The sequence below is a fragment of the Gluconacetobacter dulcium genome (assembly GCF_014174165.1).
GTDB classification, from domain to species: domain Bacteria; phylum Pseudomonadota; class Alphaproteobacteria; order Acetobacterales; family Acetobacteraceae; genus Gluconacetobacter; species Gluconacetobacter dulcium.
In genome coordinates this window covers 1-52,526 of sequence record NZ_JABEQN010000031.1, presented here as the reverse complement: position 1 = coordinate 52,526, position 52,526 = coordinate 1, and the positions used below count along the sequence as shown (strand labels likewise).

The following is a 52,526-nucleotide window of genomic DNA, read 5'->3' as shown; positions in this document are numbered from 1 at the left end:
CTCTCCAAAAGCCAATTGGCCTGCGCTACACTCTGTCTGCATCGGGTCTCTGGCCTCGCTCGCGGATTTTCCTTTTCCAACAAGAACTTTCGCCGTTTTCAGAGCCCGATGCACCTACTCGTGTGAGATATCCGGGCTATGGCTGGTTGGCGCGCAATCTTTCTTGTCAATCTGCCGATCGGTATGCTTGGTCTATGGCTGACCGCGCGTTATGCGCCGACCTCTCCGAAACATCCCAATCATGGGCTTGATCTCGCCGGTCAGATCACGGCTGCTTCTGCACTCGCGTGCCTGACAATGGCTTTGACGGAAGCGAGTGTCCGTGGCTGGACCGACCCGGTTATTGTTGCGGGTCTTGTTGCGGCAATGTTGCTCGGAGTGCTGTTTCTCTGGCTGGAAATTGGTCATCCATCCGCGATGCTGCCTTTGGTCCTGTTCCGAGACGGGACGCTCCGGAGCGCCACGGCGATCGGTTTGATCGCCAATCTCGCATTTTATGGCGGCGTCTTCATTCTGAGCCTTTATTTTCAGGCAGTCCGGCACTATTCGCCGCAGAGGACCGGATTGGCCTTTTTGCCGATGATGGCCACGCTGGTGATCATGAATGTCATTGCCGGTCGGGTCGTCGGTCGTATTGGCCCGCGTCGTCTGACGGCGATTGGCATGAGCATATCGGCGCTCGGCTATGGCCTCCTGCTGCCGGTGTCGGCGACGGGTTCCTATTGGTTGCTCGCTGTTCCCATGCTGCTGGCAGGTGGCGGCATCGCGCTGACCATTCCCACGATCACCAATGCGACGTTGACGTCCGTTCCCCATGTCCAGGCCGGGATCGCGTCCGGACTTTTGAATTCCGCGCGGCAGGTGGGCGGTATGATTGGCGTGGCTATCTTCGGATATTTCGTTCGTTCACAAGAGACAGTTCTGTTCATGAGGGGGATGCATACGGCGATTATTTTCACGGTCGCTCTACTGATTCTTGGAACAGTCATTGGTCTCGCCGGTATTCGGTCAGTTTCTGGCCAAAGCTCGGAAAGGAAAAACCTCCATAGAATGCAGAGAAATGCAGACGCCGCCGAGGGCTGATCCGCGTGATCGCCGACAGGCGATGTGGATGTATCTGCTAATATCTGAATCTTTTTTGTGTTGCGTCGATGTCACGTAATTGTCGTGATTACGGCTTCAACATCTGCGATCTTCGGTGTTTGATCGCAGCCTGCGTCGGGCGGCCCAGGCCCTGGAGGTGGATCCGCACGCCCGCGTTCCAGCCGGTTCAGCGTGCTCTTGCTTGCCAGTGTCGCCAGGACCGGATCATGCCGAAGTTGATCGTGATCGATCAGATCTTCATAGTCCAGCGCAATCCCCGCCACGCGCTGGAGCACCAGGGAACGAACGTCATGCGCGACACTCCGTTTGCATCGGGTATCCGGTCTCGCTCGCGGATTTTCCTTTTCCAGAAAGAGTTTTCGCCGCTTTCAGAACCCGATGCACCTGCTCGTGTGAGATATGCGGGATTGTTGGTCGCGTCCCGACTGGCGGTTCTCGGATGACGGGCAGGTCATCCCGCCGGTGACGGGGTCAATGCTGGTGGTTTTGGCCCCCCGGTCGCCCAATCGAGGAGTTCGACGGTATGGACGACCGGCAGGCCCGTTCCGCTGGCGATCTGCGTTATGCAGCCAATATTGCCAGCGGCGATGAAATCCGGCGCGGTGCTCTCGATATTGGCGACCTTGCGATCGCGCAGGCGGGTCGCGATGTCTGGCTGCAACAGATTATATGTTCCCGCCGAACCGCAGCAGAGATGGGGTTCGGGGGGCTCGACGACATCGAAGCCGGCCTCCTGCAACAGCTGTTTCGGCTGCTGCATGATCCGCTGGCCGTGTTGCAGCGAACAGGCGCTGTGGTAGGCGACCCGGTGCTTCATGGGCTGGACGGGGGGCAGTAGGCCGATTTCGCTCATGATCTCGGTCATGTCGCGGGCCAGCGCCGAAATGCGTCGTGCGGGCTCGGCGAGTTCCGCATCTTCCCGAAACATGAAGCCGTAATCCTTGACGGTCGTGCCGCAACCCGAAGCGTTGATGACGATCGCATCGAGGCCGTCCGCCTCGATCTCCCTGGTCCAGGCCAGGATGTTGGCGCGCGCGAAGTCGCGACCGTCCTGGCCGAGATGGTGGGTGAGGGCGCCGCAGCAGCCAGCCCCCCTGGCCACCACGACCTCGCAGCCATGGCGCGTCAGCAGGCGGATCGTCGCCTCGTTGATCTGTGGGGCGACCACCTGCTGGGCGCAGCCGTTGAGAAGGGCTACCCGCCGGACCCGAGGCGCTTCCGTCGGGAATGACTGCGGCCGGTCGACGGGCGATGGCGGAGGCACCCGCGAGGGCGCCAGGCGCAGGCTGGCCGCCAGCCGGGTTGGCAGGACAGGCGCGAACGGCCTGGCGAGCTTCGTCGCGCGCAGCGCGAGGCGGAAAAGACCGGGCCGGGGCAGGAGCGCGCCGAGCAGCCGGCGCAAAGTGCGGTCCATCCACGGTCGGCGATATGTCTTCTCGATATGGTCCCGCGCATGATCGACGAGGTGCATGTAGTTGACCCCCGAGGGGCAGGTCGTCATGCAGGCCAGGCAGGAGAGGCAGCGGTCAACATGCTTGACCACCTCCGTGGTGGCCGGCCGGTCATTTTCGAGCATGTCCTTGATCAGGTAGATGCGACCGCGTGGACTGTCCAACTCGTCGCCCAGCAATGTGTAGGTGGGACAGGTCGCCGTGCAGAAGCCGCAATGGACGCATGAGCGCAGGATCTTCTCGGATTCCCGGGTATCCGGATCTGCGAGCTGAGCCGGGGAAAAATTCGTCTGCATGGTGTTTATCGACCCTCCCACATGCGACCCGGATTGAGGATGCCGCCGGGGTCGAAGCCCTGTTTGATGCGGCACTGAAGCGCATCTATCGTCGCGCTGGCTGGCTCGAAGACGGGGGTCGTGGCGCGCAGCGCCTCCGGCGCGACCACGAGCATGGCGTGACCGCCGATCTGGCCCATCGCGGCGCGAATGATTGCCGCGCCGCCGTCGGGGCCGGCGTCCTCCGCATCGAGGTTCAGCCACACAAGTCCGCCGCCCCAGTCGAACAGCGCATCGGCGGAAGCCAGTCGGGCACGTATGGCCTGTACGACGGCGCCGGCCCTGGCGGGCGTGGGACAGAGCCGCCATAAATAGCGCTCCCGCCCCGCGACCAGGGATTCTACGGAGGCGATCTCCGTCCACAGTCGTTCGCTCGCGGCTGCGTCGAGACGGTCGCCATGACCGAGCAGCTTCTCAAGTTCGGCGGCGCGGTAGATCACTGAGGGCGGCGGGCCTTCAAGACGCAGCGCGGTCGCGCCGCCGAGGCCGTTCGCCACCGCATCGACGCTGGAGCGGCGGGCGGCCGGGCTGGGCAGGTGCGCCGCGCCCGAAACCTCGTGAGGTGTGTTGAGAGCCCGCAGCATGGTCGGGATCGCGATGTCGTCGGCCAGCCCGTGCAGAAGCAGGGTACAGGAGGTCTCGGGCTTCGGCATGACCTTCAGCGTGACCTCGGTCAGCAGCGAGAGCGTACCGAAAGCGCCCGCCTGCAACTTGCACATATCGTAACCGGTGACGTTCTTGACGACTTTCCCGCCGGCCTTCCAGGCGTCCCCACGCCCGTTGATGGCGGCGAAACCGAGGAAGAAATCGCGCGCCGCCCCGGCGCGCAGGCGTCGCGGGCCGGAGAGATTGCAGGCCAGCACGCCGCCCAGTGTCGGCTCGGCATTGCTTGCGAGCAGTTTGCGCCAGTCGGGGGGCTCGAATGCCAGCATCTGCTGCTGGTCCGCCAACTGGCGCTGGATGTCCGCCATCGGGGTGGCGGCCCTGGCGGTCATGACGAGTTCCGCCGGCTCGTAATCGACGATGCCGCTGAGCCTGGAAACGTCGAGCTGATGGTCGGTCCGTGGCGGCCGCCCGAGTGCGCGCTTGCTGCCGCCGGCGACGATTTCGAGCGGATGGTTTTCCGCCATCGCCCAGCCAATCATGTCTTGCGCCTCGGCGTCGTTCGATGGTCGAAGGACGATCATGGTCATCCCTCCTCAGAAGCGTGGCAGGTCGGGAAAACGCAGATTCCCGGCATGCACATGGACGCGGCCAAGCTCCGCGCAGCGGCAAAGCTGAGGAAAGACCTTGCCCGGATTGAGCAGGCTTTCAGAATCGAAAGCGCATTTCAGCCGGGTTTGCTGATCGAGGTCGCTGTCGTTGAACATCGTGCCCATCAGGTCGCGTTTCTCGACGCCGACCCCGTGTTCTCCGGTCAGCACGCCCCCGACCTCGACACAGAGCCGAAGGATGTCGTTGCCGAAATCCTCGGCGCGCTGCAATTCGCCGGGCCGATTGGCGTCATAGAGGATGAGCGGATGCAGATTGCCGTCGCCGGCATGAAAGACGTTGGCGACGCGCAGTTTATATTTCGCCTCCATCTCTTCCATGCGTTGCAGCACAGTGCCGATCTGCCGGCGTGGGATCGTCCCGTCCATGCAATAATAATCGGGCGAAAGCCGGCCGACGGCGGGAAATGCCGCCTTCCTGCCGGCCCAGAACAGCAGCCGTTCCGCCTCGGACTGGCTGGCGCGGCAGCTTGTCGCGCCGTGCCGGCTGGCGATCGCCTCGACCGCCGCGATGAGATGGTCGATTTCGGCGGCGCAACCGTCGAGTTCGATGATGAGCAATGCCGCCGCATCGAGCGGATAACCCGCGTGGACGAAGGCTTCGGCGGCCTCGATCGCCAGGTGATCCATCATTTCCATGCCGCCGGGAATGATGCCGGTGGCGATCACCTCGGCAACGCAGTGGCCAGCGCCCTCGATGGTCGCGAAACCGATCATCAGGGCGCGGGCGCCCGGCGGCTTCGGCAGGATGCGCACCGTGACCTCGGTCACGACGCCGAGCATGCCTTCCGACCCGACGAGGACGCCGAGCAGATCATAGCCCGATGCATCGAAATGCTTGCCGCCGAGGCGAATGATCTCGCCGTCCATCATCACCAGTTCGACACCGAGGACGTTGTTGGTGGTCAGGCCGTATTTCAGACAATGCACGCCGCCGGAATTCTCCGCGACGTTCCCGCCGATCGTGCAGGCGATCTGGCTTGAGGGATCGGGGGCGTAATAGAGACCCTGTGCCTGCACGGCCTGGGAAATGCCGAGATTGGTCACCCCCGGCTGCACCACGATGCAGCGGTTTTCGACATCAATCTCGAGAATGCGTTTGAACTTGCCAAGTCCGAGCAGAATGCCGTCCTGTAGCGGCAGCGCGCCGCCGGACAGGGAGGTGCCGGCGCCGCGCGGCACGACCTTGATCCGATTGGCATGGCAATAGCGCAGAATTTCGGAGACCTGTGCCGTCGTCTCCGGCAGGACCACCACCATCGGAAGCTGGCGGTAGGCGGTGAGGCCATCACATTCAAAGGCGCGGCGTTCGGACGCGCTGTCGATGACACCTTCGCCGGGCACGATGCGCCGGAGGGCATCGACGATTTCGGAACGACGGGCCAGCACGGCCTCGTCGGGAGCGGGCATCCTGATCATCGTCCGACTCCCAGGGTTGGAATGATCCAGGGAAACAGGAACTGCTGTGCCGCGACGATGATGCTGAGCGCGAGCGTCACGATGATGCTATGCCAGAAGGTGCGCGCGAAAACGACACCTTCCTGCCCCTTCAGCCGGGTGACCGCGACGCCGGTCGCTATGTTCTGCGGCGAGACCATCTTGCCCATGACACCGCCCGAGGAGTTGGTCGCGGCGAACAGGACCGGATCGAAATGGAGCTGATGGGCAGCGACGACCTGCAGATTGCCGAACAGCGCATTGCCGGACGTGTCGCTGCCTGAGAGCAGGACGGCAACCCAGCCCAGGAAGGGTGAGAGGAAGACGAACAGATGGCCGGTGGACGCCACCGCCTTGCCGAGTGTGTAGGCCATTCCGGAATAATTCATCAGATAGGCCAGACCGATGATCAGCATCACGGTGATGACGGCGAGCCACGCCTGACGCAGGGTCTGGCCGATGCAGGCGATGAAATCGGCCAAGGACAGTCTGACGATCAGGGTGGTGATGATGGCGGAGATCAGGATTGCGGTACCGGTCGTCAGTGGCTGGAATACCCACACGGCGGCGTAGGGCCTGTTGTCGTAGAGCGTGATCGCGATCGCATTGTCGAGGCCCGGCCAATGGATCTTCTGCTCACCGACCAGGAAAACGCCGAAATGCGTCCAGAGGATCACGACGACGGAGGCGATCAGCCAGGGCAGCCATCCCTGCCAGGACGCGACGGTGCGCGTCGGGGCCTGCACATTCAGGATCGAGGCGTCGATGGCGAATTCCGGGTCCGGTGCCGGGCGCCATGTCCTGAGGAATATCAGGGTGGCGCCGAGCGAGCCGAGCGCGGAGAGCACGTCGGTCAGGGCGTAGTCGAGATAGTTCGACGACACGAACTGCGAAAGGGCGAAGCTGCCGCCGGCGACGAGAAGAAGTGGCCAGAGCGCCCGCAGGGAACGCCTGCCGCCATAGAGGGCCATCACATAAAAGGGCAGGGCGATGGCGATAAACGGCAATTGCCGCCCGATCATGGCCGCGAGCGTGTGAGCCGGGAGCCCCGTAACGGCTCCGAGTACGGTCACGGGCACGCCGAGCGCGCCAAAGGCGACGGGCGCGGTGTTGAAGATGAGCACGAACACCAACGCTTCGAGCGCGGGGAAACCGACAAGGATCAGGAGGGAGCTTGTGATCGCCACCGGCGTGCCAAAACCCGAGACGCCTTCGAGAAGGGCACCGAAGCAGAAGCCGATGACGACGAGCACGACGCGCCGGTCATTGGGAAGGTTCGTGAGCAGCCAGGCGCGGAACGCATCGAAGCGGCCCGACTTGACTGCGATGTTGTAGAGCAGGAGCGCGCTGAGCACGATCCACATCACCGGCCACAAGGCGAAGACGGCGCCATTGAGCACGGCATCGGCGGCAAGCCCCACAGGCATCCGCCAGACCGCGACTGCCGCGATCAGGCCGATGGCCAGCCCCGCAAGCGCGGCCTCCCAGGCGGGCCGGCGCAAGATGCCGAGAAGGGTCAGGACTGCGAGAACCGGTAGGACCGCGACGATGAAGGATAGGCCCAGGCTGCCGCCGACAGGCGCCAGAATTTGCTGGAACACGGATGTCTCTCCCTTTGAACATTTCTTTTCCCGTCGGGGAGGCGTTGCCTCACTCGCGGTCGCGTTCTTGTTTCAAGAGATTTTTTGTGCCGATGATGTCGAATGATGTTGATGCGGTGATGGTGACGACATTGCCCACGCGCGGACGGTCTTCGATGCGGCCGCTTTCATCGGCCAGACGGGTTGCTCCGGTAAATTGCGACTGTGGGCGACCGATGTCGCGGTGATTCAATCGGGCTCGCGTATCGGTGAAAGCCGCACCCTATGCGCCCGTCGTTTTCTCGCCGATCTCGTGACAGGCGAGGCGTTCCAGCACGCGCACCATGCCGGAATGGTCCCAGGCTTCTCCGCCCGCCGCAACCGCCGCATTGAAAAGTTCCTGGCAGGTTGCCGTATTGGGCAGACTGACACCGAGGCTGCGGGCGCCCTGCAAGGCGAGATTGAGATCCTTCTGGTGCAGCGCGATGCGGAAACCCGGCGCGAAGTTCCGCTTCACCATGCGTTCGCCATGCACTTCCAGGATACGGGAACTGGCGAAGCCGCCCATCAGTGCCTGGCGGACGCGCGCCGGGTCGGCGCCGGCCCTGGAGGCGAACAGGAGCGCCTCGCCCACGGCTTCGATGGTCAGGGCGACGATGATCTGGTTGGCAACCTTGGTGGTCTGGCCGTCACCGTTTCCGCCGACCAGGGTAATGTTCTTTCCCATGCGTTCAAAAATCGGCTTCACTGTTTCGAATGCGGCATCCGGGCCTCCCACCATGATGGTGAGGCTCGCGGCTTTCGCTCCGACATCGCCGCCCGAGACCGGGGCATCGAGATAATCGCAGCCAAGCGCGTTGATGCGCCGGGCGAACGCCTTCGTCGCGATCGGCGAGATGCTGCTCATGTCCACCACGATCTTGCCGGGCGTGAGCCCCTCGGCGACGCCGTCGGGGCCGAACAGAACCTCTTCCACGTCGGGCGTATCGGGGACCATGGTGATGATGATGTCGGCCTGGCGGGCGACCTCGCTGCCGCTGCGACAGGCGCGGGCACCCTTGTCGAGCAGTTCCTGCGGCGGGGTTCCGGTGTTTCGAATAAAAAGGGTATGGCCCGCGGTGAGAAGATGGTCGGCCATGGGACGACCCATGATGCCAAGTCCGATGAATCCGATTTTACTCATGATCTTTTCCCGATTTTCAGGAGACATGCGCCAGTGACGCGGCTGCGGGGGGCGGCGCGTCGGGTTGGAACCAGTCCAGACCGGCCGTCGTCGTGGTCAGCGGCTTGTATTCGCAGCCGATCCAGCCGGTGTAGCCGAGCCTGTCGATGTGCCGGAACAGGAAGCCGTAATTGATTTCGCCGGTGCCCGGCTCGTGGCGGCCAGGATTGTCGGCGAGCTGGATGTGGCCGATGCGGGCGAAATGGGTCTCGATGGTGCGGGCAAGATCGCCCTCCATCACCTGTGCGTGATAAATGTCGTATTGCAGCTTGAGGTTCGCCGAGCCGACGGCCGCGATGATCTCCAGCGCGGGTGCCGTGCGGTCAACGAGAAAGCCGGGAATGTCCCGGCTATTGACCGGTTCGAGCAGCAGGCCAATGTTGGCGGCCTCAAGCTTCTCTGCCGCATAACGTAGATTGTCGATCAGCGTTGCGCGGGCGACCTCCGCCGGAACGCCGGTGGGCAGAATCCCGGCGAGGCAATTCACCTGGGGGCAGGATAGGGCCGTTGCATAGGCGATCGCACGATCGACGCCTGCCCGGAAGTCGGCTGTCCGGTCGGGATGGCAGCCGATGCCGCGCTCGCCAGCGCCCCAGTCGCCTGCCGGCAGGTTATGCAGGACAAGGCGCAGCCGATGCTTTTGCAGCAGGGCGGCGAGTTCCTGTTTGTCGAAATCATAGGGAAACAGGAATTCGACGGCCTCGAAGCCCGCCGCCCTGGCGGCGGCGAAGCGTTCGAGGAATGGCAGTTCGGTAAACAGCATGGTGAGGTTGGCGGCGAATTGAGGCATGAGACCCTCCCTGTTCACGAGAATCGTTCTTGTTCGGCGGAAGCCGGCTGTCGGCGGCCTAACGCACGTTCGAGGGCACGGGCTCCGCGACGCCGCGCTTATCTTCGCTTTCCCGGATCGACAGGTCGGGGTCGAGACAGAGGATTTCCTCGAACTCGTTGACGCTGTCGATCTCTGTGCCCATGGCGATGTTGGTGACCCGCTCCAGGATGAATTCGAGCACGACAGGAACCTGATATTCGGCCATCAGTTCCTGGGCCCTGGCGAAAGCCGCCTTGAATTCATTCGCGGATTTGACGCGGAGTCCCTTGCAGCCGAGCCCTTCGGCAACGGCCACATGATCGACGCCGTAGCCGGGTACGGCGTCGCCTTCCGGCTTGGCGTTGATGTTTTCAAAGGCGAGGCTGACCTCGAAATCCATCTGGAAGGCGCGCTGGGCCTGCCGGATCAGGCCGAGATAGGAATTGTTCACGACAATATGCAGGAAGGGCAGCTTGTGCTGCGCCCCCACTGCCAGTTCCTCGATCATGAACTGGAAATCGTAGTCGCCGGAGAGCGCCACGATCTTCTTGTCGGGGTCGGCGGCGCGGACGCCGAGCGCGGCGGGCAGGGTCCAGCCCAGCGGCCCGGCCTGGCCGGAATTGATCCAGTTGCGCGGATTGTAAACGTGCAGGAACTGCGCGCCGGCGATCTGGGACAGGCCGATGGTCGTGACGTAGCAGGTATCGCGGTCCAGGATGTCGTTCATTTCCTGATAGACCCGCTGGGGTTTCAACGGCACCTGATCGAAATGGCTCCGGCGGAGCATGCTGTTCTTGCGGTGCAGGCATTGTTCGGCCCAACTGGCGCGGTCCTTGAGCGAACCATCCGCCTGCATCTCGCGGGCGACCTCGATGAACAGTTCGAGTGCGGCGCGGGCGTCGGAGACGATGCCGAAATCTGGCCCGAACACCCGGCCGATCTGCGTCGGTTCGATGTCGACATGCACGAAGGTCCGGCCTTTCGTGTAAACCTCGACGGACCCGGTATGGCGGTTGGCCCATCGGTTGCCGATGCCGAGCACGAAATCGGATTTCAGGAAGGTGGCGTTACCATAGCGGTGGCTGGTCTGAAGGCCGACCATGCCGGCCATCAGCGTGTGGTCGTCGGGGATCGTACCCCAACCCATCAGGGTCGGGATGACCGGTACGCCGGTGAGTTCGGCGAAGGTGACGAGAAGATCGCTGGCGTCGGCGCTGATGATGCCGCCGCCGGCGACGATCAGCGGCCGCTGCGATGCGTTGAGCATCTCGATGGCGCGCCGGGCCTGCTGCCGCGACGCGGCGGGTTTGTAGATCGGCAGCGGCTGGTAGGTCTCGATGTCGAACTCGATTTCGGCCATCTGCACGTCGATGGGCAGGTCGATCAGGACCGGGCCGGGACGACCCGAGCGCATCACATGAAAAGCCTGCTGGAAGACCATCGGGACCAGCGCCGGCTCGCGCACGCAGACCGCCCATTTCGCGACCGGCTTCGCGATGGATTCGATGTCGATCGCCTGGAAATCTTCCTTGTAGAGCCTCGCGCGGGGGGCTTGGCCCGTGATGCACAGAATGGGTACGGAATCGGCGGCCGCGGCGTAAATCCCCGTGATCATGTCGGTGCCGGCTGGTCCCGACGTGCCGATACAGACGCCGATATTGCCGGGCCGGGCGCGGGTGTAGCCGTCCGCCATGTGCGAGGCGCCCTCGACATGGCGTGCCAGAATATGACGGATCGTGCCGCGCCTGCGCAACGCGGCATAGAATGGGTTGATCGCGGCACCGGGCACGCCAAAGGCGGTTGCAATACCCTCCCGTTCCAGAACGAGGACAGCGGCGTCGACTGCGGTCATCTTGGGCACGTTACTCTCCCACGGCGTTTCGTTGTTGAACGCACTATGACAGGCCGGGATTTTTCGGTGGGATGATTTCCGCAATGTGGAAAATGATAAAATAATAGTTATATTACAATATGTTGTATGATTCCAATAAAGTAAAATCAGGCTCTTTTTTCATAAAAATGGAATTTTTTCCATATCGTGGGATAGAAGGCTCGCGTATCAATTATTTCAGGACGTTGAATGTTACCGGCTCTGTCGGAGAGGGAGGGTGCCATGCCGCAGCGCACAGTCAGAAAGGGGGCTTCCCAACCGGGCCGGAACACAGCGACCTCACGCGGGAACGGCGATCAGGTTCAATCACTGATTCGTGCGTTGGGGCTGCTTAACCGGATCGCGGAAGCGCCCGATGGTGCTTCCCTGACCGATCTCGCACAGCAGGTCGGGCTACCCACTTCGACCGCGCATCGTTTGCTGACCACGCTGGAGCAGGAACGGTATGTGCGTTTCAATCATGAGCAGCGTCTGTGGACGGTGGGTGTCCAGGCTTTCGTAACGGGGTGTACCTTCACGAAAACGCGCAGCCTGGTCGCGCTGGCCCGGCCGCATATGCGCCATCTGATGGAGGAGGGGGGTGAAACCGTTAATCTCGCCATCGTGGACGAGGGGCAGGCGGTTTATCTGGCGCAGATCGAATGCAGCCAGATGATGCGGGTTTTCGCGCGGCCGGGAACCCGCGTACCGTTGCACTGCTCGGGCGTGGGAAAGGCGATACTCTCGGCAACGTCCGACAAATCCTTGTCCAGAATCCTGCATCAGCACGGGATGCCGCGCCTGACCGTCAAGACGATCACAGCGCCTCTCCCCTTGCGCGAGGAACTCGAACGCGTGCGGGCCGTGGGGTATGCCGTCGACGACGAAGAGCATGCGGTGGGTCTGCGGTGCATTGCCGCGCCGATTTTTGACGAAACAGGCGATGTCGTCGCCGCCGTCTCCGCCTCCGGACCCATGGCCCGCATCGTCGAGGAAAGGATCGCGCCGCTTGGTGGGCTCGTTCTTGATGCCGCGCGGGCCATCTCGGCGGAAATGGGCGCGACATTGCGCTGAACCGTCGTGCGTCATGGGAGGGCGGGCGTGGCAGCCTGCTCCCCTCATGACGTGCATCATGCTGCCGAAACAGCCCTTGTAAAGTTGGGCGGTGAGGCAGGGTATTTCGCGGTCGAACCTGCCAGACCCCGCTTACTGTCCGGATGGGCGGAAGGCGCGGAGCCGATGGCCGTCCGGGTCCGTGATCAGGACATTGCGCCCGAAGCCCATATCCGTCGGGGGCTGGATGATCCTGTATCCGCGTTCGGCCCAGAGTGCATGGAGCGTATCGGGATCATCTGTCGTGAGGGTGATTTCACCATCCCGGCCCGGCGGTGTGACGGCATTCCGTTGCCAAAGGCCCAGATTGGCCCCGCCGGGCAGCGGGAAGAGGACGAAGCCGGGGGATTGCCGGACCGGCGCGACCCCGAGCAGTGCATGATAGAAGCGCGCACTGGTCGTGGGGTCATCAACGTAGAGAATGGTGGACGCTGAGCGAAACATGAGCCGGTCTCCCGATTGTTGGAACGGCTTTTGCCTATCAGGCGCCTGTGACAGTTTCCGTCAGTAGGGCGTGTCGATCCCCGTGAGCGCGCGCCATTCGGCGAGCAGGATGCGCCGCCGTCTCGGATAACGCTCGCGGCCTGGGGTGACGGCCACGATGCGGTCCAGACGGAAATGCCGGAAATCGGCGCGCTTCTCGCACCATGCGGCCAGCACCTCGGCGGCTTCGAAGAAACCGATCGCAACGGGCCAGATCAGGCGTTCGGTCGTGTGCTCCTTTTTGTCCGTGTATCGCAGGTGCAATTTCGTCTCGTCGCGGATCGCCTGCCGGATGACCTCGAGGCAGGGCATCTCGTTCCGGCCGGCCGGTCCGGCGAGCATGCCGCTGGTTTCGACTTCTTCCCCGTGCGTATCGGGCAGGACAGCGGAAATCTTGGCGATTACATTGGCCGCCGCATGTTCCAGAATGTCGTCGCCCCGCTGGCGTACAAGGCGCAGGCCCAGAATCAGTGCGTCCAGTTCGTCCCCGGTGAAGCGCAAGGGGGGCAGCAGGTAACCGGGCCGGAGCACGTAGCCGATGCCGGCCTCCCCTTCGATCGCGGCCCCTTGCGCGGTCAATGTCGCGATGTCCCGATAGACCGTGCGCACGGAGACACCCAGTTCGCCTGCGAGCGTGCCGGCCGTGACGGGATGACGGCGGCGGCGCAGGGCCTGAAGCAGGTCGAGCAGGCGACTGGCGCGGGACAGGGCGGTTTCCTCTCTGTGATGGTGGGCCGCCTGCCGCATGCTTGCTTCAGATGACGTGCTGTTTTTAGGCTGTCGGCTCGGTAAACGATAGGGAATGCTGAGGATATGATGAACGTGCGACGTGTGTGGCTTGCGGTTCTTTCGTCTTGCGCCGGGCTATTCGTCGCAGGCGTTCTCTCTGCTTCCGTGGCTCGAGCCGCGTCGGTACGGTCGTTCCAATGCCCGGTTTCGCAGCTCTCGCTCGGCTTCGATGACGAAGGGGGCGCATTCAACGGCATGTCGCAGAGCGGCACGCTGCTGGTGCTGCGGAATATCGGTCGCGCGCCGTGCCGGGTGCGGGCGCTGCCGCGCCTGCATTTCGAGGATACCGATGGTCGTGCAGTGGATGCGGTGCGCCGTGCGCCGCCTGGGATGCATCCTGGACCGGTCCTGTCATCGGTTCAGGTAATGCCCGGCGCGGCACTGACGGCGCGGCTGCATTGGGTCTCGGGTGACGTTTATGACGGTCACCATTGCATCTCGCCGGCCACCGCGGTGATTGACCTGCCTGGGGGCACGTTGCGGCAGTCCTTCGGGCGGCATATGTGCGCCCCGGCCGGTTCCGCGCGGTTCTTCGATCAGGCGCCGCTGCGGCCTGATACAGCACCCCCAGCGCCATAGGCCACAGGCCCCGTAGGCCGGACGCGGATCGGTGCCGCGAGCGCGGTGGCTCAGAGCTGGGTTGCCCTGCGGGATTTGAAAGGGCGATGGAGAAATGGCGCCGGGGCGTTGTTCGCGAAGTTATACGGACGAACAATGCCCCGGCGGCAGGCCGGGCCGCGATTGATCGCGCCCCGAGGTGGGATTGCCGGAGACGACCGTTTCAGGCTCCGCCGGCCTGAAACGATCGGTTGGGTGTTCCGGCGTTCCGGGTCGTGGTCAGTGCGAGAGGGCCGCCAGCCACGGGGTCAGGTCCGCCTGGGCGCGGGCCGCGATGGCGGCGTTGGCCGCGATCAGATCGGTGGCCTTGTGGGCTTCGATCCTGGCACCAGTCGATTCCGTGGCGGAGGAGTCGGCAGCCAGTGCCTTCGAGACCTCGGGATTGATCGAGTACGACGCGATGGCCGGCAGCAGGGCGGATTGCGACCAGGGGGCCAGACGCGCGCGGATCTGCTTCTGCGTCTGCGGATCCTGCACCAGCGACCAGACGAGGTCGGGATTGTCGCTGGCGCTGGCCACGCGGGCGAGCGAGCGGGCGACGCGGCCGTTGGGAATGACGCCGCTATAGGCGATCTGCACGCTCTGTCGGATCAGCGCGGGATCACGCGCTCCGGCCATGGCGTTGAAGAAGCGCAGCTTGTCTTCGGTGCTGGTGGCCGCGTGCAGCTTCCTGACCAGGATGGCGTAGGTCGCGGCATCGGCATGCCGGCCGACGACCGAGGTGACGGGGTCGACCAGGCTGGGCGGCAGGCTGGCGGGGTTCTTCACGTAGGCGGCGAAGCGCTCCTGCGCGCCGCTGACGACCGCCGGGTCGTCGAACTGGCCCAGAGCCGAGATCACCTGCGGACGCAGCAGGGTATCGAGGAAGGATTCATCCGCGCGCGGCGTCCAGCCCAGGCGTGCCAGTTGCGGCCCCAGCAGGGCGCGGGCGAAGGCGTGGAAGGCGGGCCGCGACGGGCTGCCGCGTTCCATGGCGTCGAGATCCTTCAGGCGGCCGATCGTGTCCTGCCAGACGGCGATATTGTCCTCGTGCGTGGCCGGCAGGGCGGCAACCAGATTCAGCCAGGTCGAGAGCGGCGCCAGGCCGGCCTGGAACAGGGCGTACTGGTCGCCCAGCAGGTTGGCGCGATCCACGGGGCTCAACTGGCTGAAGGCCTTGCCGAGAGCCGCCAGCGACGAGGCGTCATAAGCGACGCGGTAATAGCCGTTCTCGCCCGGATTGGCCTTCAGCGCCAGGTCGCAGCCGGCGAAGGTCAGATGCGCCGGCTGTTCGGACGTCAGGATCACGCGCTGCGCGGTGACGCCCGGACCCGCGACGGTAACGGGGATGTTCCAGCGTGCGGGCAGCGGATGGGCGTCGCCGATGGAGAAGCGGCCCTCGGTCAGTGTCAGGGTCGTCTTGCCGGCTTCGCAGCGACGGCTCACGGTGACCAGCGGGATGCCCGGCTGCTCGGTGAAGCTGCGCGCGACCGTCGCCACGTCCTGATGCGAGACCTGCGACAGGGCGGCCCACAGGTCGGCGCTGGTGGTGTTGCCGTAGGCGTGGGCCTTCATGTAGGCGCGCATGCCGTCACGGAACACATCGGGACCCAGCCAGTCCTCGACCATGCGGATGACCTGCTCGCCTTTCTGGTAGCTGATCCGGTCGAAGGCGGTATTGGCCTCGCTGACGTCGTGGATCACTTGCTGGATCGGATGCGTGGTCGGATGGGCATCCTGCGCCATCGCCTGCTCGCGATCGGCATGCTGGCGCGGCCACATCTGCCAGGTCGGGTTGAAATGGTCGGTGGCCTTGGTCTCCATCCAGGTGGCGAACCCTTCGTTGAGCCAGATATTGTCCCACCAGCCCATCGTCACCAGGTCGCCCGACCATTGGTGGGCCATTTCATGCGCCACGACGATATAGACCGCTTCCTGAGTGGTCGGCGCGCTGGTCTTGGGATCGAACAGCAGGTCGTCGTCGATGAAGGTGATGGCGCCCCAGTTTTCCATCGCGCCGGCTTCGTAATTGCCGGGGATGGCGATCAGGTCCATCTTGGGCAGCGGATAGTCGACGCCGAAATACTCATTGTAATAGGGCAGGATCTGCGACGCCGCGGTCAGGGCGTAGCGTCCTTTTTCCTGCTCGCCGGTGGGGGCGTAGACATTGATCGGCGTGTTGCCGCCCTTGCCGCTGACGGCCTTCATGTCGCCGGCCACCAGGGCCAGCAGGTAGGTGGACATGCGGGGCGTCGTGCCGAAGACGACCTGCCTGGCATGCGCGCCGGCCGGTGTGGACGATTCGATCGGCATGTTGCTGACGGCGGTGAAGTCGGCGGGCAGGGTCGCCGTCAACTGGAACGTCGCCTTGAAGGCGGGCTCGTCCCAGCCGGGGAACATGCGGCGCGCATCCGCGACCTCGAACTGCGTCACCAGCATGCGGTGCTGCTTGCCGTCGGGGGTGCGGTAATCGTCGTAATAAATGCCGTTCGGCGTGGCGGGGATGGGGCCGCGATAAACGATCGCCAGCTTGTGCGCGCCCGTGGTCATGGGCTGCGGCAGGGTGAGCGTCGCGGTCTCGGCCTTGTCGTCCTGGGTGATTTTCGCCGGCGTGCCGTCGAGCGTTGCCGAGATCAGCGTCAGGCCCGCCTGGTTCAGCGTGATGCTGGCGGTGGGGGATGTGACATTGACGGCGATGTCTTCATGCCCGGTCAGGGCGAGGCGCTTCAGGTCGGTGACGATATTGATCCGGTAGGCGCTCGGCACAACGTCTTTCGGCAATTGTCCGGGTGCGTGCGCGAAATCGAAGGGGGCTTCGGCCAAGGCCGGCCGAGACAACAGGGCCGTACTCGCCAGCAGAAGCGTGGCGATGGCTGGTCTGAAATTCATATGGAAACTCCGGTTGTGAGGAACCAGCACATGGAATGGTCGGCAACGATTGTCCATCAGCGGGGGGATGGAGGCAAATCGCATGGGATGTGGGGCTGTCGGACTAGCGTACGCGTGTCGCGACCAGACATGACCGGCGCATGCATACGGTGGACCTGTGACAATTGCTCGACGGTCAACGTCGCATGACGCCAGATTATCGTAGCGATAGAAAAAAGGCTGACCCCCAGTGTCGGAAGTCAGCCTTGAGACAGAAGGGACAGTTTGCTGCCATCCCTCATCTCTTCATTGCGTCACAGTTTGACGTTAACACCGAACTGGAAGGAGCGATAGATGATGCCCTTCTGAGACCATGAAGAATTGTAAAGGTAGGAGCCGTAGGTGGCGTAATCATAGGGCGCACGGAAGCCAAGCAGATTATAGACGTTGGCATAGACTGACCAACGAGGGCTGATCTGATAATTCACGGTCAGATCGACATCCCAATAGTTCTTAACATGGCATTGGGTGGAAGGTATCTGAGCCGCGCCCGTCAGAAGGCCGCAACTGGTGGCACCTGCATCGGCCGCGATGGTTTTGTAGCCGCTGGTATAATAGACCGTCGGCGTTACTGCCAGCTTGCGCCACATGAACGTATTGGCCCAGTTGGCCTTCCAGCGCGGGGTGCCGGAAGCCGAGGTGGTATTGTACGGGCCGATGGTCCCAGCAAATTCCTGGACCTCGCCGCCCGGTATCCCAATCGAGAACCGACGAACATAGGTCATTTCACCTTTGCTGTACCAGTTCACCTCATGCAGCACGCCAGGCAAACGGTGCGAGGCGGTGAAGCCGAGCTGAACACCGTCGGTGCGCATCCACGGCGTGTTGATGAAGCCGTAATTGATCAAGCCTGGCCGTGGCATTGCCGATGGGTTCGCGGCGTCAACAGCGTCCGGCGTCACCGTTATGCCGGGCGGGAGCGGTTGACCCGACACGTAATCATTGCTGATCAGAGTCGCGTTCTGACCGTACGGATTGCCCGTAATATAGTTCGACTTCTTGATGTAATAATAATCGGCGCTCAGGGTAATCCACGGCAGCGGCTTGATGACCGCGCCACCACTGAAGTTGGTCGCGATTTCCGGCTTCAGATTCGGGTTGCCGACCGAGTTCAGGCCAACACTATAGGTCTTAGTGTACGCGTCGTTGTTATGTTCAGCCAACCAGGCCGGGTTGGTGATGTTATTATTAATGTAGCCGACAGTCTGGCCACCCGTTTCTGAGAAGCTGGGGACGCGGAAACCACGCGAGAACGTGCCGCGTAGGGCAAACTGATCGACCGGTTTGAACACCAGATTGGCTTGCGGGGTGTAATGGCCATAGCCCGTGCCGGTGCTGGTCGAGTAATTATCATAGCGACCAGCCAGATCGGCTTTCAGCATCTTGTGGAACGGCAGGCCGAGTTCCCAGAAGCCGGATTCAACCCAACGGCTGCCCTGGGCGCTGACAGGGTTGATGGAAAAGTACTGGGCGCCAGGGTCGGCCAGATTGACCGGGTTGCCATTGGGAGCGTAGAGGGATTCCCAGCGGATATTGCCACCGATCGCGACATTCACCATGCCGCCCGGAAGGCGAAACAGGCCTTTGCTCCCCGTCATTTCGTAGGAATATTCCTGGGTCCGATCATGCACGACGTTTTTTGGTGCGATCGAATTCAGGACAGCCTGGGAGTTCTTGGACGGATCGACGAAGTTGTACGTGCCATTGGCGACAGCGTTCTCGATGCCGTCGATCGTCGGGAAGCCGGTATAGGTCTGTGCCAGCATCGAATTCATGCCGACGAAGTTGAAATCGTAATTCCAGTCCGATCCCCAGTTCGATGCCGCAGTGCCGTTATAGCGCATCGAACCGCGGAAGTTCTGGCTGTAGGCAACGGTTGTCGGAACCAGGTCACCGAACATGTAATACATGCTGGCGGCCTGGCCCTGAGCGGCGAACGGATCGTTCGGATTGAGCTGCCCATTGGGAAGAAGTGCCGGGATCAGCAGGTTGTTGGTGTTGGCCAGTTTGGCCTGGGTCTGCGCTTGCAGAAGCGCAGGCACTCCCCCGAGCGAGCCCGGTGCGGTCGTCGTTGTCTGCGAGTAGGTGAACATCGCAGTAAACTGGGAGCGCGGCGTGACATTGGCGGTAAAGTGAGCCGTTGCGTTGATGCGCTGAATCGACGGGCTGGTCTGGGCATATGCTTTGGTCGTGTCGATGCTGCAACCGCTGAAAGCACTGCCGCTACCGATATAGTTGGTGGAAGCGCCAAGTGTCCCGCTGGAAGCCGAACCGTATTTGCCGCAACTTGCGGAGGGGTTCAGCAGTTGATAACTGCCGACAACCTGGCCGCTGCTATTGACGGGAGCGACGATTGCCTGCGGGCTGCCGTAGCTGGCATTGGGATTGGCGCCGTTATAAATCCAGTTGCTGCCGCCGATGCCGGTCAGATCGGACGTGTTGTACGGGTAACCGAGGTCGCGGTTATATACAGCGTCGTCCTGCTGATATTCCGCGTTGATGTAGAAATTATATCCGTCACGCGCCAGATCACCATGGCCGTAGGTCGCGTACAGGCGCTGATGGCCTGCGATGCCGCGTTGGCTCAGACCGCCTTCGGCATTCCCTTCGAAACCCTTGATTTCCTTGCGGGTAATGAAGTTGATCACGCCGCCGACAGCATCGGCACCATACGTTGCGGAGCCGCCGTCTTCCTTCACGTCGATCCGTTCCATGATCGACTGAGGCATCCAGTTGGTATCGACGAAGTCACGTTCGCCGTCATCGGCCAGCGGGTAGTAGGACAGGCGCTGGCCGTCCATCAGAACCAGGGTTGAGTCGGTCGTCAGGCCGTGCAGCGAAGGCGCGGACGCACCCGTTGCGAAAGCACCGTTGGCACCGAACGCGTTTGTCAGGTTCCCTGAGCCGTTCGAGGAAAGCTGTTGCAGCGCGTCGGTCACTGTCTTGATGCCGCGGCGCTGCATGTCGCGCGACGTCAGTTCCTCGATCGGAGCCGCGCTGGAGGCGTTGGGATCGTGGAACAGGGTGCCCGTTACAATGACGTTTTCCGGCTCTGCCTCGGGGATCGTCGCGGAAGCAGCGTTCGCGAGGACTGAGGCGTTGCGTGAGGACGACGGAGCCATGGGGACCGCCGCGACCGGAGCGACGGGTGCTGCGACCGATACCGGCTTTGCGACTTTGGCGGCTTTGGTCGTGCGGGTGTGGTGCTTGGGAAGTGTTTGTGTCGCCCGCTCCGCACTCTGCGCGAAAGCGGAAGAATACATCATTCCGCTCATGGCCGTGAAGGCAAAGAGAAGAACATTCTTTTGGCGCTGGGTTGTTCGTGCGGTCGTCGGCCTTATCTGGCGATCGCCCATGAATTTCTCCCGATATTGATGTGAGGATTGATAAGCAAGTGTCTTGGTCGGCATTCGGCGCCAAAGGTGATGCCATGAGTTCAGGGCAGAGACGGAGCCAGGAATCCGATCGATTCCGGCGTCATTCTCTGCTCGGCCGCGTTTCATCCCTTTCTGGATTGTCGATAAGGACGATGCGTTCGTGGAACTCCCTGAGCAAATGTCATGTGCCTGTTGCAGGCGCGTTATCAAAAACTACACATGATCGGGATGATCCTGTCGACCGTCTGCGCAACAGATGTGACAGATTTCTTGCATTATGTTGCTACTGTGCAACAGGAAGAGTCGGATCGCCCACTTCATGATGCCATGCGGGCAGTGCACCGGGAGATGGGGGCGGCGGCCGAGCCCTGGGAACCATGGGCCTCGACGGCTGGGGGTGAAGGGCGGTTCCGCACCGCGCCTTCGTTGGTAGGGCAGATCGGCGGATATCGTTCCGCGAGGGTGCCCGACCGGGTATAACGAGCCGATCGGGCGAAAAAATCAGGCCATGCCCGACGGATGCCTCCGTCGGGGCGAGGTCCGGTCAGAAAGCCGCTGTCAGGGAAACCTGGAAGTTGCGGCCGATGATGGCGTCCATATAGCGATCATATGAGCTGCCGCTGATCTGGTAAGGATATTGCGGCCTGCCGTCGAAGACGTTGTTCATCATGAAGTTCGCCGTCCAATGCTTGGCGAACGTGTATTCAATAGTTGTATTGAAGGTAAACCATTGGGCGACTTTGTTGTGCTGGTATGTCGTATCCGACACGTTCAGGGCATATTTGGACGGACCGTAATAAAGGATCTGCCACTGGAAGAAGAGCGGCCCACGAACATAGTTCAGGTCTGCCGTGAAGCGGTCGTTCGGCGTGCCGAGATCTCCCGATTCTTGATAGGTCGTACCCAGAAGGGTGCGTGTATTGTTGGCGTAGTGCGTGTAGTTGACCGAGCCTTGCAGCAGTCCGGCATCGTCCGGCAGGCCGAAGCGGCGCAGCGATACCGTATAGTGCAGGGCGGCCTGAAGCGCCTGCACATGCCGCGAGGCAATGTTATAGTAGCCTTCCTGAAATCCCGGCTGAATCTGATGATCGGTGCCGCGCGAGAAGGTGCTGCAATATTGATTGGGGTAGGTCGCGGAATCGTAGCATGCCTGCATCAACTGCCCGAGGGTGAGCGAGGTGATTTCGTTGCTCAGCTTGATGTCGTTGAAGTCGGCCGTCAGTTCCAGCCCACGCGCGAAGTGCGGTGTGAACATAAAGCCGCCGGTGAAGGAATCCGCGACCTCGTTCCTCAGGTGCGGATTGCCGCCGGACACGCCCTTCTGCGTGAAGTTGACAATGTTGGAATTGAAACCGGTAGCGGGCACGCCTGCTGCCTCGCAATTGGCCATGCGCGTCGCGGGATTCGGCCCGGTATTGATGAACTGGCTGGAGCAGGGATCGTCACCCAGATCGAACACCGTGCCTTGCGGCGCAAACAGTTCAGTCACGGCCGGCGCGCGGAGCGAGCGCGTATAATTGCCACGGAACGTGATGTCACGAACCGGCGAATAGGCGCCGCCGGCGGTCCACGTCCAGAAGCCGCCCGTTATGCTGTTATGGACGTAGCGCGCATCGGCTTCGATGGACGCGTTGAAGACGCCGGGAACCTGCATGCTCGGATTGACGAGCGGCACGGACAGGGTGCCGAAGGCTTCATGGGTTTCGTAGGAGCCCACCACCGGTGTCATCACCGCCGAAGCGCCCCACGGATCACGCGAGCCGTCTGGCTGGAGCTGGCCGAGGTTATAGGCGCCCGGATTGAAGTTGAAGCTTTCCCGACGGTGTTCATAACCGATCGCATAGCGGATGTCGCCCGCCGGCAGCTTGACCACGGTGCTCTTGACTTCGCCCAGTACGTCGAACTGCGAATTGATCTGCTTCGTGCGGGTACGGGCCATCACATAATTGGCCGCGTCCTGAGACGCCTGTCCCTGGCCGAAGACATTCAGCGGAGAACAGGTAGGGTTCACTGTCGCGATGCCGGCAGACGTATAGCCCGGTGCGCAGACGATCGAGCCGTCGGCGGCGGTGACCGCATTGATCGCGTTATAATAGTTCTGCGTCACGATCTGGGGCTGGTCGGTGGTGCTGATGTTCTTGCCGTATTCCGGCGTGACATCCCAGTCAAAATGCCGACCAGCGAAATTGAAGTCACCGGCCAGCGTGCCGACAAAGCGGAACATCTGGTTGTTGGTCGTGAAATATCCCGCGCCGATATCCTGGTTGGCGCGTGCCATATAGAAGCTGTCGGTGGGCAGACCCTGGGCAGCGAGTGCCGATTTGATGGTGTTCTGTTCGCCGGCCGTCAGGAACGGATTGTTGGTGCTCAGCACCAGATCACCGTTGGCGGTACCGTCGGTCGTGCTGCCCGTCATGGCATTGCCGAATAGGGCGGTATTATAATAGCCCTGCGCTGCCGTGTTGAAGCTGTCGCTCTGCTGATACCACTCTTCAAGAGACAGCTTGAGATGGTCCGTGATCTGATAGTGATTGAGGCCGGTCAGATTGAGACGATGCTGGCCTGTGATGAGGTTACTGTAATTGTTGATCGGAAAGCCGTTGCCGTTCACGCCGGTCAACTGGTCGCCGTTGGCCTGCTTGAACGTCAGTGGAACCAGGCTCCTGCCATCCTGGCTGAAAATCAGAGGCTGACCCGCCGCGTTTGTCAGACTGGCATAAGGCTGGCCGTTCAGCGTGGGATATGAATCGATGCCCAGGGGCATGCCTGTCGTCGTGAATTCGAGATAGCGGCGCGAGCCATCTCGCAAGACGTACTTGAAAGGAGAATTGTCCGCGGCGGACGCCTGTCCGTAGGACATGCGATCGTCGCCATTGCCGACCGAGTTTGCCCGCTGTGCGTTCGTCATGGGCAACGTGTCGGTATATTCCAGATTGAAGACGATGCCGCCGCGATCGTGATCGAAATGGTGGCCGGCCGTGAAGGCGATATGGGCCGAGCCGTAATCCTCGCGCTGGCTGAAGCCACCCTGCGCGTTGAGTTTGACGCCCTGGAAATCGTCATCGAGAATATAGTTGACGACACCTGCGATGGCGTCCGACCCATAAGCCGGGGCGCCGCCAACGGTCTTGCGTTCGACACGCTTGACCAGCGACACGGGCAGTGTCGACATATCGACCGGAGATCCGGCGACCGCGCCGAAGAGCGACGATGATGCGCCCGAAACAAAACGATGGCCGTTGACCAGTGTCAGCGTTCGCTGGGAACCCATCCCGAGCATGCTGGCAAAGAACTGTCCGGCCCCGAACGATCCCTGCTGGCCCGCCATGCTGTTGTCGGGCGAACTGAAGGCCGTGTCCTCACGCAGCAGGGCCGTGCCCAGGTTGGTATAGCCGCGGGCCGAGAGCTGCGCGGCATCGACGCTATAGCTGGGCGCGATGTCGTTGATCGCTTTATGCGCGAGACGCGAACCCGTGACCACGATCTGTTCCTGATCAACGCTCAGTCCGGACGTATCCGTGCTGGCCTGCGCCAGAGTCTGGGCCTTCACGGGCACGGGCACGGGCGCGGTGGCGGCAACGGGCGTGGTTGCGGTGGCCCGGACTGTCCGCACGCCGGTCGTAGTGACGGGAGCGCGATGCACTTTTGCCGTGTGTGCGACCTTGTGCTTCGTTTTACCGCTCTGCGTGGTGTCCGCGGCGTGAGCCTCTCTGATCGCGGGGAGTATCAGTGCGGCGGTTGCGACACCGGCCAGCAGAAGGCTGTTCTTGCGACGGAAGGCGCGTGCGGTCGTCTGCTTTATCTGGCGATCGCCCATGAATTTCTCCAGAAGGGTTAACGTGAAAATCGGTAAGCGAGTGTCTTGACAAGTATTCGGCGCCAAAAGCCATGCCACATCATCCGAACGGAGAATTTCCGGAAATCATGAGGACTCCGATATAATTCCAGTGATCGGCCACGTTTCATCCTGTTCCGGACTTCCGGAGATTGCGATGTCGCGTAGAACTCCCTTGACATGTGTAATTGCCTAGTTACGGCGCGTTAATAAAAGTTACACATGATCGTAACGGGCTTGTCGACCGCTTGCGGGGTGCTTGTTACAGATTCTTTGCGTTCTGTTGCCCATCTGCAACATGGGTGCCCATCAATATTCGCAAGGGTCGTGTTCAACGAAGAGGAAATATTAGAAATTCGTAAATTCAATTTTATTATTCGGTAAAATTCAGCAGACAACTTTTTTTGATGGGTTTGGCTGTTCTCTTTGACAGCCCTGAGCGCGGGATGCCGTGAATGTGATATTCTTGCCACGCTGTCTGTCGGAGCCGATCACTCGCCGCGCATGCGGCGCCTGTCATATCTCGGGCAGTGTCGCCGCCGTTCGGGCGCCTGGGGATTGGGCCAGGACGCCCGTGATCGAACTCAGGACGATGCACAGAATCCCGGCCCATTGCGCGAGGGCCAGATGCTCGCCCAGCAGCAGCATGCCGGTGATGGTGGCGAGTGCCGGGTCCAGGCTGGTCAGGAGGCCGAACTGGCGCGGATGGAGCCGCTTCATGGCCAGCATCTCCAGCGTGTAGGGCAGGGCGGAGGACAGGACGGCGACGCCGCAGGCCAGAAAGGCGGCGTGGGGATGGACGATGGCGACCGGCAGCGTCGCGAACATCAGCGGCGTGACCAGCGCCGCGCCCACGGCCTGGCCCAGCGCCGTCGCGCGCGCGGCGTCGATGCGCCGGCTGACCCGGCTGCCCGTCACGATATAGGCGGCCCAGGCCAGGGCGGCCATCAGTCCGTAGGCCACGCCCAGCAGGTCGAGCGGATGACCGGCCAGGGCCGCGCCCGGTTGCAGCAGCAGATACAACCCGCCGGCGATCAGCGGGCAGACCAGCAGTTCGCGCGCGCGGCGCGCTCCGGACAGGGAGAGGGTCAGCGGCCCCAGAAATTCGATGGCGACCGCCACGCCCAGGGGCATGCGCTCCAGGGAGAGATAGAACCCCATGTTCATGATGCCGATCGAGGCACCATACCAGAAAATCAGTTTCAGGGTCGCCCGGTCGGGTGCCGCGCGCCACGGGCGCACCAGGATGCCCAGCACGATGGCGGCGATCCATAGCCGCAGGCTGACCGTGCCCAGCGGCCCGAAGACGGGAAACAGCAGCTTGGCGAACGATCCGCCCACCTGGAACGAAAACATGCCCGTCACGACCAGCAGCATGCCGATGGCTGGATCATACAGCCGTTCGCCGCCAGCCATGGGCGGCCTGGGGGCACTCATCGCCGGTTTGGGGGCATGGCGGCGGGACTGGCGGCGCGTATCGGGACGGGCAAGGGGTCAGACGTCCAGTTCTTCGACCAGGCGGGCATGTTCCTGAATGAACTGGAAGCGCGACTCGGCTTTTCGGCCCATCAGTTGCTCGACCCGGTCGCTGGTCAGCGCGCGGTCTTCGGGCCGGGTGACGACTTGCAGCAGCGTGCGCTTCTTCGGGTCCATCGTCGTCTGTTTCAGGTCGCCCGGCGGCATTTCGCCAAGGCCCTTGAAGCGTGAGATCTCGACCTTGGCGTTCGGCTTGAAATCCGATTTCAGCTTCCGCTCGCGGTCGGCATCGTCCATCGCATAGACCGTCCTGCCGCCCTGGGTCAGGCGGTAGAGCGGCGGCTGTGCCAGATAGACATGCCCCCGGCGGATCAGTTCGGGCAGTTCGCGGTAGAAGAAGGTCATCAGCAGCGACGCGATGTGCGCGCCGTCCACGTCGGCGTCGGTCATGATGATGACGCGCCCGTAGCGCAGGCGCGTGGCGTCGAACCGGTCGCCGATGCCGCAGCCCAGGGCCTCGACCAGATCGCGGAGTTCCTGGTTGGCGCGCAGCTTTTCGGTCGAGGCGCTGGCGACGTTCAGGATCTTGCCGCGCAGGGGCAGCACCGCCTGGGTTTCGCGGTTGCGGGCCTGCTTGGCCGAGCCGCCGGCGGAATCGCCCTCGACCAGGAAGATTTCGGTCTCGGCCGCGTTTTCGCGCGTGCAGTCGGTCAGCTTGCCCGGCAGGCGCAGGCGTCTTGTGGCGCTCTTGCGCGGGGTGTCCTTGAGGTCCTTGCGGCGCAGCCGTTCTTCGGCGCGTTCGATGATGAAGGCCAGCAGGTTGTCCGCCTGCGCGGGGTGGCCGGCCAGCCACTGCTCGAACCGGTCGCGCAGCGCGGTTTCGACCAGGCGGCCGGCCTCGGGCGAGGTCAGTTTTTCCTTGGTCTGGCCCTGGAACTGCGGATCGCGGATGAAGACCGACAGCTTGGCGGCGATGATGCCCATGATGTCGTCGGCCGCGATCGCCGAGGCGCGGCGGTTCGACCGCTGCTCGCCCCACGCCCGGAAGCCCTTGAGCAGCGCGGTGCGGAACCCGGCCTCGTGCGTGCCGCCCTGCGGGGTGGGGATGGTGTTGCAATACGAGGCGAGCGTGGACGACCCCGATTCCAGGAACGCCACCGCCCATTCCATCCGGCCGGTCTCGGCGCCGTCCGGCCCCACCGGCAGGTCGGCGTCGCCGGACCACATCTCGGCCAGCAGCGCGGCCGAGCCCAGCTCGTCGCGCAGGCTGTCGGCCACGCCGCCGGGGAAATGCAGCACGGCTTCGGCGGGAATGGCGTCGTCACGGATCAGCGCCGGGTCGCAGGCCCAGCGGATGGTCACGCCGCGATACAGGTACGCCTTGGACCGGCACAGCTTGTACAGGCGCGCGGGCGAGAAATGGAGCCGCCCGAAGATCTGCGGGTCGGGGGTGAAGCGGATCTGGGTGCCGCGCCGGTTCTGGGTCGGCCCCACCTTTTCCAGCGTCGTGACCGGATGGCCGCGTTCGTAGGCCTGACGCCACAGGGTGCGGTCGCGTGCGACCTCGACCTCCATCCGCGCGGCCAGGGCATTGACCACCGACGACCCCACGCCGTGCAGGCCGCCCGAGGTCGCATAGGCCTTGCCGGAGAATTTCCCGCCCGCGTGCAGCGTGGTCAGGATGACTTCCAGGGCCGAGCGGTCCTTGAATTTTGGGTGGGGATCGACCGGGATGCCGCGCCCGTTGTCGCGGATGGTCAGCCAGTCGCCGGCTTCCAGCGAGACATCAATGGTGGTGGCGTGGCCGGCCACCGCCTCGTCCATCGCATTGTCCAGGATCTCGGCGGCGAGATGATGATACGCGCCCTCGTCCGTGCCGCCGATATACATGCCGGGCCGACGCCGGACGGGCTCCAGCCCTTCCAGCACCTCGATCGCGCTGGCGTCGTACGCCTCGGCCGCGTTGGCCGGAGCCGGCACGGCGGCCTCGGTCGGGCGGGGGCGAGGCTCCCGCTTCGGGCGCGGCGCGGAAAAGAGATCGTCGTTCATGGACTGTTCTTTGTTCCGCGGCCCTGTTCCCTGTCAAGCAGGCGCGTGCCCAGGGTCACGCGCCGTGCCCTGGACGTGCCGGGTGTCAGCTCCGGGTGGCGTGGGTGGTGTGGGTGGCGCGGGCGCGCGCGCGGCTGCGGATTTCGGTATGCAGCGCGCGCTCGGGCGCGGCGCATGTTTCGTATGACGCCGGCTGGATGATGTCCTTGGCCTGGGCATAGCGCGAAAGGTCCTGCGCGCTTTCCAGCACCGCGACCTCGTCGAACATCGCCGCGCGCTGGTTGCAGAAGGCGGTGCCGGCCTTCAGCCCGCGCTCGGACTGCACGTTGGCAAGCTGGGTGATGTAGTCGTCATGCTCGCGCTGGGCGCCGCGGCCGTAGGTGGTGCGGAAATAGGCGTTCAGCGCCCCTTCCTCGTCCAGCAGCTTGGGGCGGAAGCGCGTGACGAAGGCATTGTAGCGGTCCTGCATGTTGCACGACAGGGCCGTGACCATCAGCTCGCTTTTCAGGCCCTGCACGTCGAAGGCCTCATGCGCGGGCGAGGACGTGCAGGCGCCGGCGGCGAGCGCGGCCTGGCCGTTCACGAGCCCGGCAAGGGCCAGACCGGCGATTGCGGTACGCCAAATGGGAAACGTCATGATAGGGTTTCTCCCGACCGACCGGAAAGCTGCGCCGGGTCGTCGTCGATGACATGAACCGGCATGTGAACTGGGCTTGCTAGGCTTCTATAATGGCAGCATAACCCTGACCAGAGCGTTGGCAATCAAATTTTGGGGTCGCGACCGGTCGCCGTATCATGGCGCGTTCCGTGGCCCCGTGCCATCGGTGGATTGCCGATCCCTGGGGATCGGATAGGGTCTTTGTATGCATCCCGGTCGTGCTCTGGAGCGTTGCCGGGACGATTCGCGGCCGCGTCTGGGGCGTGCCGGTTTCTTGAGCGAGCGGAGTTGACGAGTGCGCGTGCGACTGTCTTCTGCAATTCTGGTGGCGGCGACAGCCGTGCTGGCCGGATGTCAAAACAAGCCTGCGCTCCAGGTGGCAGGTCCTCCCGATCCGTTCGGCTACATGAAGCGTTCGGCGGTCTGTCAGGTCAGCCCCGTCAAGGCGTCCGAACCGGCCAGGAAGGCGACGACGATGTCGGTGCGAAGCGATGACGGCAATTGCGTCGTGCTGCTTCAGGATGGGGAACATGCCTACACGTCGTTCGGCGTCGCGCCGGCTCCGGAGCACGGCAAGGTCTTCCTGTATAATCACAACGATCATACGGTTGTGATGTACACGCCCAACACAGCCTATGCCGGGCCGGACCATTTCGGCGTGACGCTGATCCGTGGCCCCGGCCAGCCGCGCGACACGCTGGATGTGGCGGCGACGGTCGATGCGACAGGTGTGGTGGTGCCGACCCCCATGATCACCGCGCCGACTCCGGCCGCTGCCGCTGCGAAGAGCACGACCAAGAGCACGGGCAAGACGACGACCAGGCGTCGCGCCAAGACCACGCATTAATGGGATGGGCGGGGGTCTGTGCCCCCGCCCGTTTCCGCGCGTAGCGCGGAAAATCAGATCGAGAAGGTGATCGGCTCGGCCAGCGGGCGGCGCATGCCACTGGATTCGGCCCGGTGGACCAGATCGTCGAGCGTCAGTTTGCGGCACTGGGCCGACACCGTGTCGTCCAGCTTCTGCCAGCACGGATCAATGACGCGGGTGAAAAGCTGGCCCATCGGCCCGTCATCGGACGACGAATCGTCGGCGGTCGCGACTTCGACGATGTCGGCTACGGTGATGTCGCGCCGCGGGCGCCCCAACCGATAGCCGCCGCGCGGCCCGCGCACGCTTTCCAGCAGGCTGGAGCGCGACAATGTCTGGAGCAGCGGTTCGATCCCCCGTCGGGCCAGGCCGGCGCGCTCGGCGATGTCGGCGGCGCTGACGGTGCCGGTGCGTCCGGCATGGAAGGCGACGTCGAGCATGATGAGCACCGCGATCATGGCCCTGTCACGCCGAAGCAGCATTCCCGATTTCCCCTGCAATTCATGGTGCGTCCGACGGCCGGATGCCCGTTGGGTGTGAAGCTAGCAGGATCGGCGCCGATGATCCACGCTTCTGTTTGGTGTGATGATGGATTATGTCAGCTATTACGATTAAATCTGCGTCAATGCGTTGAGGGGAAGGAACGACCCATGGATCATTCAGGGACGGCGGACGGCCATCTGGGCCTGGCCGGGCCGCGGGGCCGCGTGTACGACTCGATCGTGGATACGGTCGGCGGCACGCCGCTGGTCGCCTTGCCGCGCCTGATGCGGGAGGACGAGGTGGCCTGCCGGATCCTGATGAAGCTGGAATTTTTCAACCCGCTGGGGTCGGTCAAGGACCGGATCGGGGCGGCGATGGTGCTGGCCGCCGAGCAGCGGGGCGACATCACGCCGGGCCGCACCGTCCTGGTCGAGCCGACATCGGGCAATACCGGTATTTCACTGGCGTTCGTCGCGGTTGCGCGGGGGTACCGGCTGATCGTGACCATGCCCGAGGGAGCCTCGATGGAGCGGCGCAAGATGCTGCGTCTGCTGGACGCGGAATTGCAATTGACCCCTTCGCGGCTTGGAATGGCCGGTGCCATCGCCCGGGCCGAGGACATCGTGAAGAAAACGCCGCATGCCTGGATGCCGCGCCAGTTCGAAAACGCGGACAATCCGACGATCCACGCCCTGACCACCGCCGAGGAAATCTGGACCGACACCGCCGGCGCGGTCGATATCGTGGTGGCCGGCGTGGGGACCGGGGGCACCGCCAGCGGCATCGCCCATGCCCTGAAGCCCCGCAAGCCTGGGCTCGCGGTCTATGGCGTGGAACCGGTGGAGAGCGCGATCCTGAACGGGGACGAGGCGGGGCCGCACGGTATCCAGGGGATCGGCCCCGGCTTCTGCCCCCGCACACTGGATCTGCCGGCGCTGGACGGCGTGCTGACGGTGTCGGAGCGCGAGGCGATCGCGGCCGCGCGGCGCTGTGCGCGGCTGGATGGCGTGCCGGTGGGGATTTCGTCGGGCGCCGCGCTGCATGCGGCGTTGAAGCTGGCGGAACTGCCCGAACATGCGGGCAAGACGATCGTGGTCATCGCCCCCTCCTTTGCCGAACGCTATCTTTCCACATCCCTCTTCACCGGCCTAGCCTGACGTTCAGGCCCGTAAACGCGCGCTGGTGGCGATCCGGCGCGCGTTTCCTGCGCTCCGGTGCTCACGGCCATTGAGGCCGCTCCGCTCCGGTGCTCGGAAACACACGACGGGCGCGGCCCTGCGGGCCGCTCTCGCTCACCAGCCCACGTTTCCGGGCCTGAACCTCGCGACTCAAAACGAATAGGGGTCAAGGGGCCGGCTGGCGCCTTGCGGGTTCGGGCGGAGGTGGCAAAGGTTCCATCGGCCGGAACGGCCGATGGAAAGCCATCGGAGGGGGAGCCCGACCTGGACTTTATTTCAGGATGATCTCGACGCGCCGGTTCTGCGGTTCGCGGGTGTTCGCGCCGGTGGGGACCAGCGGGTGGTCTTCGCCGAAGCCATGGATGTCTATGGCGGTGCCGGGCACGCCGTCGCGGATCAGCTCGGCCTGCACGGCCTGGGCGCGGCGCAGGGACAGCGCCATGTTGTAGTGCGCGCCGCGCGGGCCGGGGTGGGCGGCGGAATTGTCGGTGTAGCCGTTGACCTCGATCCGCGTGGTCTGGGTGTGGGTCGAGGCCTGGGCGGCGGTGGACACGATGGCCCGCGCGCGGTCGGAGAGGCCGGATTTGTCCCAGTCGAAGAACACCAGATAGGTGCGGGTCTGCGCGGGGGCGGGGGCCGCCGGCTCCACGGCGGGGGGAGGCGGGGGCGGCGCCGGATTGAACTCGTAGCGCAGGCCGAGCATCAGCGAATGGTTGAAGTCGGTCATGGTGTCGCGATTGCCCGTCGCGGTGCCGTAGGGGCGGCTGGCGTTGTAGCCGCCGATCGTGCCCACCGATGTCGCGCCGTGGGATTGCGGGCCGAGCATCGTCCAGAACCGGTATTCCGCCGTGGCCGACAGGCCGACGACCCATGGCACGGGGAAGGCGAGGCCGAAGATGCCCTGATAGGCGAAATTGCCGAACGTGCCGCCGATCTGCTGGTTGAAGCTGTTGCCCGGCCCCATGACGGAGGCGTTCATCGACTGCCAGGCGTAGCCGATGCCCGCGCCGAAATAGGGGTAGAGCCAGCTTTTGCCGATATCCATGTCGAACAGCGCGTTGGCCATGACGCCGTAGGTCTGCTGCCGTCCGCCGACATGGCTGGAGGGCAGTGCGCCGGAGTTGAAGGCCCTCAACCCGTTATTGCGGTAATTGCCCTCGACCTCCACGCGGAAGCCGTTGCCCAGGCCCCAGCCGATGCTGCCGATTCCGACCGCGCCGGTATGGTATTTGTCGCGCCCGTCGGGGAAATTGGGCGACGAGCGCACCCGCTGGTCCTGGTTGAAGGTGGCGCCGCCCTCGCCGGCCACATACAGACCCTGGACGGGTTGGGCGAAGGCCGGGGCAACGGAGAGGGTGGAACCGAAAGCGAACGCCGCCAGAATCGTTCCTCCGAGCAATCCGTGCCGCACTGTCATGGTCTGATTTCTCCCTTAGCCGGGTATGCTGACTGTGCGGCCCGGTCGAATGAACGCGCGTCGCCCTTTATATTTCTGTCTTCTTTGCCGAAAGACGCGCCGATGGCAATCCATTGGGTGGCATGCGCGGCGACCTGAGCGGCGCCGGACAGTCGTAGAGGGGACGGGTGTGGAGCGCACGACACACCCCCAGGGTTCCGCCAGGAGCGGTCAGAGCAGGGTTGCCTCGAAAGGCGGGGTGAGGTCGGGGGCGTCGAATTCCAGCACCCACAGGTCGGGGTCGCGCCCCACCTGGCGGGCGACGTAGGCATCGGCGGCAGCCTGGTCGACCGGGTCCGGCCCGGTGCCGCGAATCCACGCGGGACTGCCGTCCGGCGCCCTGGTCTGGGCCAGTACCGACAGGCGGCCGTCGCGCCCCAGCAGGACGGCCAGGATGCCGCCGGCGTCGGCGTCGCCACGCCGCAGGACCATCGCCGGATGGCCGCTCTGGTTGGCATGGCGGATCACGGCGGAGGCCCACAGGCCGGCGCGCAGCCGGGCTTCCGTCATGGTCGGAAGGCCCGACTGCCGGAGACCGGGCATTTTTTTTCATTCGGCCTGGGGAGCATAGGCGCCTTCTTCCGGAATGGCGGACAGGGCCGTGCGATATTCCGCCGGATTGTCGATCAGCGACCGGGCGGCATCGAGGTCGGAGTCGGTGCCGATCGCGGCGGGGCAAGCCTTGCGCAGGTCGAGGATGCGCGACACCGCGACGGGGAAGCGGACGGCGCGGGTGGCCTGCACGGTCTCGCGCATGTCCAGCTGGCCGGCTGCCAGGTCCTGGAGCTGCCGTTCCAGGTCGGCCTCGCCCCGGCTGGTGCAGACCTGCGGCATCACGCCCAGCCCTTGCAGCGGCCAGCCCAGCGGCGCCAGGACGCGGCTCCAGGTCACGAACAGTTCGCCGCCGTCGGGCATCTGGCCGATCGTCTGCACCAGACCCTTGCCCAGCGTGGCGCTGCCGACCACCACGGCGCGCCGGTGGTCCGCCAGGGCGGCGGCCAGGATTTCGGCCGCGCTGGCGGTGCGGCCGTCCACCAGCACGACGATCGGCACGCCGCCGATCATGTCGCCGCCCTGCACGGCCCAGACATGGTTGGCCTGCGCGTCGCGCCCGTGCGTGATCGCCGCCACGCCGCGATCCAGCACCAGGGCGCTGGCGGTGACCGCCTGTTGCAGCACGCCGCCCCGGTTGCCGCGCAGGTCCATCACCAGCCCGCGCAGGTGCGGATCGTCGCTCGCCTGGTCCAGATACTGGCTCATTTCCTGCGCGGTATCGGCGGAAAAGGCGGTGATGCGGATGACCACCACATGCCCGTCGGCATAGGCGAAGACCGTCTCGGGCGGCACCGAGGCCCGGTGCAGCGTGATCGTGCGGCGCGCGCGCTCGTCGCCCACCAGCAGCGTCACCTTGCTGCCGGGTTCGCCCAGCAGCCATTGGGTGACGGTCTGGGGCGTCTGGTCGCGGGTGGACCGGCCATTGACCGCATAGAGGCGCTGCCCGACGGCGAGGCCCGCCGGCCAGGCCGGCCCGTTGGCGTTGACCGCCGTGATCAGGATCGAGCGCGCGTCATGGCCCAGCGTCAGGCCCGTGCCGGCTTCGCCGCCGGTGCGGGTATCGCGGTCGGTCGTCGCCGGCGCGGGCGCGACGTAGCGCGAATACGGGTCCATATGGTTGAACAGTTCGTCGAAGAACCCTTGCAGCAACCCGCCGCCGCCGGCGTCGCGCACGGCGGAGGACCGGCCCCAGGCCGCCTGCATCAGCCGTACCGTCACGTCGGTCCAGCCGGCCTGGTCGGTCGCGGCGGGGTCGGGCACGCGCAGCAGCACGTCCTGGCCGAAGGCGAGCTGCACGGTGCCGTCGCGGTCGGTCACGGTCAGGGAGGGGTCGATCGCGCTCAGTCCGTTCAGCCCCCACAGGCAGAAATCGCGCGAGGTATGGCTCTCCAGCGTGCGGGGCAGCAGGAAGGTCAGCGCCGCGTTGAGCACGGCCTGCGTCATGCTGGTGTCCAGCGCCGGACTGGCCGGATCGGCGGCCGCGAGCCTGGGCGTCATCAGATAGATGACGACCAGCATGATCGCGGCCGAGCGGGTCGGCAACCGCAGGCGGCGGCCGATCCATCGCGACGGGGCGGCGCGGAGGCGCATCAGCGCGGGCGCTGGCCGCGGGCACGGCGCGCGGGCGCCGGCGGTGGGTCCGTCAGGGTAAAGAGCAGGCCGCCCGTCACCGGTGTGGCCTCGGCCAGCCGCACCGTGACCGGCTGGCCCAGCCGCAGGACCAGTCCGCTGTCGCGGCCGCGCAGGGTGTGGGACTTGTCGTCATGGGTCCAGACATCGTCGGGCAGGGTCGATACCGGCACCAGACCGCTGGCCCCCGTCTGCGTCAATGTCACGAACACGCCGAACCGGGTCACGCCCGACACATGGCCGGTCAATTCCGCCCCCACCTGGTCGGCCAGCCATGCGGCGACGTAGCGTTCGGTGGTTTCGCGCTCGGCCTGGATGGCGCGGCGTTCGGCGGTGCTGACCTGCGTGCCGATCTCGTCCAGCTTCGCCGCGTCGGCGGCGGGCATCGCATCGGGCGGGTGGGTGCCCAGGCCGATCAGCGCCCGATGCACCATCAGGTCGGCATAGCGGCGGATCGGGCTGGTGAAATGGGCGTAGGAGGACAGCGCCAGCCCGAAATGGCCGATATTCTCCGGGCTGTATTCGGCCTGGCTCTGCGCCCGCAGGATGGTTTCGCTGACCAGCGTGGGGGCGTCGCCCTCGGCGGCGCGGGCCAGCACACCGGCCAGATCGCGTGCGTGCAGCGTGCCGACCGGCGGTACGGCGAAGCCCATGGCGGAAAGGGTGTCGCGCATCGACTCGGCCCGCTCCGGCGAGGGCGGGGCGTGGATGCGGTACAGGCACGGCCGGCGGCGGCGTTCCAGTTCCTCGGCGGCGGCGACGTTGGCCAGCACCATGAAATCCTCGATCAGGCGATGGCTGTCGTGGCGGATGCGGGGCTCGATGGCGGTGATCCGCCCTGTCGCGTCGAGTCGCACCACCCGTTCCGGCACGTCGAGTTCCAGCGTGCCACGTTGCGCCCGCGCCGTCGACAGGGCACGCCACGCCGCGAACAGCGTTTCCATCATGCCCTCGGGCAGGGGGCTGTCCTGCGCGCCGTCGGCCATCGCCTGCACGTCGTCATAGGTCAGGCGGGCGGCGCTGCGCATCAGGCCCCGGCCGAAGCGGTGGCGCAGTTTCCGGCCCGCCGCGTCGATATGGATTTCGACGAACAGGCAGCCGCGATCCTCGCCGGGGCGGAGCGAGCACCAGCCGTTCGACAGCGCCTCGGGCAGCATCGGCACCACGCGGTCGGGGAAATAGACCGAATTGCCGCGCCGCCTTGCCTCGCTGTCCAGTGCCGAGCCGGGGCGCACGTAATGCGCCACGTCGGCGATGGCCACGATCAGGCGGAAGCCGGTGCCCTCCGGCCCGGACCAGGGCTCGGCATACACCGCGTCGTCGAAATCGCGGGCGTCGGCGCCGTCGATCGTGATCAGCGGCACCTCGCGCAGGTCCTCGCGCCCTTCCGCCGGGACGCCGCGCGCGCGGTCGGCCTCGGCCAGCGCGTCGGCGGAGAACTGGTGGGGGATGCCGTGGGTGTGGATCGCCAGCAGGCTGACCGAGCGGGCGTCGCCGATCGGACCCAGCCGTTCGACGATGCGCGCCGGCTTCAGCCCATGCCCGGCCATCGGCAGCGGCTCGGCCACCACGATTTCGTCAGTCCCCGCACCCATCGTCTCGCCCGCCGGGACGATCCATTCCGCCTTGGACCGCCGGTCGGCGGGCACGATGCGTCCGGCCTCCTGCACGCGGCGCGGCGAGGCGGCCGGGTCGGCCGGTGTGGCGCGGAACAGGCCGACGATCCGGCCCGGTGCATCGGTCAGCCGGCGCAGGGTGCGGCCCTCGTAGCGGCCGGGGCCGATGCGCTTGAGGCGCGCCACCACGCGCTCGCCCGGTGCGAGCGCCGGGCGGCCCTTCTGCTCGGGGTGCATGAAGATGACGGGCGCCGGCCCGTCGCCCTCCCACATCACGGGGCGGGCGATCGGGTCGCCGTCCGGGTCGGTGCCGGTGACCTGCACCACCGTGGCCTCGGGCATGGCGGCGGACGCGCGGAAACGGCGCGCGCCGGCCGGGACCAGCGCGCCGTCCAGCGCCAGTTCGCGCAGCATGTCGCGCAGCGCCGCCTTGTGTTCCGGACCCAGGCCGAAGGCACGGGCGATCTCGCGCTTGCCGACGCGGCCGCTGGCCTCGGTCACGAACCGGCGCAGGGTTTCGCGATCCGGAAGCCCTCCGTCCCGCGAGGGGGCGGAGGGATCGGGCAGCGTATCGGGCGGCGTGTCGGACGGCGACTGGGGGTCGGAAGGCTTCCTCCCCGCCATCGTCACTCGGCCTTGGCCGCCGTGCGCCGGCTTCGCTTCGCCGGACTTGCGGCGCCCTCCGCCGGGGGCGCCTTCCTGGCGCGGGTGGCCTTGCGGGCCGGGGCTTCGGCAGCGTCGGCGCCGTTGGCCTCCGTCTTTGCGGTGGCCGTCTTCGTGGTCTTTGCCGCGCTCTTGCGGGTGGTGGTCTTGGCGGTCGTCTTCTTGGCGGCGGCCTTGCCCTTGGGCTTCAGCGGCTTGCCCTTTTCGGCCAGCAGCGCCACCGCCTGATCCAGCGTCACGTCTTCCATCGCCTCGCCACGGGGCACGTTCACCACCATCTGGCCGTGCTGGATGTACGGCCCGAACCGGCCCTTGCGCACCATCACCGGCTCGCCGTCCTTGGGATGCGGCGCGATGGTGCGGACCGAGGCCAGCTTGCGCGCCAGGACATCGACCGCGCGGTTCAGCCCGACAGTCAGGATGTCGTCATCCTTGTCCAGCGACCCGTAGATGGCGCCCATCTTCACATACGGCCCGAAGCGGCCCAGCCCGGCCTCGATCGGCTCGCCGGTCTCGGGGTGAGTGCCGATCAGGCGGGGCAGGGACAGCAGGCCCAGCGCCTGTTCCAGCGTGATCTTGTCGCCCTCGATGCCGCGCGGGATGGTGGCGCGCTTCGGCTTGGCCTTCTTGTCCTCGGGATTGGGCTCGCCCTGCTGGACGTAGAGCCCCCATGGGCCGCGCTTGACGGTCACGTCCTCGCCGCCGGGCGCCTGGCCCAGCACGCGCATGCCGTCCTTCAGCGTGTCGGCTTCGCCTTCCTCCTTGGCGTCCACCACCAGGCGGCGGGTGAACTGGCAGGTCGGATAGTTCGAGCAGCCGATGAAGGCCCCGTAGCGCCCCAGCTTCAGCCCCAGCCGGCCGGTGCCGCAGGCGGTGCAGATGCGCGGGTCGGTGCCGTCGGGGCGGGACGGAAAGAAGTGGGGAGCGAGGTCGTCATCCAGCGCGTTGATGACATCGGAGATCTTCAGCTCCTTCGTCTGGTCGACCGCGTGGGAGAAATCGCGCCAGAAGGCCGACATCACATCGCGCCAGTCGGCACGGCCGCCCGAGATGTCGTCGAGCTGCTCCTCCAGCCCGGCCGTGAAGCCGGTATCGACATAGCGTTCGAAGAACGAGGTCAGGAAGGCCGTTACCAGCCGCCCCCGGTCCTCGGGCACGAAGCGCCGTGCCTCGAGTCGCACGTAATTGCGGTCGCGCAGCACCGACAGGATCGAGGCGTAGGTCGAGGGCCGGCCGATGCCGATCTCTTCCATCTTCTTGACCAGCGATGCTTCCGAATAGCGCGGCGGCGGCTGGGTGAAATGCTGGTCGGCTTCGACGGTGCCGGTTTTCAGCGGGTCGCGCTCGCGCATCGGCGGCAGCATCCGGCTTTCGTCGTCCTGATCGTCCTTGCCCGCGTCGTCGCGGCCTTCGCTATACAGCTTCAGGAAGCCGTCGAAGGCGATGATCGAGCCGTTGGCGCGCAGGGTCGCGGCATTCGCGCCGTCCGCGATCTCGACGATCACCTGATCGAGTTCCGCCGACTGCATCTGGCTGGCGACCGAGCGTTTCCAGACCAGTTCGTACAGCCGCCGTTGCTCGTCGCTCAGATAGCGGGCGACTTCGGCGGGGGTGCGGGCAACGTCGGTGGGGCGGATGGCCTCGTGCGCTTCCTGCGCGTTCTTGGCGCGGGTGGAATAGATCCGCGCCTTTTCCGGCACATAGGGGGCGCCGAAGCTGCTGCCGATATGGTTGCGGATGGCGGTGATCGCCTCGCCGGCCATCTGCACGCCGTCGGTTCGCATATAAGTGATCAGGCCGACCGTCTCGCCGCCCAGGTCGATGCCTTCATAGAGTTGCTGCGCGACACGCATCGCCGCCTGCGCGCCCATGCCCAGCTTGCGCGAGGCTTCCTGCTGCATGGTCGAGGTGGTGAAGGGCGGCGGCGGATTGCGGCGGACCTTGCGCCGCTCGACCGACCGCACCGCGAACATCCCGCCCTCGACGGTGGCCTTGGCCGCCATGGCTCCGGCTTCGTCATGCAGGTCGAACTGATCCAGCTTCCGGCCGGACAGGTGGGTCAGGCGCGCGGTGAAGGGCGCGCCCTCGGGTGTGGTGAACTGGGCGGCGACCGTCCAGTATTCCCGGCTCTTGAAGCTCTCGATCTCGGCTTCGCGCTCGCAGATCAGCCGCAGCGAGACCGACTGCACGCGCCCGGCGCTGCGCGAGCCCGGCAGCTTGCGCCACAGCACCGGCGACAGGGTAAAGCCCACCAGATAATCCAGCGCGCGGCGGGCCAGATAGGCTTCGATCAGCGGCTGGTCGAGGTCGCGGGGGTGGGCCATCGCGGTGCGGATGGCGGATTTGGTGATCTCGTTGAAGGTAACGCGCTGGACATCCACGCCCTTCAGCAGCTTCCGCTCTTCCAGCATCGCCCGGACATGCCACGAGATCGCCTCGCCCTCGCGATCCGGGTCAGTGGCCAGATACAGGGTCTTGGCGCCGCGCAGCGCCTTGGCGATGGCGGCGATCTGCCGGTTGCCGCGTTCGTCGGCTTCCCAGTCCATGGCGAAATTCTCGTCCGGGCGGACGCTGCCATCCTTGGGCGGCAGGTCGCGGACATGGCCGAACGACGCCAGAACGGTAAAGCCGTCTCCCAGATACTTGTTGATCGTCTTCGCCTTGGCAGGCGATTCGACCACGACCACGTCAGTCATTCTGTCTCCGGATCACGCATCTCGTTCCGGCGTCCGTCAGCCTCCGTCGGACAGGGATGGCAGGACGACACTCCCACCGGGAAGGGTTTCAATGTCGCCTGCCAGTTCCAGTTCCGACAGTACGGTCAGGATCGCCGATGTCGAGAACTGGCAGCGCCGTACAAGATCGTCAACCGGCGTTGGCGTGAATGACAGCAGAGTCAGGATCGCCTGACGGATATCGGAGGGCTCGTCGGGGGTGTCCTGCCGGGGCTCGGGATCGGCCTGGGGCGGCGGTTCCGGCCAGGGGGCGCGGCTTTGCGCCAGCCCGCCGGGCCGGGTCGATGCGCCTGTTGTTCCGTCGGCGGAAAAGAGGTCGCGCGCCGCTGCGTCGGGCAGTTCGGCCAGGATGTCGTTCTCGCTTTCGGTCAGGATCGCGCCGCGCCGCAGCAGGGAATTGGCGCCCCGGCTGCGCGGGTCCAGCGGCGATCCGGGCACGGCGAAGACCGTGCGGCCATAGCCCGCCGCCAGATCGGCGGTGATCAGGCTGCCCGAGCGCAAGGCGGCCTCGACGACCACGCAGCCCAGCGACAGGCCGGCGATCAGGCGGTTGCGGCGGGGGAAATGCCGGCTCTGCGGTGCCACGCCCAGCGGGGTTTCGGTGACGACGGCACCGTATTGCGCAATCCTGTCCTGCAATTGTGCGTGTTCCGCCGGGTAGGGCCGGTCCAGCCCGCCGGCGACGGCGGCGATGGTGGTGCCGGTCCGCAGCGCGCCGGCATGGGCGGCGGCGTCGATGCCGCGGGCCAGGCCCGAGACCACGGTGATGCCCTGTGCCGCCAGCGTCGCGGCCAGGCTTTCGGCCATGCGCGCGCCGTTGGAGGAGGCATTGCGCGCGCCCACGATGGCGACGCAGCATCCGTTCAGCCGCGCCGGATCGCCCAGGACCGAGAGAGCCGGCGGCGCGTCATGAATGGCGGCCAGAAGCGGCGGGTAATCGGGGTCGCCCAGCATCAGGATGCGGCCGCCGAGGGCCGCCGTGCCCTCGATTTCCGCCGCGATTTCGTCTGCCGGGGGAATGCGCAGCACCTTTGCCCGGCCGGCGGCACGGGCGCGTGCCGGCAGGGCGGCCAGCGCGCGCTCAGCGTCGCCGTAATCGAGCAGCAGCTTGCGATAGCCGACCGGGCCGACGCCTTCGCTGCGTGCCAGCCGCAGGCGCGCGGCCAGCGGCCCGGCTGGTGTCACGGATTTTTCCGTCCGATTCGCGGCTCGGTTCCGTTGAGCAGGCGGCGGATATTGCCGTGGTGCCGGGCGATGACCAGCAGCGCGATCAGCAGCCCCGCCAGCGGAATCGGGCTACGCAGGTCGCCGCCGTTCAACAGGGTCAGCAGCACCGGCAGGGCCACGAACGCGGCCAGCGCGCCGGCCGAGGAGATCTTCGTCAACCTGGCCACGCCCAGCCACAGGGCGCAGCAGGCAAGGCCGGTCAGCGGCGACAGCGCCAGCGCCGCCCCCAGCCCGGTGGCCACGCCCTTGCCGCCCTTGAATTTCAGCCAGATGGGAAAGCAATGGCCGATGACGGCGAACAGGGCCGCCACTGCCATCGCCGGGGCGGTGTGGAAGGGCGAGAGGATGAAGCCGCACAGCACCGCGAACGCGCCCTTGCCGCCATCCAGCAGCAGCGTCGCCGCCGCCAGCCCGCGCCGGCCGGTGCGCAGCACGTTGGTCGCGCCGATATTGCCCGAGCCGATGGCGCGGATATCGCCCGCGCCGCCCAGTTGCGTCAGCAGCAGGCCGAAGGGAATGCTGCCGATGCCGTAGGCCAGCACGGCGATGGCCGCCAGCAATTGCAGGACGTAGCCGGGGAGCGTCTCGGTCATCATGCCGCGTCCTGGCCGAAGACCTGCCGGCCGGCCTTCCAGGTGCCCAGCACCCGGCCCTCCACCGCCCGCCCGTCGAAGGGCGTGTTGCGGGCACGGCCGGGCAGGGCGTCGGCCGTGATCTTCCAGGCGCGATCGAGGTCGAACAGGCACAGATCGGCGGCGGCGCCCTCGGCCAGCGTGCCGGCGTCGCTGCCCAGCAGGGCGGCGGGGCGGCAGGTCAGCAGGCCCAGCGCGTCGATCAGCGGCAGCGTGCCGCCATGCACCTGCGCCAGCGTGACGGCCAGCAGCGTGGCCAGCCCGGTACCGCCGGCCGAGGCCACGGCGAAGGGCTGGCGCTTGTCGTCGGCGTCGCAGGGCGCGTGGTCCGACGCGATCGCGTCGATCGTGCCGTCGGCCAGCGCGGCGCAGACCGCCAGCCGGTCGGCCTCCCCGCGCAGTGGGGGCGACAGTTTGGCGTAGGTGCGGAAATCGCCGATCGCGGTTTCGTTCAGGTCGAAATAGGGCGGCGCGGTGTCGCAGGTCACGCGCAGGCCGCGCGCCTTGGCGGCGCGGATCAGCTCCAGCCCCTCGGCCGTCGAGACATGGGCGAAATGCAGCCGGCCGCGCGTCAGTTCGGCCAGCCGCAGGTCGCGCGCGATCATGATCGCCTCGGCGGCGGTCGGAATGCCCGGCAGGCCCAGCCGCGTCGCCAGTTCGCCGTCCGTCGCGCAGCCACCGCGCGCCAGTGACGGGTCTTCGGGGTGCTGGACCACCAGCGCGTCGAAACCCCTGGCATAGGTCAGGGCCAGCCGCATCATCCGCGCGTCGGCCAGCGCCCGCGTGCCGTCGGTGAAGGCGACCGCGCCGGCTTCGTCCAGCAGGCCGATTTCGGCCATCTCGCTGCCTTCGCAGCCGCGTGTCAGCGCGCCGTAGGGCAGGATCGAGACCATGCCCGTTTCCTCGCCGCGCGCGCGCAGGTGCCGCACCAGCGCCGGGTCGTCGATCGCCGGCTGGCTGTTGGGCAGGACCGCCATGGTGGTGATGCCACCCGCCGCCGCCGCCCGCGCGGCCGAGGCCACGGTTTCGCGATACTCGAAGCCGGGTTCGCCGATCGCCACCCGCATGTCCACCAGGCCGGGGCACAGCACCGCGCCCCCGCCCGCGATCACATGCGCACCGTCGGGCACGCCTTCGCTCTCCGGCAGGTCGATGCCGGCGATCACGCCGCCTTTGACCAGCAGGCGTCCGGGCCGGTCCAGCCCGCGTGCGGGGTCGATCAGGCGGACATTCTCGAACAGGACGGGCTGGGCCGGGTGGGGAGTGTTCACGTCTGGTCTCCGGCGCGCGACAGCAGGTCGAGGACGGCCATGCGCACGGCCACCCCCATCTCGACCTGTTCGCGGATCGCGCTCTGGTCTGAATCGGCGACGCGGCTTTCGATCTCGACACCGCGATTCATCGGGCCGGGATGCATCACCAGCGCGCCGGGCCGGGCGAGGGCCAGCCGCTTGAGGTCCAGCCCGTAGAAACGGAAATATTCGCGCGGGCTGGGCACCTGCCCGCCATTCATCCGCTCGCGCTGCATGCGCAGCATCATCACCACGTCGGCGTCGCGCAGCCCGTCTTCCATCGTGTAATGGATATCCACGCCCAGCGCGCCGATGGCGCCGGGGATCAGCGTCGGCGGCCCGACCACCCGCACCTTGGCCCCCATGGCCGTCAGCAGGTGGATGTTCGACCGCGCCACCCGGCTGTGGCTGACATCGCCGCAGATCGCGACCGTCAGCCCGTGCAGCGTGCCGAAATGCCGGCGGATGGTCAGGGCGTCCAGCAGGGCCTGGGTCGGGTGCTCGTGGGTGCCGTCGCCGGCATTCACCACGCTGGCCTCGACCTTGCGGGCCAGCAGCGCCGGCGCGCCGGACTGCGAATGGCGCACCACCAGCAGGTCGGTGCGCATCGCATTCAGCGTGGCGGCGGTGTCCAGCAGCGTCTCGCCCTTGTTCACCGACGAGGTGGCCACCGTCATGTTGACGACATCCGCGCCCAGCCGCTTCGCCGCCAGTTCGAATGAGGTGCGGGTACGGGTGCTGTCTTCGAAGAACAGATTGATGACCGTGCGCCCGCGCAATCGGTCGCGCGGCGTCTGGCGCGAGCGGTTCATCAGCGCATAGCTCTCGGCCAGGTCCAGGAAGGGCGTGATCCGGGTGGGATGCATGCCCTGGAGACCCAGCAGGTGCCGCCCGTGCTGCGTGAAGAAGCGGGACGGCGCTGCGCGCGGGCTGTCGTTCATCGGGCGACGGCTCCCAGCCGGGCCATCACCTCGTCCCGGCCCAGGGCGGCCAGCGTGGCGTCGATGCCCGGCGAGGTCGCGCCGCCGGTCATCGCGGCGCGCAGGGGCTGGGCCACCTGGCCCAGCTTGTGGCCATGGTTCTCGGCGAAATGGCGCAGGGCGGCGTCGATCGCGGGCGCGTCGAATTCCGCCAGCACCGCGAGGTCGCGCGCCAGCTTGCCCAGCATGGCGCGGGCATCGTCGGTCAGCAGCTTCTTGGCCTTGGTGTCGAAGGCCAGCGGCACATGCCGGCCCAGGAAGGCGGCGCTGTCGGCCAGTTCGACCAGCGTCTTCGCGCGTTCCTTCAGGCCGGGCATCAGCGTGAGGATGCGCGCGCGCAGCGTGTCGTCCACCGTCACGCCCTCGCGCCCCGCCAGCCGTTGCAGCACGTCGTCCGTCAGGCGCGCGTCGTCGGCCTGGCGCAGCCACACGCCGTTGAGGTGCGACAGCTTGGCGTAATCCATGCGCGAGGGCGACCGGCCGACGCCGTCCAGGTCGAACAGATGGATCTGCTCGTCACGCGACAGGATCTCGGCGTCGCCGTGGCCCCAGCCGAGGCGCAGCAGGTAGTTGTTCAGCGCCTCGGGCAGGTAGCCCATGTCGCGGAATTCCACGACCGACTGCGCGCCATGCCGCTTGGACAGCTTGGCGCCGTCCGGCCCGTGGATCAGCGGCAGATGCGCGAATTTCGGCAGGTCCCAGCCCATGGCGCGGTAGATCATCGCCTGGCGGAAACTGTTGGTCAGGTGGTCGTCGCCGCGGATGACATGGGTGATGGCCATGTCATGGTCGTCCACCACCACGGCGAGCTGATAGACCGGCGTGCCGTCGGCGCGCAGGATGATCATGTCGTCCATTTCGACGTTGGCGACGCGGACATCGCCCTGCACCAGATCCTGGATCAGGGTCTCGCCCTCGCGCGGGGCGCGGATGCGCACGGTATAGGGCGCGCCGGGCGGTGCTTCGGACGGGTCGCGATCGCGCCAGTAGCCGTTGTAACGGGGCGGTTTGCCCTCGGCCATCGCCTGCTCGCGCATCTGCTGCAATTCTTCCTGCGTACAGTAGCAGCGATAGGCCAGCCCCTGCGCCAGCAGATGGTGCGCGATTTCGGCATGCCGCGCCTGGCGTGTGGACTGGAACACCGGTTCCTCGTCCGGGGTGATGCCCATCCAGGCCAGCCCGTCGAACAGCACGTCGACCGCATGTTGGGTCGACCGCTCGCGGTCGGTATCCTCGATACGAAGCAGGAATTTGCCGCCGTGATGGCGGGCATAGAGGAAGTTGAACAGGGCGGCGCGGGCGTTGCCGATATGCAGCAACCCGGTCGGGCTCGGTGCGAAGCGCGTACGAACGGTCATGAGCCGGCTCCTTACCATGAGACGCCGTTTGCCGACAGGGGGCGCCGGTAGGGGAGCGTTGCGGGTGTGAGGCGTTTGTCTCTTCTTTTTCTGAAGAAAAAGAAGCAAAAAGACTTTTAATCCGTTGTCGGCATTCCGTCTGGTCCGGCGGTTTTCCCTTTAAAAGGCTAAAAGTTTTTTGGTTCTTTTTTTCAAAAAAGAACGGGACAGGCTCGTCGGGCTGCTGTTGGCCGAGCAGAGGCGTCTGGCGCTGTGGCTGCCGGTCGGGCTGGGGCTGGGCATCGCGTGGTATTTCCGGCTGCGGGGCGAGCCGGGGGTGCCGGCGCTTCTGGCCTGGGCCGGCATCGCGGCTCTGGGGCTCGGCTTGATCGCGTGGCGGCCGTTCGCGCTGGCGCCGCGTGTGCTGGGTGGCGGTGCGGCGACGCTGGCCGTGGGGTTTCTCGCCGCGTTCTGGGCCACGCATCGCCAGCCGCCCTTGCCCGACCTGCCGGCGCGCGCGACCATCGTGACTGGCCGCGTCGTGGCGGTGGCGCTGCTGCCGGCCGATGGTCCGTCCGTGCGCCGGCTGGATCTGGCCGGCGCGGTGCTGGACGACCCGCTGGATTCCGGCATGCCGCCCCTGCGGCGCATCCTGCGCGTGCGTCTGCGTGCCGACGATCCGTTGGTGCCTTTTCCGGGCATGATGGTACGGGTGCGCGCCCTGCTGCGGCCGCCAGCCCCGCCGTCCTGGCCCGGTGGCCCCGACCGGCAGCGCCGCGCCTATTTCGACGGCACCGCCGGCAGCGGAACGGCACTGGGTCGGGCGCAGGTGCTCCGGCCCGTGCCGGGGGCGTCGTCGCTGGAAGGACTGCGTGAGCGGATTGCGGCCCGCATCGTGGGCGTTCTGCCGGGTGCGGTGGGTGGAGTGGCGACGGCGGTACTGACCGGCTCGGTCGTGGGCATGGCGCAGGCGGATCGTGATGCGTTCGCCGATGCGGGGTTGGCCCATCTGCTGGCGGTGGCGGGCCTGCATCTGGGCATCGTCATGGGGGTCACGGTGGCGGTGGCGCGGCTGCTGCTGGCCTGTTCGGAACGGGCGACGTTGTATTGGCCGTGCCGCTCGATCGCCGCCTTCGCCGGGCTGGCGGCCGGCATCGTGTATGTGGTGCTGACGGGCGCGCATCTGCCGGCCCTGCGCAGCCTGACCATGGCGGCGCTGGTGGTGCTGGCCGTCGTGACCGGTCGGCGGGCGCTGTCGCTGCGCGGGCTGGCGGTGGGTGCGATCCTGCTGCTGTTGACCGGGCCGGCCGATCTGCTGGAGGCTCCGTTGCAGATGTCACTGGCCGCCGTCATGGCGCTGGCGGCGGGTGCCGAGGTCACGCGCCCGCTCATGGCCCGCCTGACCGAGCAGCCCGGCTGGTGGCGGCGCGTCCTGCATCATGTCGCGCATCTGACGCAGGCCAGCCTGCTGGCCGGCGGGGCCACGGTGCCGGTGGTGATGGCGCATTTCGGCACACTCCAGCCCTGGTTCGTGCTGGCCAATCTGCTGGCGGTGCCGCTGATGGCGCTGTGCGTCCTGCCGCTGGGCCTGCTGTCCCTGTTTCTGATGCCATGGGGCGTCGAATCCGTGGCCCTGGTGCCGATGGGCTGGGGCATCGGGTGGATTCTCGATCTGGCGCGCATGGTTTCCGGCTGGCCGGCGGCGCGGCTGGCGGTGCCGGCCATGCCGGGCTGGGGGCTGGCGATGTGGGTGCTGGGCCTGTGCTGGCTATGCCTTTGGGCGGGCCGATGGCGCTGGTGGGGTGTGGGCCTGATGGTGCTGGGAATGGCCGCGCCTTTTCTGATCGTGCGGCCGGATCTGCTGCTGTCCCCCGACGGGCGGACGGTGGCGGTGCGGGACGGCGCCGTGCTGCGCGTCGGCCCTCATCCCGGCAGTGAGCGGTTGGTCGAGGACGATTGGCATCAGGCTCTGGCGCTACCGATCGTGCCGCTGGCGGGCAGCGCGGACTGTCAGGAGGGATTGTGCCTGCTTGATCGCGGACGTGTCGCGCTTCGCTTGCGGGGCGCGCTACCGGTCCGCTGTGCCGGGCTGGAGTTGTTGGTCACACTGGCGCCTGATGACGCAGGGTGCCCCGGTGTGCGCAGGCTCGACACGCTGGAGACCTGGAAAAGCGGCGCGCAGGCCGTGTTTCTGCGCGGTGCCGGCCCGGTGGTGCTCTCGGATCGGAACTGGCGTGGAGCGCGTCCCTGGGTGCTGGCGCCGGGTCAGCATGGCGTGCCCGTTCTGCCAATGGCGCAGCGGGAGTAGGTCTTCTTTTTCTGAAGAAAAAGAAGCAAAAAGACTTTTATCCGTTCAGGAGCGTCGTAAGGTGCAAGCACAAAACTCCTGAACAGATCAAAAGTTTTTTGGTTCTTTTTTTCAAAAAAGAACAGCTTCAGGGTGCAATCAATATTTTTGCCGTATATTGGCAGGGCTCGGTCACCGGGCACCGCCAGCAATCCGGTCGGCGGGCCTTGCAGACATAGCGTCCGTGCAGGATCAGCCAGTGATGGGCCGGGCGCAGCATGGGGGCTGGGATGCGGGCCACCAACTGGTCCTCCACCGCGCGGGTGGTCTTGCCGGGGGCCAGGCCGGTGCGGTTGCCGATGCGGAAGATATGAGTATCGACGGCCATGGTGCTGTCGCCGAAGGCCACGTTCATCACCACGTTGGCGGTCTTGCGGCCCACGCCGGGCAGGGCTTCCAGCGCCGCGCGGTCGTGCGGCACCTGTCCGCCATGCTGGTCCAGCAGGGCCTGCGACAGGGCGACGACGTTGCGGGCCTTGGTGCGCCACAGGCCGATGCTGCGGATATGCTCGCCGACGGCCTCTTCGCCCAGCGCCACCATCGCGGCGGGGTTCGGGGCGTCGCGGAACAGGCCCTTGGTCACGCGGTTGACCGAGACGTCGGTGGCCTGCGCGGACAGGGCGACGGCAACCAGCAGCGTGTAATCGTCGACGAAATCCAGTTCGCTTTCCGCATTCGGGTGGGCGGCGGCCAGCAGGGTGATGAAGCGTTCGACTTCCTTCAGCGTCATGCGGCGGCGGGCGCCGGCCGGGCGGGTGGTTGGGGTGCGGGTCATGCCGTCTCTGCGGAAGGTGAAAGGTGAAGTGCTGTCCGTTTTCGGCCGGATGGTGCCATCTGTAAATCGCCGGGGTGCGCGGGCCTGTCGTACCGCCTTGCGTTCCGGGGGCGGCACGGTGATAATTTGGCCGGAAACCGGGACAAGATCAGAATGCCCATCGTGCGGCGCGGGCGCGCGCCGCGCGGCACGCGACGGTCTGCGCCGTCGCCGCGGTTGGGGCTGACGCAGAAGGATGGCCGGCAAAACCGGCCGGAGCATCATGACAGACCAACAAGCCGCGTCGGGCCAGGAAAGCCCCGCGCGCAACGAATTTGCCGAAGTTCTGGATTTCGTGATCCGCCGCTGGCTGCGCCATCCCGGCGCACTGGCCTGGACGCTGGCGGGCGTCTCGGTGGCGACGGTGGCCGATGTGGCCACGCCGCTGCTGGCCGGCTGGATTGTGGATGACGTCTCGCGCGCTGCCGGTGGGGTGGGCGCGGGCGGGGTGGCCACGCCGGCGATGGAGGCCGCCCGGCGCGGTGCGCTGTGGCTGGTCGGCGGGCTGGTGCTGCTGGGCCTGCTGGGCGTGGCCGGGCGCCGCATGTCGTATCTGGGCATCACGCATCTGACCGCGCGCACCATGCGCGGCATTGCCGAGAGCGCCTTTGCCCGCGTCCAGCGTTTTTCGACCGACTGGCACGGCAACACCTTCGCCGGTTCGACCGTGCGCCGGCTGACGCGCGGCATGTGGGCCACCGACACGCTGGCCGATACGTTGATGCTCATGCTGCTGCCCAGCGTGCTGGTGCTGGCGGCGACCACGGTGGTGCTGGCGGCGCACTGGCCGTCGATGGGCCTGCTGCTGGGGGTCAGTTCGATCCTGCTGGTGGCGATGTCCACGTCGCTGACCCTGCGCTATGTCGCGCCCTCGGCCCGGCTGGCCAACAAGTGGGATACCCGCATGGGCGCGGCGCTGGCCGATGCCGTCACCTGCAATACCGTCGTCAAGGCATTCGGGGCCGAAGCGCGTGAGGACGCACATCTGTCGCGCATCCTCGCACGCTGGCAGACGCGCACCGAACGGTCGTGGATCCGCGGCACCAATTCGGGAAATCTCCAGAACATCGCAGCCCTGTTGATGCGCGTCCTGCTGATCGGCGCGGTGCTGGCGCTGTGGTGGCGCGGCCGTGCCGGACCGGGCGACGTGGCGTATGTGCTCACCATGGTCTTTCTGGTGCAGGGCTACCTGCGTGATATCGGGCAGCAGATCTCGATGGTCCAGCGCTCGGTCAACGAAATGGAAGAACTCGTCGCCATCTATCGCCAGCCGCTGGGCGTCGCGGACCGGCCGGGCGCCGGCACGCTGCGCGTCACGCATGGGGCCATCCGCTTCGATCATGTCGGCTTCGGTTACAAGGCGCAGATCCGTCCGCTGTTCCACGACCTGTCGATCGACATCCCCGCCGGCAGCCGTGTCGCGCTGGTTGGCCCGTCAGGCTCGGGCAAGACCACGCTGATCAAGCTGTTGCAGCGGCTTTATGACGTAACCTCCGGCCAGATCCTGATCGACGGCACCGACATCGCCACCGTCACGCAGTCCAGCCTGCGGTCGCAGATCGCGATCGTGCAGCAGGAGCCGGTACTGTTCCATCGCTCGCTGGCCGAGAACATCGCCTATGGCCGCCCCGGCGCCTCCATGGCCGAAATCGAGGAAGCCGCGCGTCAGGCCAATGCGGCCGGCTTCATCGACCGCCTGCCCAAGGGCTACGCCACCATGGTCGGCGAACGCGGCGTCAAGCTGTCGGGCGGCGAGCGCCAGCGCGTGGCCATCGCCCGCGCCTTCCTGACCAACGCCCCGATCCTGATCTTCGACGAGGCGACATCCAGCCTGGACTCGGAATCGGAAATCCTGGTGCAGGAGGCCATGGAACGGCTGATGCTCGGCCGTACGGTGCTGGTCATCGCCCACCGCCTCTCCACCGTCGTCGGCCTGGACCGCATCCTGGTCTTCGCCCACGGCGTGTTGCTGGAAGACGGATCACACGCGGAACTGGTGACGCATGAGGGCGGGTTGTATCGGCGGCTGTTCGAATTGCAGTCGCTGGACGGGTAGGGGAAGTCGCAGGACGCTGCCCTGCACGTCCCTTGTCCGTTGGAATTGGTATAGGCTTTCCAAACGGTCCATCGTCTCATGGCAATTCATGATGAAGGATATTACTGGCGATAGATATTTTCTGATGAATATTGAAAAATTATACATGAATAAAGTGGAGAATTTTGGAATGAATTATACTGCAGATACTTTATTCACGCTTGAAGCGCAGTTACCGTATCCGAACAAACCCGAATGGGCGAATCTTGTCGCCAAGCGGATTGGGACAGTTCCTGACGATCTCGTCGGTCCTGGTCTGTATGCCTTGTTCTTTGACGACAAGCTCTTCTACATCGGTCTTCACGTCACGGCTGAGGCCTCCTTTCAGGCTCCCGTGCTCGATCGCTGGGTGCGCCATATTGTCGGCCAAACGCTCCGCGCGAAAGTCATCTGTTTTCGGCCGAAAATAATGGCGAAAATCCTGAAAGATCTCTCGGGAGCCCCGATTGATGACATTGCTGCCTGCCTGCCGGAAGGACGCGCGACGGCGTACGATCAACTCGTCGGCCAGATTCTGACCAACGGATCGCATTGCACTTTTAACAAGGCTCGCTTCGCCGCCAGAAATTGGGACCGGATTGGCCCCGGCAATGAAGCAACGATGCTTGGCCGAATCAGATGTGTGTTCCAGCCGGTGCCGGCTGTCTGCGAAACCCTTTTGGTCGGAGCCAAAGGTAAGGAGCGTGGAAATTGGGTCCGCGAGGTATGGCTGCGTCCACTCGAAAAGCAGTCGATCCGCGAATTTCGCCCTATCTGCAATGCGGAGACGGTACCGGGCACGGAGAGGGAAGATGTCGGCGTCGCCGAAGTCGAAGTTGCGTTCAAGAACATAATGAAGACGACGACCTTTTCGGCGTTCGGTGTCACTGGAGTGGGTATGCATCCTGTCACGGGCCGGCCGGCATCCCGTGCGGTGGTCGATGTGTTCGATGCGAATACGGGGGAGGCACCAAGCGAGAGCGAAGTCGCGTTGGCTGAGGCCGAAGGTCTCTGTGGCGAGGAGTTGCGTTTTCGTCGTAGCTTGTCACCGGCCGGCGTACGGATAATCGACGATCTACAGGAACAGTGTCCGGATGTTCTTCGAGTCTATTATACTGACAATAAGGACTTGCGTGTCGCACTTGCAACTGGTCGGGTTCTATTGGTTGTGACGACCAGCCACGGCCGATTGCGGATTAGTACTCTTGCCAGCGTTGAAGTATGTCAGGCACTGGGGTTCGAGGCCGAGCCGATTATCGGCAATACTATGCGTACGCGCTTTTATATCGATCCGGCGGAATGTGCATCTGGCGCGTTGTTCGCCATTGCGGGTGCCGCCGCACAGGTCGTTGTTGGTTGAATTAATTCCGAAGTGATTGGATGGCTGTCCAAGAATAGAATAGTTTACAGAACATATAATCATTTTTCGATGAGAAAAGCGTCTGGATGAAAAACTGCGGCCTCCGGTTTGTTTCGCTGCGTATAACGCCGGCTTACCAGCCGGCGTTATATTGCCCCATGCCAGGGTCCCAGTTTCCCCATGCCGGGTTCCACGACGGGTTCCAGCCGCCCCAGCCGGGGCCGCCCATCGGGCCCCATGCGTTCCAGTTCCACATGGTGTCCTGATATTCGCCGGCCGTCATCTGCTGTTCGTCGGCCAGCATCTTCTGCTGGCGATAGCTCTGGTAGTTGTCGTAGGCGGCCTGGTCGCCGACATACAGGCAGTCGCACACGGTCGGGTCGGCATACACGTAGAACACGTTGCCGCCATGGGTTCGGCGGACGAAATGATGCGGCGGCAGACGGTTCAGCATCGCCTGCTGCTGCTGCGAACTGGCGGGTTTCAGCGCAAAGCCCGCTGCGGCAAGGTGGTCTTCCTTCTGCGCGATCCGCTGGGCGGTCGTTTCACACGACGGCAGGCTGCCTAGCATGGCAAGGATGGCGAGAGCGCGCAGAGGCGCGTTTTTCGGCGTGACCATTCCGCGTGGGCTCCTGACTGGCAATCTTTTGAAATAATCTACCTGCCATCTCGCGCCAGATCAACGGCGTGCAAAAAGACCAAGGCGCCGCAAGCACCAAGACCGAACGACAGCTCAGGATCAGGAATCGAGGTGCAGGAGGCAAGCCTCCTGCCGGGGTGTCGGGGCAGAGTATCCGTCTTGATCAAGCTGTTTTTGGCGCCCATGAGCGATTGTGTCGCACGAGTGCGTTTGCGAGGACGATGAGCTTCCTCATGACGGCGGTGATGGCGAGC

At 65.4% G+C, this 52,526-nt stretch carries 37 protein-coding genes and 1 pseudogene; 8 read left to right on the top strand and 30 right to left on the bottom strand.

What is annotated here, in order from left to right:
* Positions 1–138 precede the first annotated feature (138 nt).
* A complete protein-coding gene (locus tag HLH25_RS18250; RefSeq protein ID WP_182975433.1) occupies positions 139–1,083 on the top strand; it encodes an MFS transporter in 945 nt (314 codons plus the stop codon).
* A 155-nt stretch (positions 1,084–1,238) separates the two neighbouring features.
* Here the strand turns inward: HLH25_RS18250 and HLH25_RS18245 are convergent.
* From HLH25_RS18245 to gcl, 9 genes and pseudogenes are all read right to left on the bottom strand, one after another.
* Positions 1,239–1,424, bottom strand: a pseudogene (locus HLH25_RS18245) (transposase); the annotation flags it as partial.
* A 131-nt stretch (positions 1,425–1,555) separates the two neighbouring features.
* On the bottom strand, positions 1,556–2,851 hold the full coding sequence (gene glcF, locus HLH25_RS18240) for a glycolate oxidase subunit GlcF (protein WP_182975432.1): 1,296 nt from the start codon (positions 2,849–2,851) through the stop codon (positions 1,556–1,558).
* 5 nt (positions 2,852–2,856) lie between these two features.
* Positions 2,857–4,077 carry a glycolate oxidase subunit GlcE gene (glcE, locus tag HLH25_RS18235; RefSeq protein ID WP_246402708.1) on the bottom strand — a complete coding sequence of 407 codons (1,221 nt, stop codon included), beginning with the start codon at positions 4,075–4,077 and terminating at the stop codon, positions 2,857–2,859.
* 12 nt (positions 4,078–4,089) lie between these two features.
* On the bottom strand, positions 4,090–5,580 hold the full coding sequence (locus HLH25_RS18230) for an FAD-linked oxidase C-terminal domain-containing protein (RefSeq protein ID WP_182975430.1): 1,491 nt from the start codon (positions 5,578–5,580) through the stop codon (positions 4,090–4,092).
* Positions 5,577–7,199 (bottom strand): L-lactate permease, encoded by a 1,623-nt coding sequence (locus HLH25_RS18225; RefSeq protein ID WP_182975429.1) that lies wholly within the window; start codon positions 7,197–7,199, stop codon positions 5,577–5,579. Before HLH25_RS18225 ends, HLH25_RS18230 begins: the two co-directional genes overlap by 4 nt.
* A gap of 49 nt (positions 7,200–7,248) precedes the next feature.
* Positions 7,249–7,431: a hypothetical protein gene (locus tag HLH25_RS18220; protein WP_182975428.1), complete on the bottom strand. Its 183-nt coding sequence runs from the start codon at positions 7,429–7,431 to the stop codon at positions 7,249–7,251.
* 30 nt (positions 7,432–7,461) lie between these two features.
* Positions 7,462–8,361, bottom strand: a complete 900-nt coding sequence (locus HLH25_RS18215; RefSeq protein ID WP_182975427.1) for a 2-hydroxy-3-oxopropionate reductase — start codon at positions 8,359–8,361, stop codon at positions 7,462–7,464.
* Positions 8,362–8,377: 16 nt separating this feature from the next.
* Positions 8,378–9,190 (bottom strand): hydroxypyruvate isomerase, encoded by an 813-nt coding sequence (gene hyi / locus HLH25_RS18210; RefSeq protein ID WP_182975426.1) that lies wholly within the window; start codon positions 9,188–9,190, stop codon positions 8,378–8,380.
* Between the two features lie 58 nt (positions 9,191–9,248).
* Positions 9,249–11,063, bottom strand: a complete 1,815-nt coding sequence (gene gcl, locus HLH25_RS18205) for a glyoxylate carboligase (RefSeq protein ID WP_220791897.1) — start codon at positions 11,061–11,063, stop codon at positions 9,249–9,251.
* Between the two features lie 228 nt (positions 11,064–11,291).
* Between gcl and HLH25_RS18200 the strand changes: the two genes are divergently transcribed.
* Positions 11,292–12,155, top strand: coding sequence for an IclR family transcriptional regulator domain-containing protein (locus HLH25_RS18200; RefSeq protein ID WP_310889146.1), 864 nt, complete (start codon positions 11,292–11,294; stop codon positions 12,153–12,155).
* Between the two features lie 132 nt (positions 12,156–12,287).
* On the opposite strand, the gene HLH25_RS18195 is transcribed toward HLH25_RS18200, so the two are convergent.
* Positions 12,288–12,638 carry a VOC family protein gene (locus tag HLH25_RS18195; RefSeq protein WP_182975423.1) on the bottom strand — a complete coding sequence of 117 codons (351 nt, stop codon included), beginning with the start codon at positions 12,636–12,638 and terminating at the stop codon, positions 12,288–12,290.
* Between the two features lie 60 nt (positions 12,639–12,698).
* Complete coding sequence (locus tag HLH25_RS18190) at positions 12,699–13,424, bottom strand: helix-turn-helix transcriptional regulator (RefSeq protein ID WP_246402705.1); 726 nt, start codon at positions 13,422–13,424, stop codon at positions 12,699–12,701.
* A gap of 147 nt (positions 13,425–13,571) precedes the next feature.
* Here HLH25_RS18190 and HLH25_RS18185 point away from each other — a divergent pair, with 147 nt between their 5' ends.
* Positions 13,572–14,045 (top strand): DUF4232 domain-containing protein, encoded by a 474-nt coding sequence (locus HLH25_RS18185; RefSeq protein WP_182975422.1) that lies wholly within the window; start codon positions 13,572–13,574, stop codon positions 14,043–14,045.
* 258 nt (positions 14,046–14,303) lie between these two features.
* On the opposite strand, the gene HLH25_RS18180 is transcribed toward HLH25_RS18185, so the two are convergent.
* The 6 genes from HLH25_RS18180 to HLH25_RS18155 all read right to left on the bottom strand — a co-directional run bounded on the left by HLH25_RS18180 (position 14,304) and on the right by HLH25_RS18155 (position 28,365).
* Complete coding sequence (locus HLH25_RS18180) at positions 14,304–16,952, bottom strand: M1 family metallopeptidase (RefSeq protein ID WP_182975421.1); 2,649 nt, start codon at positions 16,950–16,952, stop codon at positions 14,304–14,306.
* Between the two features lie 293 nt (positions 16,953–17,245).
* Entirely contained in the window at positions 17,246–20,347 is a 3,102-nt protein-coding gene (locus HLH25_RS18175; RefSeq protein ID WP_375289004.1) for a TonB-dependent receptor plug domain-containing protein, read from the bottom strand.
* 565 nt (positions 20,348–20,912) lie between these two features.
* A complete protein-coding gene (locus tag HLH25_RS18170; protein WP_182975420.1) occupies positions 20,913–24,185 on the bottom strand; it encodes a TonB-dependent receptor domain-containing protein in 3,273 nt (1,090 codons plus the stop codon).
* 534 nt (positions 24,186–24,719) lie between these two features.
* Complete coding sequence (locus tag HLH25_RS18165; protein ID WP_182975419.1) at positions 24,720–25,640, bottom strand: EamA family transporter; 921 nt, start codon at positions 25,638–25,640, stop codon at positions 24,720–24,722.
* A gap of 57 nt (positions 25,641–25,697) precedes the next feature.
* The gene (gene parE, locus HLH25_RS18160) at positions 25,698–27,728 is read right to left on the bottom strand and encodes a DNA topoisomerase IV subunit B (RefSeq protein ID WP_182975418.1); all 2,031 of its coding nucleotides are present in this window, start codon (positions 27,726–27,728) and stop codon (positions 25,698–25,700) included.
* Positions 27,729–27,813: 85 nt separating this feature from the next.
* A complete protein-coding gene (locus HLH25_RS18155) occupies positions 27,814–28,365 on the bottom strand; it encodes a hypothetical protein (RefSeq protein WP_182975417.1) in 552 nt (183 codons plus the stop codon).
* 316 nt (positions 28,366–28,681) lie between these two features.
* Here HLH25_RS18155 and HLH25_RS18150 point away from each other — a divergent pair, with 316 nt between their 5' ends.
* Entirely contained in the window at positions 28,682–29,233 is a 552-nt protein-coding gene (locus HLH25_RS18150) for a hypothetical protein (RefSeq protein WP_182975416.1), read from the top strand.
* A 53-nt stretch (positions 29,234–29,286) separates the two neighbouring features.
* Here the strand turns inward: HLH25_RS18150 and HLH25_RS18145 are convergent, their stop codons facing one another.
* A complete protein-coding gene (locus HLH25_RS18145) occupies positions 29,287–29,736 on the bottom strand; it encodes an RrF2 family transcriptional regulator (protein WP_182950942.1) in 450 nt (149 codons plus the stop codon).
* Positions 29,737–29,904: 168 nt separating this feature from the next.
* Between HLH25_RS18145 and cysK the strand changes: the two genes are divergently transcribed.
* Positions 29,905–30,894: a cysteine synthase A gene (gene cysK, locus HLH25_RS18140; RefSeq protein WP_182975415.1), complete on the top strand. Its 990-nt coding sequence runs from the start codon at positions 29,905–29,907 to the stop codon at positions 30,892–30,894.
* A gap of 292 nt (positions 30,895–31,186) precedes the next feature.
* Here cysK and HLH25_RS18135 read toward each other — a convergent pair whose 3' ends face one another.
* From HLH25_RS18135 to gltX, 10 genes are all read right to left on the bottom strand, one after another.
* Positions 31,187–32,332, bottom strand: coding sequence for an OmpA family protein (locus tag HLH25_RS18135; RefSeq protein ID WP_182975414.1), 1,146 nt, complete (start codon positions 32,330–32,332; stop codon positions 31,187–31,189).
* Positions 32,333–32,542: 210 nt separating this feature from the next.
* Positions 32,543–32,881, bottom strand: a complete 339-nt coding sequence (locus HLH25_RS18130) for a DUF1491 family protein (protein WP_182975436.1) — start codon at positions 32,879–32,881, stop codon at positions 32,543–32,545.
* A gap of 39 nt (positions 32,882–32,920) precedes the next feature.
* The gene (locus HLH25_RS18125; RefSeq protein WP_182975413.1) at positions 32,921–34,516 is read right to left on the bottom strand and encodes a S41 family peptidase; all 1,596 of its coding nucleotides are present in this window, start codon (positions 34,514–34,516) and stop codon (positions 32,921–32,923) included.
* Entirely contained in the window at positions 34,516–36,795 is a 2,280-nt protein-coding gene (rnr, locus tag HLH25_RS18120) for a ribonuclease R (RefSeq protein ID WP_182975412.1), read from the bottom strand. The genes HLH25_RS18125 and rnr overlap by 1 nt, the downstream gene beginning before the upstream one ends.
* A 2-nt stretch (positions 36,796–36,797) precedes the next feature.
* Positions 36,798–39,530: a type I DNA topoisomerase gene (gene topA, locus HLH25_RS18115; protein WP_182975411.1), complete on the bottom strand. Its 2,733-nt coding sequence runs from the start codon at positions 39,528–39,530 to the stop codon at positions 36,798–36,800.
* A gap of 36 nt (positions 39,531–39,566) precedes the next feature.
* On the bottom strand, positions 39,567–40,754 hold the full coding sequence (dprA, locus tag HLH25_RS18110) for a DNA-processing protein DprA (protein WP_182975410.1): 1,188 nt from the start codon (positions 40,752–40,754) through the stop codon (positions 39,567–39,569).
* Positions 40,751–41,389, bottom strand: a complete 639-nt coding sequence (gene plsY, locus HLH25_RS18105; protein ID WP_182975435.1) for a glycerol-3-phosphate 1-O-acyltransferase PlsY — start codon at positions 41,387–41,389, stop codon at positions 40,751–40,753. The genes dprA and plsY overlap by 4 nt, the downstream gene beginning before the upstream one ends.
* Entirely contained in the window at positions 41,389–42,699 is a 1,311-nt protein-coding gene (locus HLH25_RS18100) for a dihydroorotase (RefSeq protein ID WP_182975409.1), read from the bottom strand. Before HLH25_RS18100 ends, plsY begins: the two co-directional genes overlap by 1 nt.
* Entirely contained in the window at positions 42,696–43,661 is a 966-nt protein-coding gene (locus tag HLH25_RS18095; protein WP_182975408.1) for an aspartate carbamoyltransferase catalytic subunit, read from the bottom strand. Before HLH25_RS18095 ends, HLH25_RS18100 begins: the two co-directional genes overlap by 4 nt.
* A complete protein-coding gene (gene gltX, locus HLH25_RS18090; protein WP_182975407.1) occupies positions 43,658–45,058 on the bottom strand; it encodes a glutamate--tRNA ligase in 1,401 nt (466 codons plus the stop codon). Before gltX ends, HLH25_RS18095 begins: the two co-directional genes overlap by 4 nt.
* Before the next feature lie 226 nt (positions 45,059–45,284).
* On the opposite strand from gltX, the gene HLH25_RS18085 reads away from it, so the two are divergent.
* Positions 45,285–47,345, top strand: coding sequence for a ComEC/Rec2 family competence protein (locus tag HLH25_RS18085; RefSeq protein ID WP_182975406.1), 2,061 nt, complete (start codon positions 45,285–45,287; stop codon positions 47,343–47,345).
* Positions 47,346–47,472: 127 nt separating this feature from the next.
* Here HLH25_RS18085 and nth read toward each other — a convergent pair whose 3' ends face one another.
* Positions 47,473–48,159 (bottom strand): endonuclease III, encoded by a 687-nt coding sequence (gene nth, locus HLH25_RS18080; RefSeq protein WP_246402703.1) that lies wholly within the window; start codon positions 48,157–48,159, stop codon positions 47,473–47,475.
* Between the two features lie 262 nt (positions 48,160–48,421).
* On the opposite strand from nth, the gene HLH25_RS18075 reads away from it, so the two are divergent.
* Entirely contained in the window at positions 48,422–50,254 is a 1,833-nt protein-coding gene (locus HLH25_RS18075; protein WP_246402702.1) for an ABC transporter ATP-binding protein, read from the top strand.
* A gap of 88 nt (positions 50,255–50,342) precedes the next feature.
* On the top strand, positions 50,343–51,632 hold the full coding sequence (locus HLH25_RS18070) for a hypothetical protein (protein WP_182975404.1): 1,290 nt from the start codon (positions 50,343–50,345) through the stop codon (positions 51,630–51,632).
* Positions 51,633–51,765: 133 nt separating this feature from the next.
* Here HLH25_RS18070 and HLH25_RS18065 read toward each other — a convergent pair whose 3' ends face one another.
* Positions 51,766–52,251, bottom strand: coding sequence for a hypothetical protein (locus tag HLH25_RS18065; RefSeq protein WP_114728958.1), 486 nt, complete (start codon positions 52,249–52,251; stop codon positions 51,766–51,768).
* Between the last annotated feature and the right edge of the window lie 275 nt (positions 52,252–52,526).

Coding starts and splice junctions, on each gene's coding strand:
- HLH25_RS18145 (WP_182950942.1), bottom strand. CDS start 29,736: ATGCTGCTTCGGCGTGACAGGGCCATGATCGCGGTGCTCATCATGCTC.
- parE (WP_182975418.1), bottom strand. CDS start 27,728: ATGAACGACGATCTCTTTTCCGCGCCGCGCCCGAAGCGGGAGCCTCGC.
- HLH25_RS18200 (WP_310889146.1), top strand. CDS start 11,292: ATGTTACCGGCTCTGTCGGAGAGGGAGGGTGCCATGCCGCAGCGCACA.
- hyi (WP_182975426.1), bottom strand. CDS start 9,190: ATGCCTCAATTCGCCGCCAACCTCACCATGCTGTTTACCGAACTGCCA.
- HLH25_RS18170 (WP_182975420.1), bottom strand. CDS start 24,185: ATGGGCGATCGCCAGATAAAGCAGACGACCGCACGCGCCTTCCGTCGC.
- HLH25_RS18095 (WP_182975408.1), bottom strand. CDS start 43,661: ATGAACGACAGCCCGCGCGCAGCGCCGTCCCGCTTCTTCACGCAGCAC.
- HLH25_RS18190 (WP_246402705.1), bottom strand. CDS start 13,424: ATGCGGCAGGCGGCCCACCATCACAGAGAGGAAACCGCCCTGTCCCGC.
- HLH25_RS18155 (WP_182975417.1), bottom strand. CDS start 28,365: ATGACGTTTCCCATTTGGCGTACCGCAATCGCCGGTCTGGCCCTTGCC.
- HLH25_RS18195 (WP_182975423.1), bottom strand. CDS start 12,638: ATGTTTCGCTCAGCGTCCACCATTCTCTACGTTGATGACCCCACGACC.
- HLH25_RS18135 (WP_182975414.1), bottom strand. CDS start 32,332: ATGACAGTGCGGCACGGATTGCTCGGAGGAACGATTCTGGCGGCGTTC.
- HLH25_RS18215 (WP_182975427.1), bottom strand. CDS start 8,361: ATGAGTAAAATCGGATTCATCGGACTTGGCATCATGGGTCGTCCCATG.
- HLH25_RS18230 (WP_182975430.1), bottom strand. CDS start 5,580: ATGATCAGGATGCCCGCTCCCGACGAGGCCGTGCTGGCCCGTCGTTCC.
- HLH25_RS18070 (WP_182975404.1), top strand. CDS start 50,343: ATGATGAAGGATATTACTGGCGATAGATATTTTCTGATGAATATTGAA.
- HLH25_RS18065 (WP_114728958.1), bottom strand. CDS start 52,251: ATGGTCACGCCGAAAAACGCGCCTCTGCGCGCTCTCGCCATCCTTGCC.
- HLH25_RS18130 (WP_182975436.1), bottom strand. CDS start 32,881: ATGACGGAAGCCCGGCTGCGCGCCGGCCTGTGGGCCTCCGCCGTGATC.
- rnr (WP_182975412.1), bottom strand. CDS start 36,795: ATGGCGGGGAGGAAGCCTTCCGACCCCCAGTCGCCGTCCGACACGCCG.
- HLH25_RS18075 (WP_246402702.1), top strand. CDS start 48,422: ATGACAGACCAACAAGCCGCGTCGGGCCAGGAAAGCCCCGCGCGCAAC.
- gltX (WP_182975407.1), bottom strand. CDS start 45,058: ATGACCGTTCGTACGCGCTTCGCACCGAGCCCGACCGGGTTGCTGCAT.
- nth (WP_246402703.1), bottom strand. CDS start 48,159: ATGACCCGCACCCCAACCACCCGCCCGGCCGGCGCCCGCCGCCGCATG.
- HLH25_RS18250 (WP_182975433.1), top strand. CDS start 139: ATGGCTGGTTGGCGCGCAATCTTTCTTGTCAATCTGCCGATCGGTATG.
- HLH25_RS18180 (WP_182975421.1), bottom strand. CDS start 16,952: ATGAATTTCAGACCAGCCATCGCCACGCTTCTGCTGGCGAGTACGGCC.
- HLH25_RS18165 (WP_182975419.1), bottom strand. CDS start 25,640: ATGAGTGCCCCCAGGCCGCCCATGGCTGGCGGCGAACGGCTGTATGAT.
- cysK (WP_182975415.1), top strand. CDS start 29,905: ATGGATCATTCAGGGACGGCGGACGGCCATCTGGGCCTGGCCGGGCCG.
- glcE (WP_246402708.1), bottom strand. CDS start 4,077: ATGATCGTCCTTCGACCATCGAACGACGCCGAGGCGCAAGACATGATT.
- glcF (WP_182975432.1), bottom strand. CDS start 2,851: ATGCAGACGAATTTTTCCCCGGCTCAGCTCGCAGATCCGGATACCCGG.
- HLH25_RS18175 (WP_375289004.1), bottom strand. CDS start 20,347: ATGGGCGATCGCCAGATAAGGCCGACGACCGCACGAACAACCCAGCGC.
- gcl (WP_220791897.1), bottom strand. CDS start 11,063: ATGACCGCAGTCGACGCCGCTGTCCTCGTTCTGGAACGGGAGGGTATT.
- plsY (WP_182975435.1), bottom strand. CDS start 41,389: ATGACCGAGACGCTCCCCGGCTACGTCCTGCAATTGCTGGCGGCCATC.
- HLH25_RS18125 (WP_182975413.1), bottom strand. CDS start 34,516: ATGCGCCTCCGCGCCGCCCCGTCGCGATGGATCGGCCGCCGCCTGCGG.
- topA (WP_182975411.1), bottom strand. CDS start 39,530: ATGACTGACGTGGTCGTGGTCGAATCGCCTGCCAAGGCGAAGACGATC.